Annotated in this window: 47 protein-coding genes and 1 pseudogene (1 of these 48 only partly in view); 26 read left to right on the forward strand and 22 right to left on the reverse strand. The window is 45.2% G+C overall.

Annotated features, from left to right (window positions below):
- Both malF and malG read left to right on the forward strand, forming a co-directional pair.
- Nucleotides 1-1,041: the 3' portion of a maltose ABC transporter permease MalF gene (malF, locus tag AB6E54_RS10175; protein ID WP_017060049.1), read on the forward strand. It extends 531 nt beyond the left edge of the window; only the last 1,041 of its 1,572 coding nucleotides appear in the window; the start codon falls outside the window, past its left edge; its stop codon occupies nucleotides 1,039-1,041.
- A gap of 11 nt (nucleotides 1,042-1,052) precedes the next feature.
- On the forward strand, nucleotides 1,053-1,943 hold the full coding sequence (malG, locus tag AB6E54_RS10180) for a maltose ABC transporter permease MalG (RefSeq protein WP_017060050.1): 891 nt from the start codon (nucleotides 1,053-1,055) through the stop codon (nucleotides 1,941-1,943).
- Between the two features lie 561 nt (nucleotides 1,944-2,504).
- On the opposite strand, the gene AB6E54_RS10185 is transcribed toward malG, so the two are convergent.
- The 4 genes and pseudogenes from AB6E54_RS10185 to AB6E54_RS10200 all read right to left on the reverse strand — a co-directional run bounded on the left by AB6E54_RS10185 (nucleotide 2,505) and on the right by AB6E54_RS10200 (nucleotide 5,121).
- Nucleotides 2,505-2,777: a hypothetical protein gene (locus AB6E54_RS10185; protein ID WP_019822928.1), complete on the reverse strand. Its 273-nt coding sequence runs from the start codon at nucleotides 2,775-2,777 to the stop codon at nucleotides 2,505-2,507.
- A 237-nt stretch (nucleotides 2,778-3,014) separates the two neighbouring features.
- Nucleotides 3,015-3,518 (reverse strand): acyl-CoA thioesterase, encoded by a 504-nt coding sequence (locus tag AB6E54_RS10190; protein ID WP_019822926.1) that lies wholly within the window; start codon nucleotides 3,516-3,518, stop codon nucleotides 3,015-3,017.
- 406 nt (nucleotides 3,519-3,924) lie between these two features.
- Nucleotides 3,925-4,179: pseudogene (locus tag AB6E54_RS10195) on the reverse strand (peptide ABC transporter substrate-binding protein); the annotation flags it as partial.
- A 48-nt stretch (nucleotides 4,180-4,227) separates the two neighbouring features.
- Nucleotides 4,228-5,121, reverse strand: a complete 894-nt coding sequence (locus AB6E54_RS10200) for a DMT family transporter (RefSeq protein WP_017064264.1) — start codon at nucleotides 5,119-5,121, stop codon at nucleotides 4,228-4,230.
- A gap of 98 nt (nucleotides 5,122-5,219) precedes the next feature.
- Here AB6E54_RS10200 and AB6E54_RS10205 point away from each other — a divergent pair, with 98 nt between their 5' ends.
- The gene (locus AB6E54_RS10205; RefSeq protein WP_029235520.1) at nucleotides 5,220-6,008 is read left to right on the forward strand and encodes a helix-turn-helix domain-containing protein; all 789 of its coding nucleotides are present in this window, start codon (nucleotides 5,220-5,222) and stop codon (nucleotides 6,006-6,008) included.
- Nucleotides 6,009-6,108: 100 nt separating this feature from the next.
- Here the strand turns inward: AB6E54_RS10205 and AB6E54_RS10210 are convergent, their stop codons facing one another.
- The 5 genes from AB6E54_RS10210 to AB6E54_RS10230 all read right to left on the reverse strand — a co-directional run bounded on the left by AB6E54_RS10210 (nucleotide 6,109) and on the right by AB6E54_RS10230 (nucleotide 11,076).
- Nucleotides 6,109-6,291 carry a hypothetical protein gene (locus tag AB6E54_RS10210; RefSeq protein ID WP_104216241.1) on the reverse strand — a complete coding sequence of 61 codons (183 nt, stop codon included), beginning with the start codon at nucleotides 6,289-6,291 and terminating at the stop codon, nucleotides 6,109-6,111.
- On the reverse strand, nucleotides 6,288-6,497 hold the full coding sequence (locus AB6E54_RS10215) for a hypothetical protein (RefSeq protein WP_372106895.1): 210 nt from the start codon (nucleotides 6,495-6,497) through the stop codon (nucleotides 6,288-6,290). Before AB6E54_RS10215 ends, AB6E54_RS10210 begins: the two co-directional genes overlap by 4 nt.
- A gap of 204 nt (nucleotides 6,498-6,701) precedes the next feature.
- Nucleotides 6,702-7,835, reverse strand: coding sequence for a lipocalin-like domain-containing protein (locus tag AB6E54_RS10220; protein WP_372106896.1), 1,134 nt, complete (start codon nucleotides 7,833-7,835; stop codon nucleotides 6,702-6,704).
- Nucleotides 7,835-10,369 (reverse strand): FtsX-like permease family protein, encoded by a 2,535-nt coding sequence (locus AB6E54_RS10225; protein WP_372106897.1) that lies wholly within the window; start codon nucleotides 10,367-10,369, stop codon nucleotides 7,835-7,837. The genes AB6E54_RS10220 and AB6E54_RS10225 overlap by 1 nt, the downstream gene beginning before the upstream one ends.
- A gap of 8 nt (nucleotides 10,370-10,377) precedes the next feature.
- The gene (locus tag AB6E54_RS10230) at nucleotides 10,378-11,076 is read right to left on the reverse strand and encodes an ABC transporter ATP-binding protein (RefSeq protein ID WP_372106899.1); all 699 of its coding nucleotides are present in this window, start codon (nucleotides 11,074-11,076) and stop codon (nucleotides 10,378-10,380) included.
- 735 nt (nucleotides 11,077-11,811) lie between these two features.
- Here AB6E54_RS10230 and AB6E54_RS10235 point away from each other — a divergent pair.
- The 7 genes from AB6E54_RS10235 to AB6E54_RS10265 all read left to right on the forward strand — a co-directional run bounded on the left by AB6E54_RS10235 (nucleotide 11,812) and on the right by AB6E54_RS10265 (nucleotide 19,476).
- A complete protein-coding gene (locus AB6E54_RS10235; RefSeq protein WP_048662208.1) occupies nucleotides 11,812-12,498 on the forward strand; it encodes a DeoR/GlpR family DNA-binding transcription regulator in 687 nt (228 codons plus the stop codon).
- 197 nt (nucleotides 12,499-12,695) lie between these two features.
- Nucleotides 12,696-13,865: an L-fucose:H+ symporter permease gene (gene fucP, locus AB6E54_RS10240; RefSeq protein WP_017059999.1), complete on the forward strand. Its 1,170-nt coding sequence runs from the start codon at nucleotides 12,696-12,698 to the stop codon at nucleotides 13,863-13,865.
- A gap of 66 nt (nucleotides 13,866-13,931) precedes the next feature.
- Nucleotides 13,932-15,680, forward strand: coding sequence for an L-fucose isomerase (locus AB6E54_RS10245; RefSeq protein ID WP_029236428.1), 1,749 nt, complete (start codon nucleotides 13,932-13,934; stop codon nucleotides 15,678-15,680).
- A gap of 59 nt (nucleotides 15,681-15,739) precedes the next feature.
- Nucleotides 15,740-17,188, forward strand: a complete 1,449-nt coding sequence (gene fucK, locus AB6E54_RS10250) for an L-fuculokinase (protein WP_017059997.1) — start codon at nucleotides 15,740-15,742, stop codon at nucleotides 17,186-17,188.
- On the forward strand, nucleotides 17,181-17,615 hold the full coding sequence (gene fucU / locus AB6E54_RS10255) for an L-fucose mutarotase (RefSeq protein WP_017059996.1): 435 nt from the start codon (nucleotides 17,181-17,183) through the stop codon (nucleotides 17,613-17,615). The genes fucK and fucU overlap by 8 nt, the downstream gene beginning before the upstream one ends.
- An 18-nt stretch (nucleotides 17,616-17,633) precedes the next feature.
- Entirely contained in the window at nucleotides 17,634-18,281 is a 648-nt protein-coding gene (locus tag AB6E54_RS10260) for an L-fuculose-phosphate aldolase (RefSeq protein ID WP_372106934.1), read from the forward strand.
- Nucleotides 18,282-18,327: 46 nt separating this feature from the next.
- Entirely contained in the window at nucleotides 18,328-19,476 is a 1,149-nt protein-coding gene (locus AB6E54_RS10265) for an iron-containing alcohol dehydrogenase (protein WP_017059994.1), read from the forward strand.
- Nucleotides 19,477-19,734: 258 nt separating this feature from the next.
- On the opposite strand, the gene AB6E54_RS10270 is transcribed toward AB6E54_RS10265, so the two are convergent.
- From AB6E54_RS10270 to AB6E54_RS10280, 3 genes are all read right to left on the reverse strand, one after another.
- Nucleotides 19,735-21,639, reverse strand: coding sequence for a bifunctional UDP-sugar hydrolase/5'-nucleotidase (locus tag AB6E54_RS10270; protein WP_372106901.1), 1,905 nt, complete (start codon nucleotides 21,637-21,639; stop codon nucleotides 19,735-19,737).
- A gap of 301 nt (nucleotides 21,640-21,940) precedes the next feature.
- Entirely contained in the window at nucleotides 21,941-22,930 is a 990-nt protein-coding gene (locus AB6E54_RS10275; RefSeq protein WP_017059992.1) for a zinc-dependent alcohol dehydrogenase family protein, read from the reverse strand.
- A 20-nt stretch (nucleotides 22,931-22,950) separates the two neighbouring features.
- Nucleotides 22,951-23,739: a phytanoyl-CoA dioxygenase family protein gene (locus AB6E54_RS10280; protein ID WP_102332708.1), complete on the reverse strand. Its 789-nt coding sequence runs from the start codon at nucleotides 23,737-23,739 to the stop codon at nucleotides 22,951-22,953.
- A 319-nt stretch (nucleotides 23,740-24,058) separates the two neighbouring features.
- Here AB6E54_RS10280 and AB6E54_RS10285 point away from each other — a divergent pair, with 319 nt between their 5' ends.
- The gene (locus tag AB6E54_RS10285; RefSeq protein ID WP_372106903.1) at nucleotides 24,059-25,249 is read left to right on the forward strand and encodes a GGDEF domain-containing protein; all 1,191 of its coding nucleotides are present in this window, start codon (nucleotides 24,059-24,061) and stop codon (nucleotides 25,247-25,249) included.
- On the opposite strand, the gene AB6E54_RS10290 is transcribed toward AB6E54_RS10285, so the two are convergent.
- A complete protein-coding gene (locus tag AB6E54_RS10290; RefSeq protein ID WP_017064271.1) occupies nucleotides 25,236-26,117 on the reverse strand; it encodes a DMT family transporter in 882 nt (293 codons plus the stop codon). The genes AB6E54_RS10285 and AB6E54_RS10290 overlap by 14 nt on opposite strands.
- A 191-nt stretch (nucleotides 26,118-26,308) precedes the next feature.
- The gene (locus tag AB6E54_RS10295; protein ID WP_017059988.1) at nucleotides 26,309-27,640 is read right to left on the reverse strand and encodes an MFS transporter; all 1,332 of its coding nucleotides are present in this window, start codon (nucleotides 27,638-27,640) and stop codon (nucleotides 26,309-26,311) included.
- 317 nt (nucleotides 27,641-27,957) lie between these two features.
- Between AB6E54_RS10295 and kduD the strand changes: the two genes are divergently transcribed.
- A complete protein-coding gene (gene kduD, locus AB6E54_RS10300; RefSeq protein WP_017067926.1) occupies nucleotides 27,958-28,719 on the forward strand; it encodes a 2-dehydro-3-deoxy-D-gluconate 5-dehydrogenase KduD in 762 nt (253 codons plus the stop codon).
- Nucleotides 28,720-28,772: 53 nt separating this feature from the next.
- Nucleotides 28,773-29,411 carry an RpiB/LacA/LacB family sugar-phosphate isomerase gene (locus tag AB6E54_RS10305; protein ID WP_017067927.1) on the forward strand — a complete coding sequence of 213 codons (639 nt, stop codon included), beginning with the start codon at nucleotides 28,773-28,775 and terminating at the stop codon, nucleotides 29,409-29,411.
- 122 nt (nucleotides 29,412-29,533) lie between these two features.
- Here the strand turns inward: AB6E54_RS10305 and AB6E54_RS10310 are convergent, their stop codons facing one another.
- Together AB6E54_RS10310 and AB6E54_RS10315 are read right to left on the reverse strand one after the other, a co-directional pair.
- A complete protein-coding gene (locus tag AB6E54_RS10310; RefSeq protein ID WP_102332706.1) occupies nucleotides 29,534-32,143 on the reverse strand; it encodes a hybrid sensor histidine kinase/response regulator in 2,610 nt (869 codons plus the stop codon).
- A complete protein-coding gene (locus AB6E54_RS10315) occupies nucleotides 32,136-33,365 on the reverse strand; it encodes an acyl-homoserine-lactone synthase (RefSeq protein WP_102332705.1) in 1,230 nt (409 codons plus the stop codon). Before AB6E54_RS10315 ends, AB6E54_RS10310 begins: the two co-directional genes overlap by 8 nt.
- A gap of 668 nt (nucleotides 33,366-34,033) precedes the next feature.
- On the opposite strand from AB6E54_RS10315, the gene AB6E54_RS10320 reads away from it, so the two are divergent.
- A complete protein-coding gene (locus AB6E54_RS10320; protein ID WP_017059983.1) occupies nucleotides 34,034-34,426 on the forward strand; it encodes a cystatin domain-containing protein in 393 nt (130 codons plus the stop codon).
- A gap of 103 nt (nucleotides 34,427-34,529) precedes the next feature.
- Here AB6E54_RS10320 and AB6E54_RS10325 read toward each other — a convergent pair whose 3' ends face one another.
- Nucleotides 34,530-35,108: a hypothetical protein gene (locus AB6E54_RS10325; RefSeq protein WP_102332704.1), complete on the reverse strand. Its 579-nt coding sequence runs from the start codon at nucleotides 35,106-35,108 to the stop codon at nucleotides 34,530-34,532.
- A 196-nt stretch (nucleotides 35,109-35,304) separates the two neighbouring features.
- Nucleotides 35,305-36,903, reverse strand: a complete 1,599-nt coding sequence (locus AB6E54_RS10330) for an isocitrate lyase (RefSeq protein ID WP_017059981.1) — start codon at nucleotides 36,901-36,903, stop codon at nucleotides 35,305-35,307.
- A 130-nt stretch (nucleotides 36,904-37,033) separates the two neighbouring features.
- Between AB6E54_RS10330 and AB6E54_RS10335 the strand changes: the two genes are divergently transcribed.
- Nucleotides 37,034-37,987, forward strand: a complete 954-nt coding sequence (locus AB6E54_RS10335; RefSeq protein ID WP_009845781.1) for a LysR family transcriptional regulator — start codon at nucleotides 37,034-37,036, stop codon at nucleotides 37,985-37,987.
- Nucleotides 37,988-38,142: 155 nt separating this feature from the next.
- Entirely contained in the window at nucleotides 38,143-40,326 is a 2,184-nt protein-coding gene (locus AB6E54_RS10340; RefSeq protein ID WP_017094719.1) for a malate synthase G, read from the forward strand.
- 227 nt (nucleotides 40,327-40,553) lie between these two features.
- Here the strand turns inward: AB6E54_RS10340 and AB6E54_RS10345 are convergent, their stop codons facing one another.
- Nucleotides 40,554-41,981 carry an NAD-dependent succinate-semialdehyde dehydrogenase gene (locus tag AB6E54_RS10345; RefSeq protein WP_108194327.1) on the reverse strand — a complete coding sequence of 476 codons (1,428 nt, stop codon included), beginning with the start codon at nucleotides 41,979-41,981 and terminating at the stop codon, nucleotides 40,554-40,556.
- A 188-nt stretch (nucleotides 41,982-42,169) separates the two neighbouring features.
- On the reverse strand, nucleotides 42,170-42,958 hold the full coding sequence (locus tag AB6E54_RS10350) for an IclR family transcriptional regulator (protein WP_004731927.1): 789 nt from the start codon (nucleotides 42,956-42,958) through the stop codon (nucleotides 42,170-42,172).
- A 153-nt stretch (nucleotides 42,959-43,111) separates the two neighbouring features.
- Here AB6E54_RS10350 and pta point away from each other — a divergent pair, with 153 nt between their 5' ends.
- Together pta and AB6E54_RS10360 are read left to right on the forward strand one after the other, a co-directional pair.
- A complete protein-coding gene (pta, locus tag AB6E54_RS10355; protein WP_372106905.1) occupies nucleotides 43,112-44,185 on the forward strand; it encodes a phosphate acetyltransferase in 1,074 nt (357 codons plus the stop codon).
- 69 nt (nucleotides 44,186-44,254) lie between these two features.
- A complete protein-coding gene (locus AB6E54_RS10360; protein WP_372106907.1) occupies nucleotides 44,255-45,022 on the forward strand; it encodes a TSUP family transporter in 768 nt (255 codons plus the stop codon).
- An 82-nt stretch (nucleotides 45,023-45,104) separates the two neighbouring features.
- Here AB6E54_RS10360 and AB6E54_RS10365 read toward each other — a convergent pair whose 3' ends face one another.
- Both AB6E54_RS10365 and AB6E54_RS10370 read right to left on the reverse strand, forming a co-directional pair.
- Nucleotides 45,105-46,823: a cobaltochelatase CobT-related protein gene (locus tag AB6E54_RS10365; protein WP_372106909.1), complete on the reverse strand. Its 1,719-nt coding sequence runs from the start codon at nucleotides 46,821-46,823 to the stop codon at nucleotides 45,105-45,107.
- A gap of 3 nt (nucleotides 46,824-46,826) precedes the next feature.
- Nucleotides 46,827-47,810 (reverse strand): AAA family ATPase, encoded by a 984-nt coding sequence (locus tag AB6E54_RS10370; protein ID WP_372106910.1) that lies wholly within the window; start codon nucleotides 47,808-47,810, stop codon nucleotides 46,827-46,829.
- A 262-nt stretch (nucleotides 47,811-48,072) separates the two neighbouring features.
- Between AB6E54_RS10370 and xsc the strand changes: the two genes are divergently transcribed.
- From xsc to AB6E54_RS10410, 8 genes are all read left to right on the forward strand, one after another.
- Nucleotides 48,073-49,884: a sulfoacetaldehyde acetyltransferase gene (xsc, locus tag AB6E54_RS10375; RefSeq protein ID WP_004731917.1), complete on the forward strand. Its 1,812-nt coding sequence runs from the start codon at nucleotides 48,073-48,075 to the stop codon at nucleotides 49,882-49,884.
- A 429-nt stretch (nucleotides 49,885-50,313) separates the two neighbouring features.
- Nucleotides 50,314-51,129, forward strand: a complete 816-nt coding sequence (locus AB6E54_RS10380; RefSeq protein WP_372106911.1) for an FRG domain-containing protein — start codon at nucleotides 50,314-50,316, stop codon at nucleotides 51,127-51,129.
- A 264-nt stretch (nucleotides 51,130-51,393) separates the two neighbouring features.
- Nucleotides 51,394-51,831, forward strand: coding sequence for a nuclear transport factor 2 family protein (locus AB6E54_RS10385; protein WP_017074738.1), 438 nt, complete (start codon nucleotides 51,394-51,396; stop codon nucleotides 51,829-51,831).
- Nucleotides 51,832-51,879: 48 nt separating this feature from the next.
- Nucleotides 51,880-53,346: an NAD(P)/FAD-dependent oxidoreductase gene (locus AB6E54_RS10390; protein ID WP_372038961.1), complete on the forward strand. Its 1,467-nt coding sequence runs from the start codon at nucleotides 51,880-51,882 to the stop codon at nucleotides 53,344-53,346.
- Nucleotides 53,347-53,463: 117 nt separating this feature from the next.
- Complete coding sequence (locus AB6E54_RS10395; protein WP_017059971.1) at nucleotides 53,464-54,465, forward strand: TRAP transporter substrate-binding protein; 1,002 nt, start codon at nucleotides 53,464-53,466, stop codon at nucleotides 54,463-54,465.
- Nucleotides 54,466-54,629: 164 nt separating this feature from the next.
- Nucleotides 54,630-55,172: a TRAP transporter small permease gene (locus AB6E54_RS10400; RefSeq protein WP_372106913.1), complete on the forward strand. Its 543-nt coding sequence runs from the start codon at nucleotides 54,630-54,632 to the stop codon at nucleotides 55,170-55,172.
- Nucleotides 55,173-55,209: 37 nt separating this feature from the next.
- Entirely contained in the window at nucleotides 55,210-56,550 is a 1,341-nt protein-coding gene (locus tag AB6E54_RS10405) for a TRAP transporter large permease (RefSeq protein ID WP_017064290.1), read from the forward strand.
- A gap of 11 nt (nucleotides 56,551-56,561) precedes the next feature.
- A complete protein-coding gene (locus AB6E54_RS10410; protein ID WP_372106915.1) occupies nucleotides 56,562-57,482 on the forward strand; it encodes a cache domain-containing protein in 921 nt (306 codons plus the stop codon).
- Nucleotides 57,483-57,671 lie beyond the last annotated feature (189 nt).

The raw sequence follows: 57,671 nt of genomic DNA on the forward strand, positions 1-57,671 counted from the left end.
AAAGAGAAGATCAAAGCGATCATTCAAAACCGAGCAGCAATCAGTGGTGTTGATTTCAATCTACCTGACGGTGGTGACATCCGCATGAGTGGCTTACGTAAGTTTGCTTCTGTTGCTCCGCTTTACACGCTACAAGACGATGAAGAAACGTTAATCAACAATGAAACGGGTGAAGTTCTCAAGCCAAATATGGATGTGGGTTTCTACCAGCCTGTTGATGCAAATGGTGAGTTTACGGGTAATACCATCTCTCCAGGTTTCGTGGTTAGCATTGGTACGCATAACTTTGAGCGTGTATGGAAAGATGACGGCATTAAAGAACCGTTTATCAGCATCTTTATTTGGACGGTTATCTTCTCGGTATGTACCGTAGCGTTCACGCTAGTTATCGGCCTTGTATTGGCTAACATCGTGCAATGGGAAGAGTTGAAAGGTCGTTCTATTTATCGTGTTCTACTGATTCTGCCTTACGCCGTACCCGCGTTTATCTCGATTCTTATCTTTAAGGGTCTATTCAACCAAAGCTTTGGTGAGATCAACATGGTGCTCGAGAATATCTTCGGCTTAAGCCCGAACTGGTTCTCAGACCCTATCTTAGCGAAAACCATGGTGTTGATGGTTAACACATGGCTAGGTTTCCCTTACATGATGATTCTATGTATGGGTCTGCTTAAAGCGATTCCTGATGATTTATACGAAGCGTCAGCAATCGATGGTGCGAACTTCCTTGATAACTTCAAGCGCATTACGTTCCCATTGATGATTAAACCGCTTACACCGCTATTGATTGCAGCGTTTGCCTTTAACTTCAACAACTTCGTAATGATTCAACTATTGACGAACGGTGGCCCGAACATGATTGGTACTTCTGAGCCAGCGGGTTACACAGACTTGCTTGTAAGCTACACGTACCGAATTGCATTCGAAGGCGGCGGCGGTCAAGACTTCGGTCTAGCAAGTGCTATCGCAACGCTTATCTTCCTATTGGTTGGTGCACTAGCGTTACTAAACCTTCGTTTCACTAAACTGTCTCAAGATTAAGGAGCACGACAATGGCTATGGTACAAGGTAAAGGCCTTAAATACCGAGTGTGGGCAACGCATGCAGTGTTGTGGTGCTTCTTGGCAATGATTATCTTCCCACTACTGATGATCATCGCGATCTCGTTCCGTGAAGGTAACTTCGCAACCGGTAGTTTGATTCCAGATAACCCATCATTGGAACACTGGAAGTTAGCATTGGGTATGTCAGTAACGAACGCAGATGGCTCGGTAACGTCACCTCCGTTCCCTGTGCTAACTTGGTTATGGAACTCAGTGAAGGTTGCAGGTATCACATCGATTCTGATTGTGACACTGTCTACGACATCGGCTTACGCGTTCGCTCGTATGCGCTTTAAAGGTAAGAACACAATCCTGAAAGCGATGATGATTTTCCAAATGTTCCCAGCAGTATTGGCTCTAGTAGCAATCTACGCGCTGTTTGACAAACTTGGTCAATACATTCCGTTCTTAGGCTTGAACACACACGGTGGTCTAATCTTCTCTTACCTTGGTGGTATTGCACTGCACGTATGGACGATTAAGGGTTACTTTGAAACGATTGATAACTCTCTGGAAGAGGCAGCAGCCCTTGATGGTGCAACGCCTTGGCAAGCATTCAGACTGGTTCTACTACCGCTGTCTGTACCAATCCTAGCGGTTGTGTTTATCCTATCTTTCATCGCGACAGTGGGTGAGGTGCCAGTAGCGTCTATCCTACTTACAGATGTGAACTCTTACACGCTAGCAGTAGGTATGCAGCAGTACCTATACCCTCAGAACTACCTATGGGGTGACTTTGCGGCAGCGGCTGTACTATCAGCACTTCCGATTACTATCGTGTTCTTACTTGCTCAACGTTGGTTAGTTGGTGGTTTGACGGCAGGTGGTGTAAAAGGATAAGCTGTACTCTATAAGAAAGAAAAAGAGCGACCGTTAGGTCGCTCTATATTGGCATTTTTATTACATCATTTGGTTTGGCCGCCGATCAGTAATAAAAATAACCCTCAGGTTACGCATAGCTGGCTACTAATCAGGTTCCTTACGCTATTAATGATTAGTGGTTTTTGTAACTCTAACCCAGGTATTTACTTGGGTTTTTTTATGCCTGCTACTTTTTGTTTTTTGTGTCAGCGTTACTCGTTAACTATCGCGCTCATATCTACTTTAAAACCCAAAGTTTCGAGTTACTTCTCTCCTAAATACCGACCACTTCATTTTGGTTACTTGTAGAAATGAACTAGTCTCACAAATCAGACACTCAGTATAAGTGGCTGTTGTACTATTGATATGTTGTGAATATTCCAATGCGTGATACTTCAATGATTTGTATGCAACAAAACCTGAAATTGCACTGAAAATGTATGGGTAAGCGAGAGGTAGTTACAGAATATTCAAGTGACATTCATGAGGGTTATGGAGGTAGGTTTATTTATGCTTCTGGTTTTTGGTGGGACTTAGAAGTTAGAACTCTTTACTAGAAGGAGCACAACCTAAGTGTTGCAACAACACATAGATACTTTCTTGATCGAGTGCCACGCGACGAAATAGATCGGCAAATGTCGGATCTCCACCGAAACACGTTTGGATATAGTGGTTGATTTCATTGCTGTCGTAGCCTTCGACGTACAAAGTTCTAACCCATTGGTACTCAACAGCCTTTAAATTGTTCAGTGTAGACTCGCTAAGAGTGGGGCGTATGACGCTCAAGAGTGGCTCCAAGAAATTCAAATGCATCTATTATGATTGGCGGTATTTAATCAGAGCAAAATGACGACTTTATTACAGTCAAAATAAATCAGTGAACAAGTGCCGATTCATTTCAACCTTTGGCTGGGTATCACGCTCTTATCGTCTGTATTGGGTGTGCAGCGGATTTGGCTGTGTAGAGCACGAAGGTATCAAATAGATCAATGCCAAGCAGGCGCTTGGCATTGTAATAAGGTTTTGTAGGGGGAGGGCAGCTGGTGGACCTTACTTAAGGTACTTCACGTGAGCTTCCATCTCTTCACCAATCTGTTTTCGCATGTTCATTAGGCGAATAGCCGAATCTCGTAATTCGATGTCTTCTGGCGTCTCTGGTATCCACTCTGGCACTTTAGTCGGATTACCATTCTCATCGACAGCGACCATAATAACGATACAGTGAGTTGTTAGGCGGTTATTGAGCTCTTTAGGGTCGCTTGCTTGCACGTCGATAGCGATATGCATTGAAGATGAACCTGTGTAAATGACCTTTGCACTTACTTCCACAAGGTTGCCTACATGAATTGGGGCAACGAATCGAATTCCGCCTGCATAGGCTGTTATACAGTATTTACCGCTCCAACCTGCGGAACAAGCGTAGGCTGCTAAATCGATCCACTTCATTGCTGCACCACCATGAACTTTACCACCAAAGTTCACATCCCCGGGTTCAGCTAAAAAACGCAGAGTAACGTCTCGTTTACCATCTTGTCGGCTATTGCTACTGCTCATCTATCTTCCTTCATTATTATTTTGCTGCGTAACATGCTTGTTACTTGCTAATAACAATATACTTAAGATGACATAAGTTAAAGCGGATAATCTCATGGTTAAGACTATTTTTTTCAAACAGATGATCAGTTGATGAATATTGGTGCTTAAAGGCGTATCAGGCGAATGGCAAACATGGATGAAGTGATATCAAGCAAGAGAATAGAAATACTGATTAAGTCACTAGATAGGTCGATTGCAAAAAAAACACCTAGCGTAATGCTAGGTGTTTCTAAGCCGTGTGGTACTCATGTCGGTACTTTTTTGTGTTAGCCAACCAACCGCTGTTGATTTGGTTTAGTTAAAGTGGCTGTATCTCAGATACCACTAAAGTGGTAGTGATTATTGTTTTCTTATCAGCTCACTTTTACTGTTTTAAAAAGTATAGATCCTTCGCGTAGATATTTCCTTTCGGATTATTGTTTGGGAAGCCTTTTAGTGTATTTCGCACTAATCGTGTGTGATTGTAATGATATAAAGGTATAACTGCTGAAGAATAGTTGAGTAACGACTCATCGTGCTGATATAAAGTAAAGCGTTTAGACTAATCTTCCGTTTTACTCGCTTGCTGTAAGGGCTCATCATAGTATGGATTACAGTAGCCACTCTCATTTGCTGTGTGAAACGTGAGTTTGAATTTTTACCCTAATGTGAGCGTTGGGTAATGCGTTTAGCTTTGTTGAGGGAGAGGAGCCTCAAGCCTTGGTTTTCTTCTGATTTGAGCAAGGATGACACCTGAAATCACCATCACACCACCAATGATGTGGAACTGGTTAATCTCTTCGCCAAGCCATGTCGCGGCTAATACGATCGCTACAACCGGAAGCAAGTTCATGAACATCGCGCTTGAGTCAGCACCAATGGTGTCAATCGCTTTCACCCACATCCAAGGCGCTAAAATCGAAGCGGCAACCGCTGCGTAAGCTATCAATGGGAGCGCTTGTTGCGGTGGTAAAAGTTGTTCGCTGGTAAGCCAAAGTGGCGTAAGCATCGCGACAGCAAACAGACCCTGAATGTATATCACCACCCAGCTACTGATTGGCATTTTCCAGCGTTTCAGTAGTACACAGTACGAAGCATAAACAAAGGCTGCAATTAGCATATAGCCATCGCCTTGAGTCAATTCTTGATGCATGAAGAATAACGGATCGCCTTTACCTAACATCAGGGCTAAGCCTGACAGCGACAATACACCACCCACAATACTCAAACTAGAAATCGACTTGTGCAGCAAAGGGACGCTTAAAAATACACTGATCAACGGGACTAAAGACGTGATCAATGCCATGTTGGAAGCGGTTGTGGTTAAGCCGGCGTAGTAACCTAGAGATTGATTCAATACCATGCCTAAAAAGCCGAGGAACGCTAATTTCGATAAGTTTGGCTTAATGACAGCCCACTGTTTCATCACTGGGCGAATACAGAAAGGCGTGAGAATTAACATCGCAAAAAACCAGCGGTAAAAACTCATTGCGCTAGGTTCTATGGTGCTTGCAGCAAGCTTGTTGACGATTGCATTGGCGCCCCAGATACAGACTGTAAAAAATGGTAATAGGTAATGCATGTGAATTCCGTGGCGAATGAGTTGGTGCGGCTAGTTTGACAGGTCGTTATACTTACAAGTATCTTTAGAAAGACATTAAGCGCGATAGGAAGACAAGTTTGAAAAAACACTCCAGAAACCTTCATCCATCCTTATTAATTGATAAGGCACCATCCAACGTATTTATGAATTTTGAAGCGTTTCTTTCGAACACTGAAACCCGAGTTCATAGCCACTCATGGGGACAGGTTCAATTGATCAGTGGTGGTATATTAGAGATGGAAGCGGAAAGCACTCGATTTCTAGCGCCACCACATCTAGCGATTTGGGTACCGGCCGGGGTGATGCATTGCAGTTATAACCGTAAGCCTTTAGACTACTGTTCACTAAATATCGCCCCAGAACTCACGCAACACCTGCCAGATAAAACCAGCCTTATAAAGATCACGCCGATTGTGTCTTCTATTATCGATGATTTTCGCGATCGTGGGATCAATGTTGCGGAAACCGAGCAAGACCAAAGGCTCGTTCAGGTACTGCTTGACCAACTTGCGCAGCGTGAGGTTGAACACCACTTCTTGCCTTCAACCGATAATAAGTATCTAGCGCCTATATTGGCTTCTGTTGAAGAGAACCCAACCGATGAAGTGACGCTGAAAGATTGGGCTGAACGTGTCCACACCACGGAAAGAACCCTTTCTCGCCACTGCCAGACCGAGCTTGGAATGAGCTTTACCGAGTGGCGACTGCGAGTGCGCTACCTATACTCAATGGACTTGTTGAGAAACGGCCAATCGGTTAAAGAGGTCGCTCTTACATTGGGTTATAACCAAGCAAGCCCATTTATCACCATGTTCAAACGTTACGCGAACCAAACGCCAGAGCAGTATAAGAACCGTTTGTTGTAGCTCGGTCTTGTTGCCAAAAGAACGGATGTTTGCGCTAGTTAGTGCGTAGATAGACCACAAGTGAATAGATAGACCATAAGTGAATACGTGCAGTATGAGCTTATGGAATCGCCCTTAACAGCCCATATATTTCGCTCTGTTGTTCGGTGACATCCTCATAGTGTTGGTTCAATAGAGCACTGTTGCTGCCCACTTTGAACAGTATGTACGTTTCTCCGTCGACCTCGAACCAATTGAAGGTTCCATGCTGGTTATACGTGGTCATTGTTTTGTTTATCTTCATGAGATATACATTAGCAGCGCAAGACATGCAGACGTACATAAGCCAAAGAAAGAAAAGAAAAACCACGAGCCTAATATTGTTTTTTCTTTTCCTACCTCTTCATTACTTTGCTGCCAACCAAGTTCACGAACCTGATCCTTGGTAAGGTTTAAGTCTAGTTTCTCTATGTATTTGTTGAGTTCGTCATTGTGTACTGAGCTAATCATGTTCTATCTCCCCTAAGCATAAGATTGGTATTTTAGGGGAGCCCAGCGTTTGGTTAAATTAGATATTTTTCAACAGGCGTTAAGATAAATAGAACACGTGAAACAACAAAAAACCTCCGTGGTGGAGGTTTTGGTTGAAAGTGTTTTAGTCGATGGTTATGGCGATGTATTTGTTGTTAGATTCCACCTGTATTAATACACAATCTAATACCCAGTCAACTCCATATAGCCAGATCCGGAATGAGAACCTTTAATCATGATTGGCCCCTCCCAATAAGGAACCGACAGCGGCATTTTGGCATTTGGATTGAGTGCCGAGACGGTCAGTTCTATTTGCTGGCTTGGAATCGAAACTTGCCACTCTGTTGGGTAGTCACGCCCGTCGATTTTAGTTTGCTTGATGGCGGTTAAGCTGATGTCTTGCTGCTTAATCGCGATGCCGGAGCCATCTTGATTCATCAACCTCGCATGAGAATAGCTGGCTTTGCCTGTAGTTGAGTTTCGAAGTTGAAATACCACCAAGCTGGTTTCATCACTCAGCCTTAGCGCAAACCAATCCCAACCTTGTTGCGAGTCGAGTAAAAACTGTGAGCTCCATTCTCTGTCTATCCAACCTTTGCCGGAAACTTGATGGGTGACGCCATCAATAGTTACCTCGCCCGATACATTGATGAATGGTTGGCTGTAGTAATAGGAAGCCACTTTGCCATCGCTACTTTTAGTGCTGTAGCCTTGTTCGCCTTGCTTTTGATATGGCGCGTTGTTGGTAAGCTTAAGCGAGTATCCAAATTGATCCGAGTTGGCGACCAGTGTGGCTGGGAACAGGTCATCGGTCGTCGACGTCCATTGCCAATCATCGAGGTAAACACGAAACGGCGAATCGCTTACACCCGCCAGTTCAGCTTGGTCACGTGACCATTTTTCATCGGCATAGTGTTTATTTTTAGTGGTGACAGCGCTGTGCGCCATGTAAATCTGCTGACTTTGCCACGTAGTTTCCTTGGTGCTATTGCCACTTTCATGTGGTGCAGCCGCAAAGCGGAACTGTGTCCATTGCACACCTAACACATTGTCTTCTTCATCAATTAAGTTTGCGGTTAAATACCACCATTCATGACGAAAATCTGGATGTGCTTGATGGTCGGCAGGGAAGGCGATGTCGATACCTTTAACTACCGGTGTGAATTGATCAGTCTCTTTTTGTGTTTCATCGTCGGTTTGTTTTCCAGTGCCAAGTATTGAGCCCATATTTTGAGCTGATGGTTGAGTGGACTCCTCACACCCTAAAAGGAGTAAGATGCCAAGTGTGAGAACGAAAACTCTCATTGATCGATTCATCACAACACCTCACTTTGCAAGCTGGATACCACGGGTTTACTGACCAAACGCCACAGTGGGATCAAGGTCGCAATCACAGCCACTAAAATGGTGATGGCTGCGATGCTGAGTGCATCACTCCAATTCCACACATAATTTAAACTCCAACCAAAGGCGCGCAGGGTAACGATGTCCGTCAACACATAACCGACCATAGCGCCGAGTGGTAAAGCGATAACCAGAGTGAAGGCGACCAGAACTACGATTTGCCCGACCACCATCGCCATCAATTTTCGCTGACTAACACCGAGCGCGTACAACCTTGCAATAGCGGCTTTGCGTGCATCGAGCAACATGAAACAGGCGCAGAACAACCCTATCACCGCCACCATTAAAGTGACGCCATTAAGCGCCCGAGTGATGGCAAAGGTTTGTGAGAAGATATCTAAAGCGATCGATTTGATCTGTGCTTGATCGTAAAGCTGACTTGGGTGCAGATTGAGTTGCTGGCGTAGCTGTTCGTACACCACTTGTGGGTCGCCAGAAACTTTGATTCCCAAGCTGGTGGGTAAGTCAGTAAATCCACTTTCGAGCCATAAATTAGGTGCAAGCAACACTTCGCCATTCGGTGAGCCGTAATCGTGGAAAATCGCCCCGACGATGAGTGTTTTGTCTTGGATCGCGTCGAGCTTGAGTTGGCTTCCAACGGGCAAGCCGAGCTTCACCGCCGTAGGTTCGCTGATTGCCACGAACTCACCTTGGTAAAAGCGAGTCCAGAAATCATCAAGGTGGGATTGGAATACCATGGTTTGCTCAAGTGTGTCTTTGTCTTTGGTGCCGAGCAAAGTCGGTAAGCCCTGCAAGTTATCGTCGACATAATATTGCTTATAAACGGTTTCAACATTTTCAAACTGCTCTAACGCACGTTCCACATTCGCGATTTCACCTTGGGCAGGGCTAACGTAAATGTCTGCGTGTAATCGCTGTTCTAGCCATTGTTTCAAGGTGGATTCAAAGCTGCCGACTAAGGTATTCATTCCCATGTTAGCGGTGACGGCGAGAAGCAACGCCATCATGGCAAGGGAGAGAGGGGAGATAAGTTCACGCAGCTCAGCGAACAGATATTGTATCAACCCCGATTGGGTACGTTTTTCGCTCCAGTTCGCTAGCACGCTGAGTGTTTTGGGCAAATACAAAGGAATCGACACCACTAACACTCCGAGCCATGCCATGGTGAAGCGATGATGTTCGCTCAGCCATAACCCTGCTAACGCGAGAATAGTTAATACTGACCCGATAACAAACAGCTGATTTTCGTTAGACGTTTCCGGCGCTTGATAGAAACCGCCATGGGAAGAGAGGGGTTGTCGCACTCGCTGTTTAAAGTGCTGCCAACACGCGACAAGCGTTGCGGCCAGCGTGAGTAGCAGTGCCTGCACTAACCATTGCCACTGCCATGTGCCGGGAAGCAGTGTTGCACCATAAAGTTGCTCAAGCGTTATTGCGACGGTGGGATGTAGCCAATGGCTGAGTTGAATGCCGAGAATGAAACCAAGCGACGCGCCCAGTGTGACTAAAACAGTCAGCTCGACTAACAGAGCTGAAAATACGATGCTTGGCGCAATCCCAGCTTGTTGAATTTGTACCAACAGCCGATTACGTTTCAGCAAACTGTACTTCACACCGTTGTAAGCGATGAACAGGCCAACTAAAAACGCCAACAAACTCATGGCGGTGAGATTGAGGTGAAAGCTATCGGTAATTGAACCGAGATCCGTGCTTTGGTTATTGGATATCCATTGCCCTTGCTCGCCAATAAGGCTTTGCCATTTATCCTGAGCATTGCTGTTAGTGTCGCTCTTAGTGTCAAAAATAGCGATATAGCTCAGTTGCCCTTGCTTGTTAAGCAGTTGCTGAGCGAATCCAATGTCCATCAACATTCGGCTACCCAGTTGCCATTCATCTGGCAGCACCACAACCTTGGTGAGTACTTCATCCAAAGTGAGCGTGTCCACTTCGTCCAAACTCTGGTGCTGAGATTGGCTCATCATCACAATGGGTTCACCCGCTAAGAGTTGCGGCAAAGGTAAGGCATTGTCTAACAGGGAAATGTTTGGCTCTTTGGCTTGAGTATTGCTTTTTTCGTCGATGCGAGCGTGGCGAGATCTTGAAGTGAGGGCGGCGATTAGCTCACTGCCTTGTACCGACCAACGACGACCTTGCTCGTCTCTCACTCGTCCTTCAATCACGGGTAGTGCTGCGCTTAATCCATTCTGTCTTAGCTTGAAGTAGAGCGATTCTGGTAAATAGTTTTGCCCTGCTGGTGGAATGATCAGGTTCTGCGCTTGGGCGCTAAGTTGTTCGGTCGATTCTGCATAACTGCGCTTGGCATTGAGGTTGATGGCTTGCACTGCGACAAACAAGGTGACCGCTAGCACAATGCCGATCAGAATCGCTGCGGCTTGCAATGGTGATTGACGATAGTGCGCCGCGAATAGATTCAGAGTCAGTTTGGTATGGGTGAGCTGGTTCTGAGCAAAGCCAGTTTGCTTCATTGAATGACTCACAACGTTGCTGCTCTTGGGGTTAGATCTACGTTCCTTAAACAACCATCGTCTAACACCAATTTTGTCTGCATAAAGCTGGCGCATTCTGGGCTGTGCGTAACCAAAAGCACGGCAGTGTTGCCTTGTGTAGTGATTTCACTCAGCAGCTTCATTACCTCAATGCCTGCTTTTTGGTCGAGGTTGCCTGTGGGTTCGTCGGCAAGCAGTAGCTTAGGTTTATGGGCTAGCGCGCGCGCAATAGCGACTCGTTGTTGCTGACCGCCAGAGAGTGCAGATACGTGTCTTTCGAGTAGCTCACTGATGCCCAATGCATCAACTAAATAATCGCACCAGTCGCTCCATTTTTGTTGATTTAAATGGAGCGGGAAGGCGATGTTTTGTTTTACGTTGAGTGGGGTTAGTAAGTTGAACTGTTGAAAGATCACGCCTAGTTTTTGATGGCGGAATCGGCTCCACTGTGGATCTCTCCAATCTGATGTGTTCTCGTTATCGAGCCACAACTCGCCACCAGTTAGAGGTTCAAAGCCCGCGATTAGGTTGAGTAAAGTACTCTTTCCACTGCCACTCGCCCCTGCTAAAGCCACGCTTGCGCTTGTCGCCAAAGCGAAGTCGACATTTTCCAGCACGTGATGGGTATCGTTGCCATCAACAAAGCTTTTGCTGGCATGTGTAAGTGTGACAATTGGGCTTTCCATTTCCTTTCCTTATAACCAAAACCTACCATCAAAAGGTGTCGTTACTTGTGGCAATTACTGAAGCGACAAGCTCTATAAAACTGTAGACAACAATTTGAAAAAGAAAGCGATTTATATCGAATAATTAATAACTTGTACTGCGAAAAGAGAGAAATAGATCAGTGTGAGGAGGAATACAGGTGTTTGTGGGAGCTTAGAGTCACCTCAGAGGCTTTCGAATTTATCGTCAGACGGTTCGTGACCACGTTTAAGTGCAATAAATCATGGTTTAACGTGTTAAAGGTTTTCTTTATGAAAGTGTGTTGGGGGAGGGGGATAGTGCTGTTTCTCTAACTTGTTAATGCCCCCAAGTTTCTTAGAGTATTAATTCTCTTGTTTTTACCCACTTTAGTTAGCCAAGTTCAACTAATCATTGTTTCATGTTTACTTGGTGGATTCTTATTACTGTCTCTGTGCAGACATTTCGTGTCCTCCCCTCTCCTGAGTTATACGCTTTGGTCTAAATAGGCAAGTATTCGCAATATCATTCAATCTATGTAAGTGGTGATTACAAGCTGTTCTAACAATTATAATTCCTTATTAATGAATGACTGTTTTTATAAGTTTCGGGCATTTGTGTTTAATAGTCCACAATATCAGTCACAAATCGGTCAATAACGGGCTTGATGGCGATTTCGTCACAGTTTTGCCATTTTTTCATTGGTAAATTAATAATCAAGCAAGCGGGAGACCATTATGAGAAGCCTACAAATTGTTGAACTAATAAATGATCAAAGAAGTGCAACCGTCGAAGAAATAGCAGAAGCCTTTAATGTTTCTGTGGAAACCATTCGTCGAGATTTAAAAAAGCTTGATGAATCGGGCGCACTTAAAAGAGTTCATGGTGGGGCTATTAGTGTTCAAGAAATTGATGAAGGTCTTTCTTTTCATGCGCGTTCTAAGGACTATATAGAAGAAAAGGAATTACTGGTAAGCAAAGCGTTAGATTATATTAAAGAAGAAATGGTAATAGGTTTAGACGCAAGTTCATCGAGTTGGTGTCTCGCTCGAGAGATTCCAAATATCAGTTGCACTATTATTACCAATTCTCTTCAGAATGTTATTGCCCTTGAAGGTAAAAGTAATATTAATGTAATTTGTACTGGTGGCAGTTATTCCGAGAAGTACAGTAGTTTCTATGGTCCACTAGCAGTGGAGACACTGGCTAATATGTCTTTGGACGTCTGCTTCTTTTCCTGCGTTGGGTTTGATTATGACTCAGGAGTTTGGGATTCAAATGAATATAACTATCAAATAAAAAGAAGTTTTATCGATATATCTGATCAAGTTATTCTAATTGCCGATAAATCTAAATACAAAAAAAGAAGTCTTCTTAAAATATGTGATAACGAATCGGTAGATGTAGTAATAACTGATTTGTAATAACGTGAAACAAAATAAACTTTAAAATAAAAATAAATAATTTAATTAATAAATAAGGATATCTTATGAATGATACTCTCAATATAAGTTCGTCTGAAACACAGAGGAATAATAAAGTAGAGGTAATACCAAAGGAAATTAAATTTGCTTTTTGGCTACTATGTTGTTGTTTTGCCATGTGGGGTTTGGCAAATAACATGACTGATGTACTTATTGCACAGTTTCGAAAAGTATTTACTTTAACCGATATGCAATCCGGTTTGGTACAAACGGCTTTCTATGGCGCTTATTTTTGTTTGGCTCTTCCCGCTGCGCTTTTCATACAGCGATACAGTTATAAAGCCGGAGTGCTTTTGGGCCTTGGATTGTTTGCAACCGGCGCACTGCTATTTTATCCCGCCGCGCAAGCAATGGAATATTTACCTTTCTTGCTGGCATTATTTGTTCTAGCTGGCGGTCTCTCCATTCTAGAAACAAGTGCCAACCCATACATATTAGCGATGGGTCCTGAAGAAACCGCAACTCGACGTCTAAATATTGCTCAAGCTTGTAACCCTATTGGTTCGATCACTGGGGTGTTAATTGGCAAATTTTACATCTTATCGCAACTAAACCCTGCAACGGATAGTGAACGTGCGGCCATGGCTGCTGACGAACTAGCGAAAATTCAATCTGACGAACTGTACGCAGTAATGATGCCCTATATGGGCGTAGCAGTTGTTATTGCTTTAATTTGGCTATTGATTCTTAAAACTAAGATGCCGGCCGCAAAGGACACAAGTACTACCGGTGAGTCTACATTTGGTCAGGCGTACCGCCGTATTGTCAAGCGAAGCCACTTCACCAAAGGCGTGTTAGCTCAGTTTTTCTATGTCGGTGCGCAAATTGGTTGTTGGTCATGGACTATTCGTTACGTGATGCAAGAAGTCGGCGGTACAGAAGCAGAAGCATCAACATACCTACTGACATCTATTGTGATTTTCTCTGTCATGCGCTGGGTTTGTGTCGCGCTGATGAAACACATTGAACCACAAAAACTACTTGCTGCTTTGGCTGCGATCGCTGCGATTTTAGTCGCTGTAATCATGGTAGTGGGTGGGTTAGCAGGAGCTTATGCACTAGTCGGTGTGTCTGCATGTATGTCTCTGATGTTCCCGACTATTTTTGGGCTATCACTGAGAGATTTAGGGTCTGATTCAAAGTTTGGTGGAAGCTTCTTAATCATGGCAATCCTGGGTGGTGCACTGCTAACCGCCATCATGGGGCAAATCTCAGATGCAGCAGGCATTGGTGCCGCATTTGTTATCCCATTCATTGGCTTCGTTTACCTAGTGTACTACGGCGCAAAAGGTTACCAAGTTAAGTAAAGAATTATCCACAGGGGCAGCATTAACCTGCCCCCTGAATTAAAGAAATAATAAGGAACATCAATGATGTCACAGTTAGTTAAAATCGGTATTCGTCCTACCATCGACGGTCGTCAAATGGGTGTACGCGAATCTCTTGAAGATCAAACTATGGGAATGGCTCAGCGCGCAGCTCATTTTATTCAAGAGAATATTCGCCATGCTAGCGGAGAGAAAGTGGAGTGTGTCCTTGCCGACTCTTGTATTGGTGGTGTAGCAGAATCTGCTGCGACGGCTGACAAATTTAAACGTGAAAATGTGGGCCTTGTACTGACAGTAACACCGTGTTGGTGTTATGGCACAGAAACCATTGATATGGACCCGCATACACCAAAAGCCATCTGGGGTTTCAATGGTACTGAGCGTCCAGGTGCAGTATACCTAGCCGCCGCGATGGCAGGCCACTCACAAGTGGGTTTACCGGCATTCTCAATTTACGGCAAAGAAGTGCAAGACGCAGGAGACGAGTCAATCCCAAGTGACGTACAGGACAAGATTCTTCGCTTCTGCCGTGCAGGTTTAGCCGTCGCGTCAATGCGCGGTAAATCTTATCTCTCGATGGGCTCTGTATCTATGGGCATCGCGGGCTCTGTGGTTAACCCTGAGTTCTTCCAGAAGTATCTGGGCATGCGTAATGAATATGTCGATATGACAGAAATCAAACGCCGTTTGGATCGAGAAGTCTATGACAAGAAAGAGTTTGAACTGGCACGTGCTTGGGTACGAGACTGGTGTAAAGAAGGTAAAGATTATAACGGCACCCCTTTCACCGAAGAGCGTAAAGCAGAGGATTGGGATACCGTCATTAAGATGACCATGATCATGCGCGATTTGATGCAAGGCAACCCAAAACTTGCAGAGCTAGGCTTTGGTGAAGAATCGCTAGGACACAATGCTATTCTGGCTGGCTTCCAAGGTCAGCGTCATTGGACCGATCATTTGCCCAATGGCGATTTTTCAGAGGCCATCTTGAACTCCTCATTTGATTGGAACGGCATTCGTGAACCAATCTGTGTGGCAACAGAAAACGACGCGTTGAACGGCGTAAATATGATGTTTGGTAAGCTACTGACGGGTGAGGCTCAGGTTTTCCATGATGTTCGTACCTACTGGTCTGAAGATGCGGTAGAGCGTGTGACAGGGACCCGCCCAGATTCCGGTTTCTTGCACCTGGTTAACTCTGGCTCAGCAGCGCTCGATGGGGCAGGTAAAGCGAGAACAGCTGATGGTAAGCCGGCGATGAAACCGCACTGGGAACTGACACAAGCCGACGTTGAAGCGTCTCTAAATGCAACGAAATGGTGCCCAGCCATTGAAGAATACTTCCGTGGGGGCGGCTTCTCGTCTCAGTTCCTAACTGAAGGTGGCATGCCATTTACTATGCATCGAATCAACATTATCTCGGGTATTGGTCCAGTGCTGCAAATTGCTGAGGGGCACTCTATCGAACTGCCAGAAGATGTTCATAATACCCTAAATGAGCGCACTAACGCGACTTGGCCAACGACCTGGTTCGTCCCTCGCTTGACTGGCCAAGGCGCATTTAAATCGGTTTATGACGTTATGGCAAACTGGGGCGCTAACCACTGTGTTATCACTTCAGGCCACGTTGGCGGCGATTTAATCTCTCTCGCTGCAATGCTGCGTATTCCGGTATCGATGCATAACGTGGATAGCCAAGACATCTTTCGTCCGCATACTTGGTCTGCATTTGGTCAGGATGTTGAGGGACAGGACTATCGCGCTTGTCAGAACTTCGGCCCTATCTATAAGTAATTCAATAGGTAACTAATTTTGCCTGCCCCAACTTGGGGTAGGCCTTAAAGGGGTGAGTTATGTCGATTGCTATTATTCTTGATTGCGGAGCCACCAACGTCCGCTCTATTGCGATTAACCAGCAAGGTGAAATTGTTGCGTCGCACTATATTGCTAATGAAACGCTACAGAATGGCACTAAACATGTTTGGGATTTTCAACAGATTTGGAAAAAGCTTGTTGAGTGTTCAAAGCAGGTAACGGCTCAAATTAATTCGACGGATATTGTTGCCGTTTCTGTCACTACCTTTGGAGTGGACGGGGCGCCCTTCGATAAAGATGGAAAGCAGATCTATCCCATTATTTCTTGGAAATGTGCTCGTACCGCGCCTGTGATGAGCCAGATCTCGCAAGATATTGACCGCGATGAACTGTATTTGACCAACGGCATCGGGGATTATTCGTTCAATACCTTATTCAAGCTTAAGTGGTTGAAAGACAACGAACCAAAAGTCTATAGCAATATGGATAAGTGGGTGTTTATTTCGTCGATGTTGACACAAAAGCTGACGGGCGAATTAACAACCGATCGAACGATGGCTGGCACGTCGATGATGACGGACCTAGACAGCGGTGACTGGAATGAAGGGGTATTACAGTACCTAGAGCTGACGAAGGCGCACTTTCCTCCCATGGTTGAAGCGGGCGAAATAGTGGGTTGTTTAAAAGACGATGTCGCCTTCCTGCTTGGCATTCCAAACAGAGTTCCAGTGATTTCAGCAGGTCACGACACTCAGTTTGCTTTGTTCGGCTCTGGTGCCAAAGAGAATCAGTCTTTCTTAAGCTCAGGGACTTGGGAGATCTTGATGGCTCGTTCGCCACGTCCTCAGTTAAAACCTGACTATCTCAAAGAGGGCATGACAACAGAGCTTGATGCTAAAAATGATTTGTTTAACCCAGCAATCCAATGGCTCTCTAGTGCAGTAATGGAATGGGTCGCCAACACCTACTTTACGGATATTGCCGAGAGCAGCAGTAAATACGCGGTGATGGTTTCGGAAGGCGAAGCGGCCCCTATCGGTGCAAATGGCGTTAGGTTCGATCCATCCTTTTTACTTGGTGGTGACGGTAAAGGAAATGGTGCGATTACTGGCCTGTCCATTAATGCCACAAGGGGCGAGATATACCGCGCCGCTCTAGAAGGACTGGCCTTCAAACTCAAGAGCAGTCTGCACTATCTTTCCACGACTTGTCGCTTAAATACCGAGTGTTTAATGGTGGTGGGTGGTGGGTCTAAAAATAGACTGTGGAACCAAATAAGAGCTGACGTTGTTGGCATCCCTATCCATGTGGTTGAACAGCCTGAAGCCACAGTGACGGGGGCAGCGATGTATGCCTTTGCAGGGGCTGGGGTATTTATTGATGCCAATCATGCCCAAGAAAATATGAAGCCTGCTTACCAAGTCATCACCCCGTCTGAGAGCCGTGAACAATACGCCCAGTTATTGGAGGAAATACACAATGCTTAAAGGAATCCATCCGGCAATAAGCCCAGAACTGCTTGCCGTATTAAGTCGAATGGGGCATGGCGATGAAATTCTGTTTGCCGACGCCCATTTTCCTGCGGAGACGTTTGGATCGCATGTGGTGCTAAGAGCCGATGGCGTGAATATCGATACGCTGTTAGAGGGCACAATACCGCTATTTGAGCTCGACGTGTACTGCCAAAGCCCGCTGATCATGATGCAAGCAGTAGAGGGTGACCAGCTCGACCCAACAGTTGAATCGAAATACATGGCGGCAATCACAAAGACCACGAAAGACAAGCCTGCATTAGAACACATGGATCGTTTTGATTTTTACGACCGCGCCGAAAAATGCTTTGCAGTTGTACTGACGGGCGAAACCGCTAAATACGGAAACATCATTTTAAAGAAAGGCGTAACGCCAGCTTAAGGAAGTAATACGATGACAATAACAAGAAATGAACTAGCACAAGACATTATCGATACATGCTTAGAGATGACTAAGCTGGGATTAAACCAAGGCACCGCAGGTAATGTCTCGGTGCGCTATGAAGGTGGTTTATTGATCACTCCAACGGGTATTGAATATGAGAATCTGACACCGGAAAAGATCGTTTATGTAAGCGAATCCGGAGAATTTGAGGAAGGCAAAATTCCATCAAGCGAATGGGCTTTCCACCTAACCTGCTACCAAGCGAGAGAGGATTGCCATGCCGTTGTTCACAACCACGCCATTAACGCGACAGCAGTGTCTATACTCAATCGTCCAATCCAGGCGATCCACTATATGGTTGCAGCATCGGGCGCGGCAGAAATACCTTGTGTACCTTATGCTACCTTTGGCTCTCCTAAGTTGGCTGATTATGTAGATGCTGGCATTCGTCAAAGTAAATCTATTCTTCTTCAACATCATGGCATGATCACCGTTGGTGAAAATCTGAAGAAAGCATTGTGGTTAGCACATGAAACCGAGGTATTGGCTGAGCTTTATCTCAAGTGTGCAGCGATTCAGCCAGACGTTCCAGTGCTTCCAAACCAAGAGATGGATCATGTACTCGATAAGTTCAAGACGTATGGATTGCGAGTTGAGAAGTAATTGATATCGGCCCGATCCGTCGGGCTCTTACCGTAAAGGAATGACTATGGTGTTTGCATTAAATTTACCAAAACTATCATTATCCGGCGTAGGTGCGGTGGCAGAATCTGTTGCAGTGTTGGACTGTCGACCCGTAAAAAAAGCAATGATAGTGACAGATAAAAACCTTATTGAATTGGGGATATTAGATTCTCTTTATTGTGCACTCGATGATAAAGGGTTCGATTATGTCACCTTTGATAAGGTCACCCCTAACCCGACCGTTAGTTTGGTTAATCAAGGTGCTGAGTTTTACCAACAGAGCGGGTGCGATTGTTTGATTGCGGTTGGTGGCGGTAGCCCTATTGATTGTGCGAAAGCGATTCGTATTGTCACATCAAATGAAGGCGAAATCACCGATTATAATGGGGTCGGCCTGGTTAAGAATAGCGGTGCGTTCTTTATTGCTATTAATACAACGGCGGGAACAGCGGCGGAGATGACGTCCAATTCGGTGATTACCGATGAGAAGAATCTCGTTAAGATGGTGATCGTCGACACCAAACAGATTCCAGATGTTGCGGTTAACGACCCATCATTGATGGTTGGTTTGCCTGCCTCTGTTACCGCTGCAACGGGTATGGATGCGCTGACCCATGCCATTGAGTCGGTTGTGACTCCTGGCGCCCATCGTTTAACACTTCCGACCGCACTCGAGGCGGTTAAGCTAATTGCCAAATGGCTGCCTATGGCAGTAAAGGATGGAGCGAACATAGAAGCTCGGTCGGCACTTGCTGATGCGCAATTTTTAGCGGGGATGTCGTTCAACTCAGCCGGATTAGGCGCGGTTCATGCGTTGTCACATCAGCCTTCGGCAACACACAACCTAGCGCATGGCGTTTGTAATGCTATCTTGCTGCCTGTGGTGAGCGCATTCAATGCTCAAACGATTCCAAGTGCGTTTAGAGAAGTAGCTGAAGCGATGGGTGGGGATACGTCTCAGTTAGACGACACTAATGCAGCCCTATTAGCGGTGGACCTGATTTGCACGTTGTCTCGTGAAGTGGGTATCCCTTCTGGGCTGGCTCATCTTGGGGTTAAGCATGCGGATATTGATGGTTGGGTTCAAAAAGCCATGGATGATGTTTGTATGGGAGGCAACCCAAGAACGTTGACCAGTGAAGACGTTTATCACCTTTACGAGTTGGCGTTATAGCAACCGTGTAGTGGTACTGTAGTGGCTGAGTGAATTTGGCCACTTGATTGGAGGTTTGCAATACTTGAAGTGATTCATAATCACTAATTTAGGAAACTCGCTGAGAAGATTTTGTCCAACTATGAGTTGGCCTTTGCAGATCATTCATCCAATATTAACCGTTTTACTCAGTACAGATGTGGTGTTGGAAAATGGGAACAAAAACGACCTAACCACGCTCTAAGCGTCGTTAAGTCGTTATTGGTTTGAGGTCAGGGGTTAATTGAGTGCTTCGATCAGAGTGATTTCGCGTTTGATCTGCTTACTCTCTTGCTCAGTTGCCTGCGCCAGTTTCTTTTCGCGTGTGGTTATGGCTGCTTGTTTGGCTTCGTCAGATGTGAACATCAGTTCTTTTACGTTGATAGAAGCGATGTTTGTGTAGCGGCCATCGTCACTGGTCGGGATTGATATGGTTTCATCATTAATCAAAGACTTTACGATCTCTCGCTGTTCATTGTAGCGGCTCTCTAAACCAGAAAGAGCCCATCGCTGCTGAGTTTTACCTTCATACTGACCGTTCTTTTCTTCTTTAAGATACTTGATTGTCATATTACGGATCGTGCCTGCTTCTTCTCCATACTCTGCTTCCGTATCAAAGAGTACAGGGAATGATTCACCTTCTAGCACGCCGCCTTTCTTGGTTAGATGACCCATTCGATAGCTATTCATACCAATACGGATTTCTGTTTGATCAGTAACCGGTGTGCCATCTGCAAACGCGAGGTTGGTGATGCGTGTACCTGCAGGCTGAGTGAGGTCGATGGTATAAGTCACGCCCGCGAAGAAGTCATTAGTTGAGTATTTTGAAGCTCTGCGTTCAGGGTTAAAGCTGTAGGTCACATCACCGGGTTGCACTGAGTTGAAGTAGCCCGCAGACCATTCCATGTAGGTTCTTAACTCTTTGCCTGTCATCTGGTAGACAGTGATTTCGCCACCTGCGTATTGGTAGTTGTACGCGATGTCTTTGGCTTTGATTGGGCCAACATCGAGCTCTGCATTGTCGTTGTCTATTTGAAGTGCAATGACATTGGCTTTGGGTGCATAGAAGAAGCTCGCTTCTTGGTATAGCGCACTGATGCCTGTGTCTTGAACGTGGACTTGAGGGATACCGCGGATTTCATTTTCAGGGACTAAATCAACGCCGGTAAGCTGAGCGACAGGTCTGTTCGCCATTTCTCGGAGTTGTTTGTGGTAAGGCTGGTATAACTCGTCCATATTCTCATCAGAGTCTATACCTTTAATTTTATAGGTGAAGCTGTCTTTGTTGACGAGAGTGAATGTGCCATCGCGCTCTTCAAATTGAAGATCAATACGAGATAGGGCGCGGCCATATTTGTCGGGTTCAGTAATAATAACGCCATTTACAACGGCTTTATCGATGCGAGTGTGCATGTGGCCAGCGACGATGGCATCAAGCTCTGGGTTTGCATTGGCAATGTCGGTGACACCGGTGTCGGCAATGTCATTCTCGTTCTCAATTCCCATATGGGCAACCAATATGATGGCATCCACTTTATCATCAATCTCTTTGACGATTTTCTTCACTTCCAAGGTTGGATTAGTGAAAGTGACGCCTTCTAAACGGTTGGTACCTTGCGCAAAGACCTCCGTCATTGGGGTATCCATTCCGATCACGCCGATCTTAATGCTACCGCGTTCTAGGATGGTGTAACCAGGCAGGAATGGGTTTCCGTTTTTGTTCTTGATGTTGCCACCGAGAGACTGCCCTTTAAATTGGGTAACGGCCCTGTTGAGGGTTTTGAGGCCAAAGTCGAATTCGTGGTTACCTAAAACCCACACATCGTATTTCATGTGATTAAAGCCAAGCATCATTGGATCAACGGGCTCGTCTTTGAAGGTTTCTACGAAGTTGCCTTGGATGGTATCGCCAGCGTCGACAAGGATAATGTTAGATTGCTCTTTGCGGATCTCACCAACTTTGGTCGCGATTTGGCTCAAGCTACCACGAGTGTTGAGTTTATCTGCCGCGTAATCCCACGCCATAAAATGACCGTGGATATCTGAAGTACCCAGTATCGTGACATCGTGTATATCGCCATCAGCTGCAAAGGTGGGAAAGGCTAGAGAGAGTAGGATGGCGCTTGATAGTATGTGTCTTTTCATAATTATGTTCACATCGTGGTTTTAAGTATGACGCTACCATATAGAATCGAGGTTATCTTATGGGTGATCAGTATCATATTTCTAATGATATAACTAATTGATGTTTCAAATAAATGTGATTCATGACCATCTCGTAACCACTTAAGTTATGGAGAAATGCACCACAACTCTTCGCTATCTTTTCAATCTTCGATTTCTTTAATCAAACTTCCTAAGCGATGGTGTATTAACAAGCACGCTTGTAAGCTGTTGAACGTCTTGCCTGTTGAAATAAACAAGGTATATATCGTCCAACTCTCACTTACTGTGGCAGTAAGATGATCTTGCCCTCTAGGCGTGTGGTTTTCGATTCAATGAGATCAATCGCGGTTTGCACTTCATCGAATGGTAGATAGCGGTCAACGTCGAGCTGAATGTCGTTTGTGATGAAGTGATCTAGCATGGTCGTGAACTTATCACGGCGAACATCTTTACCTTCTGCTTCCTCCCAATAACGCAAGAAGAAGGTGCTGAAATCGATGTGTTGGTTTTTCGCGTACTCAAAGAAGCGTGGCTCGTAAAAATCCAACGACAGCGTCCCATAGTTGATAAAGCGCCCGTTGTTGCCAAGGGTGTGAACAAGATCGGTTCCGGGTGAGCCGCCAATCGCATCAAAGGCAACGGTTGGCATAGGCAAGCCTAATGCCTTAATTTGAGAAACTAGATCAGCGTTCGCATCTATCACCCAACAGGAAGTGGCAGGGTATTGTGTCTGCTGTGATGTAACGACAATGATGTTGAAGCCAAGTGATGCTGATAACTGGGAGAAGATCTTACCGATGGCTGAACTGCCCGCGTTGATGATCAACACATCCTCTTGGGTCAGCTTGGCTATTTCTGTCGTTAGCACCCATGCGGTTAGCGCATTAATGTACAACTGACAGGCGTAGCCATTGTCTAAATGTTGAGGAATTTGGAACAGATCATCTGGTGATACATCGACATAGTTCTGCCATGTTCCACTGGTTGCCACAAGCACTCGTTGATTCACTATAAACTCAGCACTGCTGGATTCTACAATCCTTCCTACCGCTTCAAATCCCGGTACTCTCGGCGGCTGATGGCTATGTTTGTATTGGCCCACACCATAAATCGACAACAGATCACTAGGGTTGATGTTAGTCGCTTCAATTTGTACGCGAACTTTATCTTTGTCTAGTACCCCTAAAGCGACATGTTCTAACTTGAGAGATTCTTTTGGCTGACCGAAACGGAACTGGCTAATTCGGGTATTTTGCTTAGTGTCAGTCATAGTTTGGGCACCTTTATGGATTATGAGTACTGCATCGATTTTAAGTGTAGCGTGTTCATAAATAATCTTGGGTCGGAAATGTTGCTCAACATGGCTGGTGTTGGCAGACAATCGTCATCAACGTAGTCGACATAGTCTGCCGCCGAATCAAAGATCAAAATATCCAAAGCCAAACGATCCAAGCCATATCGGCCTCGGTGGATCATGTCCGCTGAAAACACCAATAAGTCACCGGCGGCTAATGGTATCTGCTTACCACCAGAGATGTCATCGCTGCTCACTTTGCCGTTTTCTTCTTGGCGAACATTGTACTCTTCTTCGTTGTCCCAACGCTTGTGTGTGCCAGGGATAAGTTCCATACCTGGCTCATCAAAAATGGGCACTCGCAGATGCAATACCTGGGTTTCCATGATGACTTTCATTTGGTCATCAACGTCGTAATCGTATTGACAGTCACGATGCCAGAAGTCTTTTTGTTGCGGATTTACTGGGTTGAAGAACAGCTGTGTATTCATGAATGCTGGTTTGTTCGGAATCACCGCATCAACCACGTTCATCACTTGTTTCGAGCTGATGAAGTCGAAAAGCACGCTTCTATCGTCGGCGAGCAAATACTCGCTTCCCGTAATTAAAGACGAGTTAAATGCTTCTTCTTTATAGAATTCTTCGTTGTCTGCTTTCCATGATTCATGAAATTTCAGCACGACTTTTCTAAGCGATGCAATTTGAGCTTCATTGAAATAATTTCTGATAACAAAGTAACCATGTTCGTCGTAACGGTCACTTAATTGTTGGCTGTTTTCTACCACTGACTACCTTCGTTCATTCTTTGCTGTATAATAACTAAGGTCAACAGCCCTAGAGATTTCTTGGGCGCATAATGCCAGACAGTCGTCATTCAACCAAGTAACGAGTGCAGAAGCCTGTAGATTCAGTGATGCGATAAAACTCTATGGGGGCGAGTGTTACATGCCTATCCATATCATGGACTCATGCGATAAAAATCTCCGCATATGTGATCTACCCCCTTTTTTTATAAAATAAAAAGATTCACATGGTGAATGTTTTTGTGGTTTGCATGATTATTGACCATGTTGAAATTTGGTTGCGTATGGAAGATAGAAAATCATGGATGGTTTTTCGCTGGATATGAGAACACTTAATTTTATTATTATTTTGTTCTCTTTCATTTACTGTATTGGCTTGTTGTTATTTCAATTCACTCAACAGTCCATTAAAGGGCTTTCAATCTTTTCCATTTCAATATTTGTTATCGGAACTGGGCCGTTGATGTTGAGCCTAAGAGGGGAGTTCCCTGATTGGGTCACCGTTATTGGTGCCAATATGGTCATTGCGCTTGGTTTTCATCTCGCCTTGTATAGCTTATGTCTGTTTCGAGAATACTCTCTCAAATGCACCTACCTCAGTAGTCTAATGATGTTGGCTCTTTTGCCATGTTTTATTTACTTCACGTTCTATGAGCCTTCCATAAAGGCTCGAATTATCCTCATTAGTTTATATCTGGCTTTTGTGACTCTTTGCACTGCCTTTGCGGTATTAAAGGGCCGGCGTGATGACTTGACTCTAGGTATTCGGATGATGGCCTTGTCATTTACGATATATGGCGGGTTTATGGTTTTCCGAGTACTGGTGACGCTATTTTCAACTGAGCTCCAGGATTTCATGGCGGCCACTCTCATTCATCAACTTGCCTTTTTAGTGAGCATCGTTCTTATTGTGTCGATGAGCTTTACAATGCTTTGGCTGATTAACGCAAGGTTGCTTAGTTCTATTCACGAGCTGTCCTACAGCGATCCTCTAACGGTACTGGGAAACCGCAGAGCATTAGATGAGATGGTTCCAGTTATCATGAAGCAGGCGGAAACTGCACCTGTTAGTGCCATTATGATGGATATTGATAATTTTAAGTCGATCAATGACCAACACGGACACATTGTAGGTGACCTCGTGATCAAGTCTTTTGCTGAAATGGTTCAAAGTGCGATAAAAACATCGCCTAAAGCCAGTGCGTTTCGTTTTGGCGGAGACGAGATAATGATTTTATTGCCTAATGTCGATTTCCAACAAGCTCAGGTTATTGCCTGCAAGTTACGATTGTCTATTTCAGAGGTATCAGCAGTACAAGAACATGAGATGTTTCTGACATCGAGTTTTGGTGTTGCTCAGCTTCACCCGCATGAGAGTTGGAATGGGTTTATTAGCCGAGCCGACAAAGCGTTATATCAAGCGAAAACAAACGGTCGCAATATGACTTCAATTTGTCCTAGTCATATTAACGAGCTCGTCACTGCCACATAACCAATACTGCTGCGATAGAAAGCAAGATGAGCGCAAGAATGTCTTTGCGCGCGATGCTTTGCCCTAACCAGAAATAGGATATCAACACCATGAAGATCACTTCGACTTGCCCGAGTGTCTTTACGTACGGCACGGCTTGAAGCGACATCGCGCTAAACCAACCCAGAGAACCGATAACACTCGCTAAGCTTGTCATGATGACTAGTTTCGACTTCTTGAATATCAGGCGCAGCGTGTCGCGTTCTCTGAAAAAGAGATACGTACAGATAATCACTGTCTGAAGGGAAATGACGAGGAACAGCACCCAAGCAGCGCTATGAGGGAAGGGCAACCCTATGCTCAAACTTGCTTCCCGTACCCAAAGAGACGTTAAAGCAAAGGCGGTGCTACACGCCATACCTAATAAGAACACTTTCGGGGACAAGCTTCGCCAGCCAGAAGCGCTACTCATGATTAGCACGCCTAAAGTACCAATAAGTACGCCGACCCAACCTGTTAGTGTCAAAGCAGTACCAAAAAACAATACGGATAGCACAGCAGATACGGGGGCTTCACACTTGGCTAAGCCTGCGCCTATCGCATAGTTTTCGAGCTTGAACAGCATCACCATTAAGCCGGTCGCGAGGATCTGCATGATGGCGGCAGCAACAATATAGAAAACAAACTCACCCGAAAAATCCGGTGCGGAGACTGGCTGCCATTGATAGAGGGTGTAGAGGTAAATAAGGGCGATTGGGCCAGCCCAAATAAAACGCGCCAACGTCACGCCAGCCACGCTCATGGTGCCACTTAATTTACTTTGAAAGGCATTGCGCCAAGATTGGCTAAAGGCAGCAAGGAGAGTAAAGGCTATCCAACTAAAAGACATGACGCGTCCATGTGTTATGTAATTTGCTGATTATATTAACAAATAAAACCAATATAAGAAGCGACTTGTTCTTTTAATAAGCAATAGTCAGTTGCGTGAATCGCTCGGTTTTGAAGAATATTCGGTCTTTAAAACTTGCGCTGTAAACCTTAACGGCTTCATTTACTTGTCACTCGACATCAATCGATTGTTTAGAAAATCGCTTCTTTTCTGTTCTTGAAGTAGAACAGCGCGCTGATCAAAACGAACAGTAAGGTGAAGTAATAGAAAAAAGAAGACAGTGAGGCCAAGAAGGCAAGGTTCTGTTCTATTTCTTGTTCGGTGTAGCCCTGAGACACCAACTTATAGTAGTAAGCGTACAAGATACCGATCAGACCGTATCCGAGGTTAAACATCAAACCTTTGAAACTAAGAACGGTGGCTCTGTTGTGTGATTCGGTTTTTTTATTCAGGTGGTAGCTGATGAAAATGTTCATCGTCATGATGATAAAGATTAATACTAGTGCCGGAATGACTCCGTAAATCGACCAACCTAAACTGATCCAGTAATAAGTCGCCATGCTTGCCAATCCCATAACCACAATGAAGGTTTTAGCCTCCATACTCTCTGCTAATCTTCGGCTTTGTCCTGCCAATATAATCTTAAGCAAGCTGATACCCGCACCAATAAAACCAAAGTAGATAATTGGAATATCAATGGCCAGATAGTATTGGCTGTTCATGGTTAGGAACATGCGTGAGGTGTGTTCGAATAGGCTGTAGTAGAGCAAGATGAACAGCACGTAAGGCGTAGCGAATACCCATTTACCTGCATCGATCGTCAATTTAAGACTTGAGATGGTGGTTGCCAATTTGGTTTGGTCGCTTGGCATCAGCTTTTTCTCTTCGCGCATATTAATCGCGGCATAGATAGCGATCATCGCTACAAATAGGGTGGCGAACACAGGAATACGCATCAGATCTTTGGTGCTTTCTGGTTCGGCTAGTCCAAGGAAATGAAAGATGTTCGTCATAAAATTCACGTCGTACATCGCCGCACCAATTAGTGTGACAAAGATACCGACCGTTGAGGCGACACGAAGCTGGATTTGCAGCACTCGAGGCCACAACTCTTCATTGCCTTGTTCTTTTAAGGTGTCGTAAGCCAATGCCTCGTCAGCACCGCTGGCCAGTGCCATCGCTAAGCCACTGAGAATCCGGTTAATCAGAAAAACAATGAACACCAAGTCTGGGTTTCCGGTTGGTACGAGCGCTATCATGGCGATCTCAACAAACATCACAATCGAAGACAGCACCACCAGTTTCTTACGGCCTAAGGTATCGGCGAATGCACCCGACGGTACTTCAGCAAGCACAATGGTGGCCGCCCAAACTACATTGAGCATCGCGAATTGAGACAGGGTTAACCCGTAATCTAAATAAAGTAGTGTGAATATAGGGTAGTAAAAACGCGCAAAGTAGCTGCTTCTAAACATCAAGAAGTAGCGGACATTGGGAATTTTAAGGATCTCTTTGAGCGTCATGATAATTTCAGTAATTTAGATAACACATTATTATGTATAACCCTTTTACTCTTTTAAATCATGGAATTGTTGCCAAATCCCTAAAATATCTGGTTTGGGTGATCTTCGAACTCATTGTTCATAGTGGGTTATAGGTTTCTCGTCTTCAAATCACTTTCCCCTATTCATTTAGTTTGTGGTGCCGTTTCACTTGTTCGACTGATTTTGGTGCAAGATCGAACTTCTACAACGTCGCTCTCGTATTTACATCTTATTGTATGATTTAATTATTGGTAATAACGATACGCAATGAATCCAATGTAATTGAGGAAGCGAGCATGATCTTAGAGTCATTCAGTCTGGAAGGTAAAGTAGCGATAGTGACGGGCTGTAACACGGGGCTTGGGCAAGGTATTGCATTAGGCCTAGCGGAAGCCGGTTGTAAGGTTGTCGGTGTTAACCGAACAGAGCCTGAAGAGACTATTGAGAAAATGAGTGCAGCAGGTCATTCGTTCCTAAACGTGAGTGCTGATCTTCTCGAGCAAGCGTGCATTCCAGGGGTTATAGAGCGCACTTTGGCTGAGTTTGGCCAAGTCGACATTCTCGTGAACAATGCAGGAATTATTCGCCGCCAAGATGCTATTGAGTTCTCAGAGCAAGATTGGGATGACGTAATGAACGTGAACACCAAGACGGTGTTCTTTATGTCTCAGGCTGTTGCAAAGCAATTTAAGGCTCAAGGTACTGGCGGAAAGATCATTAACATTGCATCGATGCTCTCATTCCAAGGTGGCATTCGAGTTCCTTCCTATACGGCTTCAAAAAGTGCTGTGATGGGCGTGACACGTGCGATGGCGAACGAATGGGCGCGCGATAATATCAACGTGAATGCGATAGCCCCCGGTTATATGGAAACTAACAATACTCAAGCTCTGCGTGAAGATGCTGAGCGTAATCAAGCGATTCTTGAGCGTATTCCGGCTGAACGTTGGGGTAAACCGCAAGATATCGCAGGTCCTTGTGTGTTCTTAGCATCATCAGCATCGGATTACATTAATGGCTATACCATTGCTGTTGACGGTGGTTGGTTAGCACGCTAATTAGTTTTTTATTCTAAATTTTGAGTTTGCAGCAATCTTGCAGGAGAAGATAAATGAAAATCGCTTTAATGATGGAAAACAGTCAAGCAGGCAAAAATGCTATGGTATCAGCTGAACTAGAGTCAGTTGCTGGTGGTTTTGGTCACGATGTCTTCAACCTAGGAATGACAGACGAGAACGATCACCACTTAACGTATATTCATCTAGGTATTATGGCGAGCATTCTGATTAACTCAAAGGCTGTTGACTTTGTTGTGACAGGATGTGGCACTGGCCAAGGTGCTTTGATGTCACTGAACCTGCATCCGGGGGTGGTTTGTGGTTACTGCCTAGAGCCATCAGATGCTTTCTTGTTTAACCAAATTAACAACGGTAATGCTCTCGCTCTCGCTTTTGCTAAAGGCTTTGGCTGGGCAGGTGAACTCAACATTCGTTATATCTTTGAAAAAGCGTTCACAGGCGAGCGTGGTAATGGGTATCCACTAGAGCGTGCAGAACCACAGCAACGTAATGCAGCAATTTTGAATGAAGTGAAAGCGGCGGTGGTAAAAGATAACTTTATTGATTCTCTGAGAGCCATCGACCAAGATCTAGTGAAAACAGCGGTTGGCAGCGAACGTTTCCAACAATGCTTCTTTGAGCATTGCCAAAACCAAGAAATCGCTGATTATGTTCGTTCACTTTTAGATTAATTAGAGCGTTTAGTTCTGATAGAGCCAGCCTTGTTCGGCTGGCTTTTTGATGAATAATTAAAGGAAAGTTGTGAGGCAGACAGTAATCAACTGGAAAAATGGCGATTCGTGTTTTCCTGAATTTACTCTTCATCTTCGGTTTCTTTGGGAGCATTCGACGCCCAGTCTTTTTCAAGCCAGTTATCGAGCACGTGTTGCAGCACTTTCAAAGAGGTTGGCTTCTCTAGGCGACCATCCATCAGTTTGCTGATCATATCTAACTCGTGTTGTCCTGATTCGCCAGACAAAGCAATGATTGGTGTTTGAGGTGAGCGTGCCTTGATGATTTGGCTTGCGTCAAAACCATTCATTACCGGCATTTGTACGTCCATTAAGATCAAATCGACCTTGTGTGTTTTGAACAGCTCGACGGCATTCTCACCGTTTTTGGCTTGCAAGCTATTTACACCAAGTCGACTCAGGTACATCTGAACAAGCGTGCGTTGCACTTCTTTATCATCGACGATAAGCACGGTTGGAGCCAAATGGTTCTCTGGGGTTAGCGTACTTGTTGGCTCTGAACTTTGCGTTTCCGCTTGGTTATCTGGCTTAACTTCTGCGTTGGGTTTGTTTTCAGTTGTGGTTTGATTACTTTTCCAATCATTGAAGTAAGGCGTACGAAGTGCGTCTGCTTTGGGTGCATTGGGTACTACCGGGAAGTACAGGTGGAACTCAGTAAACTCCCCAAGTTTAGAGTGGCACTCAACTCGGCCGCCAAATGAACGCATCACACGTTGGCAATAGCCAAGCCCTAGGCCGCTACCACCGCTTTTTTGGTAAGAGAAGAAGTCATCAAAGATCTTATGTGCAATGGCTTCGTCAATGCCAGGGCCGGTATCTCGGAATATCAGAACGTTCTCGTAAGGCCCTGTGTTGGTGCTGATCTCAATTTGGCTTTCTGGATAAGAATCAAAGTAATAGATTGCATTACGTATCAGGTTGAAAATAACGAAATTGAATAAGGTTTCATTGAGCTTTGCTACAAAATCAGCGTGTTGTGGTAAACGAATGCGTTCAATGATCTTTTCATTCTCAAAACCATAGTGGCTTACGGCTTGATCTACGGCTTTGTGGATAGAGGTCATGGCCACAGGGCCGTGTTCAGGCGTACTGTCACTGACTTCGCGCAGGATGATATCAATCAGTTGTCGCCCGCGTTGAATCGCCGCTTGGCCATTCTCAATATCCTTTAGGATTTGTTTAGCTGGGGCTTGGTTATCAATGTGCTGTTTTAACACCTCAAAATGCAGCTGCACTTGAGCCAGCGGGTTACGCATTTCGTGTGCGATAGAATTAGCAAGCGCGCGACTTTGGCGAATGCGTCTATCGGCTTCAATGGTGCTTTGTACACGAGTTAACAAGGTTTGCAGTGCAGAGATCTCTTCGTTAGAGAACATCTTATCGTTGCTCTTATGTGATGAGACCAATAAGTGCGTGACCGATTTCCCCTGACCAAACAGAGGCATCACCAAAGCGGTGTCGTTTGAGCTCATCTTGTCATATAGGGCTTTTATCGAGCGCTTGGCTGGTGCGGTGTAATCAAGCTCCTGAGACAGCTCATCGAACACTAAAACGGACTTGTTGGTAGACAGGTAATCTTCGTAGAAGGTTTCGTTGTAGTTGCTGTTCACCAGACGCAACTTGTCTTCGGGAATCTGCAATAGGCTACCTAATCGACGCATTGCATCATCAATCGACAGCTTGAAATCGTCTTCTAGTGAGAGGATCTGTTGTACTGGCGTTTTCTTGTTTCCGTAGACAAAGAACGAGGCGTAGTGGCTTACGCGCTTGTAGAGAACATGCCACGTGATGCCGATAATCGCGCAGATTGGGATAGCAACAAGCCATTGACTGTCGTCTGTCAGCGGGATAAATATCGCGCCAAAAGGGATCACCAAAATAGCACAAACCAACATCGCATTTAGGCTCATGTACGCCAGGTATTTCACGCTGTAGAAGCGCGAGGTCAGCAGGGCATAGCCAACGAACAACATTTCACTTATCGACAAAGCTGGTGGCAGCCAAGTGAGCGAGAAATCACGCAAGAAGTAGGTCATGCCTAGGTGGATCGTCGCAGTAGACAGCATGAAGACTAAAATGCCGGCGATCATATAGTTGGTTTTGGCTAAAGTTAGCTTGCTGCTGTTGGCGCGCATGGCCACCAGGTTGAGTAGTGTTAGCACTACAAAGCTAATCATCCCAATAAAGAAGTACGGCGTATGCGGGCCAAACTCAATCACGAACTGGCTTGGGCCTGCAATGGTGACGTGTTCAACGGTTAACCCCGGACTTAAATTGATAAAGAAGGAGTAGACGGTCAGGGTGACGAAAATGGCTTGCTGCCACACATGAACCTTACCATTACGTTGTTCAGCGGCGAGTTTGCACGAGAAGTAATAGGCAAAGGCAAACGCAAAGAACGAGGCGAGGTTGGCAAACTTTGCGGCGAACACGGCGGCCGAGGCCCCAAGTTCCGGTAATAAGTCGGTATGGAAATAAGCGTTACTGCTGATCCACGCAACAATGCAGATCGAATATGCGATGTAAGGGGCATGGTGTGTCCCTGCGATCACTTCGTTCTTCTGTTTCAGGCGATAGCAGTAATAGAACAACCACATGACAACCACAGCCACGGTTGCAAGCAGTGTGATTGCTTTTGCATAGATGATCGCCTCTAGGCCGAAATCAAACATGTTCATCCTTTTTCACCGAGCTAGTTTTTCCTGCCGAGCGCGACTTTTCTAATGACTTTCTGCTTTCTCGCACTGCGCGTTTGTAGCTTCGAAAATCGACATTATTGAACGCTTTTACCATCATCTCAAAATTCCAGAATCCACGATAAATTGTCGTGCCATCGTCATTTAATTCGCAATATCCAGAATGGAAGTATGCATTGGAATCAATGGTTTGATAAAACTGAAGCATGAAAGGTTGCTCGATAATAGTGAAGCCAATCTTATAGCCTATTTGGTGTAACACACTCATCAGCTCTTTTTGAGAAAGGTAGAGGAAATAGAGCTTTTGTTGGGTATTGCCACTGACTGTCAGACGTAACACCTCACACAGGGCATCTTTGTCGGACAATTGTAACTGGAATTGTTGGTCAAATTCTGGGAGAGAGTAACATTTTGACAGTGTAGGCGGTGTGAAAAGTTGTAACCCTGCGAGTTCATCGTAGCCGTAATTGGTTAAACAGTATTGCCATTGCTCATTGCTGAACGGCGGTGCGTAACTTAGCCAAGTGTCATTCTTAGACCAGTCTTGAATCAGCGCAGAGGAAACCAGTGTTGGAAAGGCTTCATCGACTGGATGCTTGAGCAGAATAAAATGCTTACCTGCCTGAGAAAGGTGTAATAAAGGCAGCATCTCAAACCATTTCTCGCCCTTGATGAACACCTCGAGATTGCTTAAAGCAATGGCATCGCTGATTGGCATTCCTTGTGGGTGACTCGGTGTTTGTACCAAAAGTGGCTCATGTTCTATCTGTTCGATGATCGCACCGTAATAAGCACTGTCATTGATAGGGAGGTCGACATGAGAAATGGAGCTTGGATTTAATGGAGATTTTGCTTTGATCGCAGCAATTTCACACTCACACCAGAAATCTAGCCAATGCATATAGCACTGCCCTACAGCCTGCTCTAGAAGAGCAATCTCTGCAGATAGTGTATTTGGATAGCGCAGAATCAGATCGCGGTAGTCCATCACCTCAAACAATACAGAGTAGCTTTTGTTTTGATGCTCTGGGAAAAGCAATTCTAACTGGCTTCTACGATATTCAGTCACGTTTTGAAAAAGCTCAGTGCGCTCATGTGGCTGATAAGTGTTGATGACGAGCTCTATCAGCGCTCGCTGTTTTATTTCGATAGACAGACTGCTAGCCAACAGTGAGCCTAAAGACGACGTTAATTTCATGTTTAACCTAGCCTAGGTTTATATAATTATTTTTATTTGATCTGCACTATCTATAGGACACTGATTTTAGGTATGTGTTTGAAGTTACGTTACTTTGAGAGAGCTAATCGTAACTTTACTTGTGTCCATGTTGTGAGAAGTAAGTTGCATAATCGGGTGAGATTTTACTACTTGCACCCACCCTTAACAATAAAGATTTTCCATATTTGAATGAATTCACAGATGAACAAAGTACATTATTATCAACAACTTGTCGGGCTGGATCACAGTTTTAAAATCAGACATGATTAAGCCGAGCATAAACTTTTGAATTTATAAAATAATCTCAAATATCTATTTTTTGAACCAATATCATAATCCAAATCAACATGAGCTCATCTTATTAATTACAGCGTGAATGTATTTGGTGTGAGATATGTAATTAACTGATTAATTATGTCTGTATTATTACTCGCTTATTCTCTCGCTACTCATTTTAATGATTTAAATATCAGGTGGATAAAAGCAGAGCTCCAGTGCTCGGCTTGTTTTCCTGACAATCTCCTGTGTTTATAGAGTAGTTACACCATAATCTCTGATGAAGTGATGACATTCGAGGTTTAAGCTTGCCTGCATATGAAACATTATTGCGAGTAATCCCTCGTAAATGATTGAGGTAGAGAGAATTTATGAAGAACGTACGATTAACATCATTACTTGGAACAGCAACCTTGTTTAGTGTCGTGGCGTTAGCTGGGTGTAGTCAGAAATCAGAGGTACCAACTCAACCGCAAGAGAATGCGAACCCCATCTGCAGCACTAAAAACCTGACGGGTGGTTGGTCGAAAAGTGAGATAACACCAGAAGCCAAGCAAGCTTTAAACGCAGTTCTTAGCCAAATGAACACTTCAGCTGATCTCAAGCAGATCTTGAGTGTTCGAACTCAGGTTGTCGCGGGTTTGAATTACGCTATTGAGTTTGAAATGGATAATGGTGAAGTGTGGAACACCATCGTTTACCGTTCTCTACAAGGTGACATCGAAATGACGCAACCTGCACAGAAAGGTCTTCTGTGCTCATAATCTAGATGTGCCAGTGTCTTGTGAGATAGGCTGATAGCAAATAAAAATGGCTCCGTGTTGGGAGCCATTTTTGTTTTTAAGAAGACTGATTTGTTGAACGTTTTCAGTCGGCCAACTCGGGCTCAGCTAACTCCTGAACACAAGCACGGCTGATGTCTTCATCAATGTAGGCCATACCGAGTTTATTGAGGTAGTCCATGCGATCAGCAGTGCGAAGCTCGATGTCGGGGCCTGCAATGTTATTGGCTTGATAAATTTCAGTGAGGTGAGACATGAATTGCTCGCCCACACTCATCATCAATAGACTCATTGCTCCTACGTCCGGTCTTACTTTGGGACGTTGCTTTTCAGATAAGTTTACCGCTAATACGATAGGCTGTTCTTCACCTTCGAAGCGAACGCCTCGCTCACGAACGGTTTGTTGAGCCCAGTAATATGCCAGTTCTTTGCTCTGGGTGAGAAACACTGGCTCAACCGATTCGGTGTAGTTGTTGCCGATGGTCGCCATAGTTTTTGAAGCTGCTTCGTTGAGCGCTTTGTCTCCAGAACGTTTTAAACCTTGGCCTTGAATAGAAGCCAATAAAGCTGAAGATGTGCCGTGATACCAAGTATCACCCGTCGCGAAACCATTCTCTGATAACAGTGTTTTTGCATCTTGTAGGTGTGTAGGTATTGAAGTCATAGGCACTCTCAACAAATAGGAATCTGAACAAATACGTATACAGTTAGCTTAAACAGAAGTTGTTCGGTTAACCGTGGTGTGGAACACAAATCTGAGGCTTTGAGATAAAGCTGGCAGTACAAGCTTTATCTCAAAGCCTTCCCCCGGATCTTACCTAAGTAAGAGAGAAGGACGGGGGAGGCTTTAGCGTTAGCGGTTAATCAAATTGATTAGACGTATTCGCTTCACCCGCGGCTTTTAGTGCATTCTCACCCGCGAAGTATTCTTTGTGATCATCACCGATGTCTGAACCAGACATGTTTTGGTGTTTAACACAAGCGATGCCTTGGCGTATCTCTTTGCGCTGAACATTTGCAACATAGCCCAGCATGCCTTGGTCACCGAAGTATTCTTTTGCAAGGTTGTCGGTTGACAGCGCTGCAGTGTGGTAAGTCGGTAGAGTAATCAAGTGATGGAAGATACCCGCTTCACGAGATGCATCCGCTTGGAATGTGCGAATCTTGTCATCAGCTCGTTTAGACAATTCAGTTTCGTCATATTCAGCACTCATTAGGCTAGCACGGTCGTAAGCTGAAACATCTTTACCTTCTGCTACCATCGCATCGTATGCTTGTTGGCGGAAGTTTAGCGTCCAGTTGAATGATGGAGAGTTGTTGTAAACCAGCTTCGCATTAGGGTGAACTTCACGTACGCCGTCCATCATCTCTTTGATTTGACCGATGTGTGGCTTCTCAGTCTCAATCCATAGTAGGTCAGCACCCGCGTTGATTGCTTCAATACAGTCGAATACACAACGGTCTTCACCAGTACCTTGGCGGAATTGGTATAAGCCTGAAGGTAGACGCTTAGGTCGAACTAGCTTGCCGTCACGGTTAAAGCAAACGTCGCCTTCTGCCATATCTGCAACATCGATCTCTTCAACATCTAGGTATGAGTTGTAGATATCACCTTGGTCGCCCGGCTCTTTCACTACTGCGATTTCTTTTGTTAGGCCAGCACCTTGAGAATCGGTACGAGCAACAATAACGCCGTTGTCGATGCCTAGTTCAAGGAAAGCGTAACGAAGTGCGCGAAGTTTTGCGTGGAAGTCAGCGTGTGGAACCGTTACTTTGCCGTCTTGGTGACCACATTGCTTCTCATCGGCAACTTGGTTTTCAATTTGTAGACAACATGCGCCTGCTTCAATCATCTGCTTAGCCATTAGGTAGGTAGCTTCTGCGTTACCAAAACCTGCATCGATATCGGCGATGATTGGCACCACGTGTGTTACGTGATTGTCGATTTTGTCTTGGATAAGGTCTTGTTGGTTAACGTCGCCCGCTTCACGTGCAGCGTCTAGCTCACGGAATAAACCACCCAGTTCACGTGCATCAGCTTGGCGCAGGAATGTGTATAGTTCTTCTACTAGGCCTGCAACCGATGTTTTCTCATGCATAGATTGGTCTGGAAGTGGACCAAAGTCTGAGCGAAGTGCTGCAACCATCCAGCCTGATAGGTATAGGTAGCGTCGGTCTGTCTTGCCATCAAAGTGCTTCTTAATAGAAATCAACTTTTGTTGGCCGATAAAACCATGCCAGCAGCCTAAAGACTGAGTGTATTGAGAACTGTCTTTATCGTAAGCCTCCATATCCGCACGCATGATATCTGCCGTGTATTGCGCGATATCTAGACCTGTTTTGAATTTGTTTTGAGCTCGCATACGAGCAGCAGATTCAGCATTGATTGCATCCCATGGAGCACCTGCAGCGCTTTTTGCAACTTCTATCATTTCGATATCTTGTGTAATTTGCGACATAACTATTCCTTAGTTTCACGTGGGGTATGGTTGCCAAATTGGCTTGGATTAAAACTTTGCTATGGACAAAGAATAATCACTCATGTGATAATTTTGTTAATTTATAGTTATTATATTCGGTATTTTTCTTATGAATATTGCTCGTATAGACCTTAATTTGCTTGTGTATTTAGACATGTTGCTACGTGAAAGAAACGTTACACGAGCAGCAAATCAATTGGGTATTACTCAACCAGCCATGAGTAATGGCCTTCGCCGATTGCGTGATCTGTTTGAAGACCCGCTATTAGTGAGAACAAGTGAAGGGATGATACCGACCGAACGCGCGCACAAGTTGCAGCCACTGATTCGAAACATCTTGGCGAATGTAGAGAAGACACTGCAGCCGACCACAGAGTTTAATGCAGAAGACAGTGAACGCGTGTTTCGTATCATGGCGAGTGACTATGCAGAGTCGACCATTATTCAGCCGCTATTAAAAAAACTGAGCGAGATAGCACCGAAAATACGACTGGATATAATGACGCCAAGTGATGTGAGCTATCAGGATGTAGAGCAAGGTACCGTTGATATAATTATCAACCGATTTGACGATATTCCTCAGTCGTTTCACCAGATGAGCCTTTGGCACGACGGGTTTTCTTGTCTATTTAGTTGTGACAACCCGATAGCCGACAATTTCGATATTTTGTCTTATTTAAAGGCGCAACATATTTGGGTAAGTAAGACTGGTATGGGAACGGGAGTCGGGATAAACCCAAGTGAAGCACAAAAGCTTGGTTGGATAGATGAAGCACTAATGCGCATTGGTAAAACCCGTAACATCACGGTGTTTACGCGACACTACTTGTCGGCGATTCTCTTCGCACAACAGAAGAACCTGATCCTGACTATTCCTACCAAAGCCGCTCAACTGCAGCGCAATAACCCTAGATTGTTGATCAAGCCTGCGCCATTTGCGATTGAACCCTTTGAGGTGAAGATGGCGTGGAGTCCATTGTTACAAACCAATCCAGACCACCAGTGGATGCGTCGTTTGATTAAAAGTGTCGCTAACGAAATCGAGAGTGGAGTAACGGAATAACACAGTTTTTAGGGTATTTTTTATATGAATATCCAATATAACCGGCATAAATTAGCTAAATTCATGTCCGTTAAGTAAGTTTAAGTCAGTAAAGTAAATTTGAGCTAGTCACGAAAATTTATTGAGTAGCCATAAATTAGTTTGAGAGAGATTTTATGAGCAGTCGTATTCAACAGGGAAGCTTGAACATTGATAGCACCCTCTACCAATTAATTAATGAGCAGGTGATTCCTGGAACAGGCATTGTCGCTGAAGACTTTTGGCAATCATTTGCAACCATCCTTGAAGATTTGGCTCCAAAAAATCGCGCATTGCTTATCAAGCGTGAAGATCTTCAACATCAAATTGACGTTTGGCACCAAGAGCGTGCTGGGCAAACGCTAGATGCGGCCGAGTACAAACAGTTCTTACAGCAGATTGGCTACCTAGTTCCTGAGGGTGATGACTTTCAAGTAACGACTGCCAGCGTTGAGCCTGAAATTGCAACACAAGCGGGTCCGCAGCTTGTTGTACCTATTATGAATGCACGTTTTGCACTTAACGCGGCCAACGCACGTTGGGGCAGTTTATACGATGCGCTCTACGGAACAGATGTCATCAGTGAAAGTGATGGCGCGGAAAAGGGAGGAAGCTTTAACCCGGTACGCGGTGCTAAAGTGGTGAGCTACGCTCGAGGTTTCCTTGATGACGCTGCACCGTTAAACGGTGTCTCTCATAAAGACGTGACTAAATACAGCATCAGCAACGTCAGCATTGGTAATACACTGACAGCGACCTTAGACAACGGCGAAGAAGTCACTCTAATCGATCGCAACCAGTTCATTGGTTACCAGGGTGATGCAAGTGCACCTTCAAGCATTCTGCTTAAGCACAATAATCTACATATTGAAATTCAAATTGACCCAAGCGCTCCGATTGGTAGCGTCGATGTAGCTGGTATTAAAGATGTGCTGGTGGAATCGGCACTGACTACGATTATGGATTGCGAAGACTCGGTCGCTGCGGTCGATGGTGAAGATAAAGCGTTGGCTTACCGTAACTGGTTAGGCTTGATGAAAGGTGACTTACAAGAGTCGCTAGAGAAAAACGGCAAAACCATCGTTCGTAACCTTAATCCAGACCGCCAATACACTAGCGTGACGGGCGGTGAGATCTCGCTGAAAGGTCGCAGCATGTTGTTCATACGCAATGTGGGCCACCTAATGACCAACCCTGCCATTATTGATGCTCAAGGCAATGAAGTCCCTGAAGGCATTATGGATGGCATGGTCACCTCGTTAATCGCAATGCACGATTTAAAAGGGAACAGTGCTTACCAAAACTCGACCGCGAACAGTATCAATATTGTAAAACCTAAGATGCATGGTCCTGAAGAAGTCGCGTTCACCAATGAGCTGTTTGGCCGCATTGAAGATGCATTAGGGCTAGATCGATTCACGATCAAAGTCGGCATCATGGACGAAGAGCGTCGTACTTCAGTCAATCTTAAAGAGTGTATTCGAGCGGCTAAAGATCGCGTTGTGTTTATCAACACAGGTTTCTTAGACCGAACGGGTGATGAGATTCACACCAGTATGGAAGCGGGACCATTTGCTCCTAAAACACAGCTGAAAACCATGACTTGGATTGGCGCATACGAAGATCAGAACGTTGATCTTGGCTTAGCTTGTGGCCTGCAAGGTAAAGCCCAGATTGGTAAAGGTATGTGGCCAGAGCCAGACAATATGGCCAAGATGATGGACGCGAAAATCGGACATCCTCAAGCGGGCGCAAATACTGCTTGGGTTCCTTCTCCAACTGCTGCGACTTTGCATGCTCTGCACTATCACAAGGTGAGTGTACCAAGTCGTCAGAAAGAGCTTCGTGAGCGAGTGAGAGCGAACGTCGATGATATTCTGACTATTCCGCTATTAGGTAATCAAAAGCTGACAGCTCAAGATATCCAAAACGAATTGGACAACAATACGCAAGGTATTCTTGGTTACGTAGTGCGTTGGATTGACCAAGGCGTCGGGTGTTCTAAGGTGCCAGATATTAACGATGTAGGTTTGATGGAAGACCGCGCTACGCTGCGTATTTCGAGCCAACACATTGCGAACTGGTTACGTCATGGGATCTGTAATGAAGCCCAAGTAATGAAAACCATGAAGCGCATGGCCGCAGTAGTTGACGAGCAAAACGCTGGCGACCCGAGCTACCGTAATATGGCACCTGACTTTGAAAACAGTATTGCATTTTCAGCAGCGTGTCAGTTGGTATTCGAAGGCTGCGCTCAGCCTAGTGGTTACACTGAGCCAGTGCTGCATGCTATGCGTCTAAAACTGAAAGCGCAGGGATAGAGAAGCAACCCAATAACAAAAACAGAGAATGTAAAATACTAAAAAAAAGAAACCCCCTTTAACCGAGCCCAAGGTGCCGCGCTTTTATAGCGCGGCTTTTTTTTGCTGTTTTTTTGGTGTGTGGGGGAATCTCAGAAGAGAGGTGTTAGTAGGGCTATTCGATGTTTAAGCTTGCTGATGTCTAAGAGTCAGGCTTAGTTACGACCAAGCCTAACTACTTCCAAAACCTAGTTACTACCAAAGCACAGATACTTGATATCCATGTATTCATCAATGCCTTCTTTAGCTCCTTCACGGCCAATACCTGATTGCTTAACACCGCCGAAGGGCGCGACCTCGGTTGAGATGAGGCCATCATTAATACCGACCATACCGTACTCAAGTGCCTCTGCGATGTTCCATACTCGATGAATGTTCTGACTGTAGAAGTACGACGCTAATCCATAAATGGTGTCGTTTGCCATCTCAATAAGCTCTTCGTCTGTCTCGAATTGCATCACAGGAGCGACAGGACCAAAGATCTCTTGCTGAACAATGTCCATGCTGTGTTTCACATTTTTAAGAATGACAGGCTGAAGGAAAAGCCCATCAAGCTCTTGAGTTGGCGTCACAGGTGTCGCGCCTTGTTCTACCGCTCTGTCTATTAATGCTTGGATGTTGTTCTTCGCATTCTGACTGACAACAGGACCAATGGTGACACCTTCATCTAAGCCGTTACCAATCTTAAGCTGTTGAACCGCTTTATCGAATTTAGCCACGAACTCATCGTATACCTTACTGTGAACGTAGAATCGGTTTGCACAGACACATGTTTGTCCCGCATTACGGAATTTTGACGCCATTGCGCCTTGAACGGCCGCGTCGATGTCGGCATCGTCAAACACAATAAAAGGTGCGTTGCCACCGAGCTCCATAGAAGTGCGTTTGATGCCTTTTGCCGCTTGAGCCATCAAGATACTGCCGACTCGAGTCGAACCAGTAAAAGAGATCTTTTTGATCCGTGGGTGTGATGTGAAAAGCTCACCGATCTGTTCAGGGCTGTCGCCAAGCACCACTTGTAATAGATCTTTCGGGATACCCGCTTGATAAGCCAGTTCAACCACAGCAAACGCAGAAAGCGGTGTTTCATCTGAAGGTTTTACGACAAAGCTACAACCGGCTGCCAAGGCTGGAGCTGCTTTACGAGTGATCATTGCAATAGGGAAGTTCCATGGCGTAATTGCACACGCGACTCCAATAGGCTGCTTGATGGTCACCAAGCGTTTGCCAGCGACTGTGCTAGGAATAGAATCACCATAAGTACGCTTGGCTTCTTCTGCGAACCACTCAATAAAGCTCGCGCCATACACGACTTCGCCTGTCGCTTCTGATAACGGTTTACCCTGCTCAATCGTCATGATTCGAGCCAGATCTTCTTTGTTTTCAAGGATCAGTTGGTGCCAACGGTGTAGTGATGCAGCACGAGATTTAGCTGGAACCTTGGCCCACTCTTTCTGTGCAACATGAGCACGTTCAATCGCGTTTGCTAACTCTGCTTGTGATGAAATAGGTGCGTGTCCGACGAGTTCACCTGTCGCTGGGTTTGTGACTGCAACTGCGTTGTTCGCTTCTGTCACCATAAAAGAGAGTAAGTGCTGGTTCTTAATGTTTAGCATCGTGATTCCTTTGTTGTGATTACTTTAGACGTGTTGCTTATATGCGGGTTGGCGAGTGTTCAAATGACTTCGACCAACCGTTGATTGGTCGAAGATAGTGGTCGTTAGCTCGTTAGCTCGTTAGCTCGTTAGTGCTTAAGTTGTTGCTTGCGAAGCGATAGCCACTCGAAGCGGTCTAAGAAAATGACCTATTGTTGACTCCAATTATCAGACTCTATTTTCGCTAGCGCTTTTGCGGCTTTCTGAAGAGCGGGTAGGTACTTGATCGCTTCATCAGGTTTGACTCGAATTACAGGCGCTTGTATCGCTAGGCCGAGGTTTGATTGACCCGTAGATGATGGGATCAGCACGGCGATACAGACTAAGCCCGGCAAAAATTCTTCGTCATCAATCGCAAAGCCTTGGATTTTCGCTTCTTCGATGTCTTTCTCTAACATCGAATAGTCGGTAATGGTGTTCACGGTGTATTGAGTCAGTGGCACATTTTCAATTAATCGTCTGCGCTGTGACTTAGACATGTGCGCCAAAAACAGTTTTCCGCTTGCTGAGCAATGCACCGGGACGCGAGAACCTGGGTGTAGATGAAAACGAAGGGGTGCTTCAGTTTCTGCGCGATCAAGATAGATGATCTCGCCACTTGATAGCGCCGTTAGGTTACAGCTTTCACCAACTTCTGCTCTCAGATTTTCAAGAATAGTGCGTCGGGCACTGTGCATGGTGCTATTCAACAATAGGTTTTCGGCAAGCTTTCTGAGTCGAATACCTGAGCTGTAGTGCTTCTCATCGCCGTCTCTTTGAATAATGCCTGCCGCTTCTAACTGCTGAAGCATTCGGTGCAGCGTAGGTTTTGGCAGTCCAGTTTCTTCGACTAATCCTTGAAGAGAAATAAACTCGTCTTTTTGCGCTATCACCTCTAATAGTGCAAAAAGTCGGAGAGTCGGTGTATCCCCTTGAACTGGTGGTGTTTCTGTTTGCATATAATGATCCATCCTTGCGATATGTCTATGCTTAAGAGTGTACATACCAAATCATTATTCTTCAATTATCTGAATAAAATTTGACCTTTTTTATTATTCCAATAATATAAATATAAATTATGGAACAATTAATCTCAATAAATGGAATTTAAGATGAAGGCGATTGAACGGATTATTGACAAGGCTCACTTAGATCGTAAGCGAGTGGTTTTGAGTGAAGCTGAGGACCCGCGAGTACTAGCAGCCGCAAGAATGGCGATAGACAAACAGCTCGCTCACATCACCCTAGTAGGGGATGAACCAGCGATCATCGCTGCTGCAGAATTACATCACATTGATCTTGTGGGCATTCACATTGTCTCCCCACAAGCGTCATCACTCAAAGAAGTCCTCGCTGAGCGGTTGTATACATTAAGAAAAGCGAAAGGTATGACTTACGATGATGCGCTAGAGCTGGTTCTAGACCCACTCGTTTTTGCCAATTTGATGGTCAGAGAGGGGCTGGTGGATGGCACAGTTAATGGTGCGGTTTATACCACGTCTGATGTGGTGCGAGCTGCGCTTCAGATTATCGGCCCCGCGCCAGACAGTGAATTGGTGTCCAGTTTCTTTCTGATGATGTTGTGTGAGCCTTTCCATAATCTTAAAGGCGGCATGATTTTCAGTGACTGTGGTTTGGTGATTAACCCCAATGAAACCGAGCTAGCATCGATTGCAGTGGCCGCATCAAACAGCGCTCAAACGCTACTGATGGAAGAACCTAAAGTCGCAATGCTGTCTTTTTCGACCAACGGCAGCGCCAAGCACGAATCAGTCGATAAGGTTCGTAACGCGGCTCAACTCGTGAAACAGCGTTGTCCCGGAATCGCCGTCGATCAGGATGTTCAACTCGATGCCGCGATTGTGACTGAGATTGCCGCGAAGAAGCTGCCAGATTCAGAGGTGAAAGGTCAATCGAACGTGTTGATATTCCCGAATTTAGAAGCCGGTAATATTGGTTATAAGCTTGCGGAAAGGTTAGGCGGGGCAGTTGCGATTGGTCCACTGTTACAAGGGTTGAGTCAACCTGCGAATGACTTATCAAGAGGGTGTTGCGCACAAGACATCTTTAATGTGATCGCGGTGACCGCGGTACAAGCGCAGCAAGGAAAAACAGCAAATTCAAAGACTGACGTGGCGGCTGATTCTGAAAAAAGAGATGAATCGACATTTGATTTTAGATACTAAAATCTAGCTCCTGAAGCTGATACTCACATTCAAATCAACCCCCCAAAAACAACCTAACTAGGACTGCTGATGGAGTTACCTGTTTTACTCGCTATTCTTGCCACCATCGCGGTGGGTACCTATTTTCAAACTGTCACCGGATTTGGCCTCGGTATCATCGTGATTGGTTTAACGGTTAGCCTTAATCTGGTTTCCTTACCCGTTATAGCCGCTGTGGTCAGTATTGTGACCTTGTTCAATTGCTTGGTCGCGTTGATGGGTAAGCCACTGCTTGGGGAACTCAAGATTCTGGTGGTGTTGGTCATCGGTATTATTCCCGGCGTTTCGATGGGGGTGTACTTGCTGGACGAGTTAAGCGATTCGGCAACGCATATTCTCCGAGGACTATTGGGTGCGATGGTGCTATTCGCAGGTTTGAGTTTTATGTTCAAACCTAAAACCAGAAAGGATCGCTCGGCAACCGTATCTTTCCTTGTCTCAGGCTTTAGCTCTGGGTTAGCGGGTGGGTTGTTTGGGATGGCAGGTCCACCGATTGTTTATCATCTTTATCGGCAGCCTTTTACGCTCGATCTGGTGCGAAGCACACTGCTGATGGTGTTCGCTTGTACGTCAATGTCTCGTACCGTCAATGTCTACGCTGCAGGCGACATGGAACAGAGCATACTGTGGTTATCTGCTATTGCTGTCCCCTTGGTGGCGCTTGTCACGATGTTTGCTCGACGTTTCCCACCACCGTTGTCCAATGATCAACTCAGAAAGCTGGTGTTTATTGTGTTGATGTTGATTGGTGGGTACTTGATGGCTGTCTCTGCATGGTCGTTGTTTGCTGTCTCTTAGTTTATTGCTACCTATTAAGAACATTCCGATAAAAGGCTAGCGGCCTGCTAGCCGATATTTCACTGCTTACGACCTATACCTCCTAACGCTTTAGCATCTCGAAGATGTTCCTAGATAACCCAAACAAACAGCTCTCCTGCACATCTAAAGTGATGTTACTGCGGTAGTACGGGCTCAAATCCACTCCCATCCCCGCGCCATGAATCTCAATTCCGTTTTTGATCGACTCACGTTCAATCACTTGTTTGAGGTGGTTATCCAAATAGAACTGATCGTTGGCAGTGCTGGTGGCGGTATCCATTGGGCTGCCGTCTGAGAACACGATCAAAACCTTTCGTTGAGCAGTGTGCTGTTGCAACCGTTGGCTAGCGAACTGCACCGCTTCGCCATCAATCCCTTCTTTAAAGACGTCTGCTTTACGAAGACTCGCAATGCCAAGGCGAGAGCGTCTCCAATGCGTATCAAAATCCTTAAACACGATGTGCCGAACTTCGTTCAAGCGGCCTGGGTGCTTTGGTTGGCCTTGTTTAAGCCACTGTCGATAGACCTTGCCACCATTCCAGTTGTTGGTAGTGAAGCCAATGATCTCAAATGGGATATCAGCCAATCCTACAGATTTGAGAATGGTGTCCATCAACAAACTTAGCTTGTGACTGTGCTTTTGCATTGAACCTGAACAATCCATCAAAAACGTGATAGCACATTGATGAGATGCACCGATGTCAGGTTGATAAAAGACAGTGCGATCCAATGGCGACGTGATGAGCTTGGTTATGGTGGTGGCGTTAACAATGCCTTCTTCTAAATGGTCCTGACGTCGGTTCCTCTGTGGCGTGGCAACAAAACTAGTGAGCATAGCGGCCAAACGGCGAGTGTTTACTTGTCTCGCCATGATGTCATCGGTGAGTTTCTGTCTCAGTTCGAGTAATAGGGCGCGCCTGACGAGTTTGTCTGCGGCGATGACTTGATCAAATTCTGAATTAAAGACCTGATAATTCGCGCCCGAAAGCTCGAACACCTTGCTACTGCCCGTGATGTCAGTATCGACGTATTGATCTTGAATGTCTCCATCAACGATAAGGGCAAGCTGCGCAAGGATTTTTATGTCTTCTTCAACGGTTGGCGTAGCCGAGCTATCGCTCTCTTGCTCTTGGTCGATGAGCTCTTGTGCAAGGGCTGCCAACTCGTTGGCGCAGTGTGCAAACTGTTGTTGGTCGGTTCTATGTTGTTTTAAGCGCTTCAGGCTATGCCCAAAAGTAGGCACGATGCCGGCGCGAGTCGATTCAATGGTCTCAGCGATAGGCTCAGACACCGGAACGCCAGTTAAGCGTGTGTGGATGACTTGCATTAGTGTAAACAGCAACATGCCTATTCGTGATTCGGTAAAGCCATTTTGATGATATTGGTCGCTCCAATACGCAAAGTTGAATTGGATACTGGTGGTCACGCCTTTTAGATAAGGCGGGACTTGAGATTCAATTCGGACCTGTTCGCAGAAGTCGTAAAGCAGACGTTCTATTTCGTTTTGAGGGCGCAATGAATAATGGAGGTCAGCGTCTGAAAGTAACAATCGCAGTGCCGATGAATCGATCTTACCTTGCATCGATAGCTTGCTGCTTTTTAGCTCGTGGCGAGAAACAAAGGTGAGATCGTTAGTATGTGCTGACTGGTAATAACAGGGCTTATTGCCTTTATAGAGACGTTCTCCCCGATAGTTCAGATTGAGTTCGCCACTGATTGCTCTGGCGACAGACACACCAATATCGAGGATCTTTTTCTGTTGGGAAGAAACATTGGCCATGGTTTACGACTCCGAGTGGGAATAGTTTTGAGTATGCGTTTCCAAGGCTTCACCAAAGCAACGGAAATAGTATTCGCTAACCAGTTCTTTCTCTTCGTCTTCACAGCGATTCAAGAATGACAACCTAAATGCGGTGGCTACATCATCGAATATTTGGATGTTTTCGGCCCAAGTGAGCACCGTTCGCGGAGACATCACCGTTGAAAGGTCGCCAGCCCGAACCCCGTTACGCGTTAATCCTGCGGTAGCGATCATTTTCTCGACCAGTTGTCGGCCACTTTCATTATTCAGCTCTGGAAGCTTAGATAACACGATTTTGGTTTCATGTTGTGGGTCTAAATAGTTGAGCGTAGCGATGATGTTCCATCTATCTAATTGACTATGGTTAAGCACTTGAGTGCCAGAATACAAACCTGAAAAGTTACCCAAGCCAAGCGTGTTGCAGGTAGCAAACAGGCGGAAAGAAGGGTGAGGTGTGATCACTCGGTTTTGTTCTAAAGAGGTGTATTTGCCGTCTTGTTCTAATAGCTGTTGAATCACAAACATCACGTCAGGACGACCAGCGTCGTACTCATCCAATACCAGTGCGATGGGTTGTTGAACGCTCTGAGGAAGAATACCTTCTTTAAACTCAGTCACCTGCATTCCGTCTTTAATGACGATGCTGTCTTTACCAATGAAATCCAAGCGACTTAAGTGTCCGTCTAGGTTGATCCTCAAGCATGGCCAGTTCAATCTCGCGGCGATTTGTTCAATGTGAGATGACTTGCCCGTTCCGTGTGTGCCTTGAATCAGCGTGCGACGATTGGAGGTGAACCCTGCCAATATAGCCAGCGTCACTTCGGGGTCAAAACAGTAATTAGGATCGACTCTCGGCACATATTCACCCGGATGTTCAAATGCCATCACCGTTAGGTTACTGTCGATGCCAAAGCGTTCTCTCACGCTTACCGGCTGCGTTGGTACCAATTCCGCCTCTTTCATCATATTTCCCTCTATATAGCTCATCACTTGTCGCTGCTATCGCGATATGTCATCGATTATTAACAGCTCCAGTTAAGTTAACGACACTTTTTGTACGAAAAACTACCAATAATGTGATCCAGTTTTGTTAATTAGAATGAATTGTTCCAATTTAATATAAAAAGTTGACGTGCAAAAATTCTACTACTAAGGTGAAAATGAATTCGAAAAAGAGACAATTCATTCCGAAAAATGAAATTTTGGTTAACTCAAGGAGAATGGAAGAATGAGCGAGCAAGAAAAACGTACGGTTGTTTCCGGCACAGTAACAATGACACCATCAGAAGCGTTCGTTGAAACTATGGTTGCTAATGATGTTACCGATATGTTCGGCATCATGGGGTCGGCATTTATGGACGCAATGGATATCTTTGCTCCTGCTGGCATTCGATTGGTTCCAGTAGTACACGAGCAAGGCGCTGCCCACATGGCAGATGGTTATTCTCGTGTATCGGGTCGCCACGGTGTAGTCATCGGGCAAAATGGCCCTGGTATTAGTAACTGTGTAACAGCAATTGCAGCTGCGTTCTGGGCACATAGCCCGGTCGTAATTGTGACGCCAGAGACAGGCACTAAAACAATGGGCTTAGGTGGTTTCCAAGAATGTAACCAGCTTCCAATGTTCCAAGAGTTTACTAAGTATCAAGGACACGTAACGCACCCAGACCGTATGGCGGAATACACAGGCCGATGCTTCGACCGTGCGATGAGTGAAATGGGTCCAACTCAACTAAACATTCCTCGTGACTACTTCTACGGTGAAACTCAAACTGAAATCCCTAAACCAGCGCGTTTAGACCGTGGTCCTGGTGGTGAGAAATCTCTGAATGAAGCAGCAGACTTGATAGCTGAAGCTAAATTCCCAGTCATCATTTCTGGTGGCGGCGTGGTAATGGCCGATGCAGTTCAAGAGTGTGCAGCGTTGGCAGAAAGACTAGGTGCTCCCGTAGTGAACAGCTACCTGCACAATGACTCTTTCCCTGCTAGTCACCCATTATGGTGTGGTCCTTTAGGCTACCAAGGTTCGAAAGCTGCAATGAAATTGATGGCTCAAGCGGATGTGGTTATCGCTTTGGGTACACGTCTTGGTCCATTTGGTACCTTGCCTCAACATGGCATGGACTACTGGCCGAAGAACGCGAAAATCATTCAGATTGATGCCGACAACAAGATGCTTGGTCTGGTTAAGAAGATTTCGGTTGGTATCTGTGGTGATGCAAAAGCAGCAGCGGTTGCTCTATCTGAAAGGTTGGAAGGTCGTGCACTGTTGTGTGATGACAACAAAGGCGCTCGCCAAGATACCGTCGCTACAGAAAAAGCACTTTGGGAAAAAGAGCTTGATGAGTGGACACACGAACGTGACTCTTTCAGCTTGGATATGATTGAGGAAAACTCACACGAGACTCCGTTCTCTGGTGGCGAATACTTACACCCACGCCAAGTATTGCGTGAGCTAGAAAAAGCGATGCCAGAAGACGTAATGGTCTCGACGGATATCGGTAACATCAACTCAGTGGCAAACAGCTACTTACGCTTTGAGAAACCACGTAGCTTCTTTGCTGCAATGAGTTTCGGTAACTGTGGTTACGCATTCCCGACCATCATTGGTGCGAAAGCAGCGGCACCTCATCGCCCCGCTATTTCATATGCAGGCGACGGTGCGTGGGGCATGAGCTTGATGGAAACCATGACATGTGTTCGCCATAACATTCCAGTGACAGCCGTGGTATTCCACAACCGTCAATGGGGTGCGGAGAAGAAGAACCAAGTCGACTTCTACAACCGACGCTTTGTTGCCGGTGAACTTGAAAACCAAAGCTTTGCAGAAATCGCACGAGCTATGGGCGCTGAAGGTATCACGGTTGATAAGCTAGAAGATGTAGGTCCAACCCTGCAAAAAGCCATCGACATGCAGATGAACGAAGGCAAAACAACCATCATTGAAATCATGTGTACTCAGGAATTGGGTGACCCGTTCCGCCGAGATGCACTATCAACACCGGTTCGTTTCCTAGATAAATACAAAGATTACGTATAAGTCATAGGAAGTTTGTCCGGCCGTAGATATCTCGAGAGTGTTAGAGAAAGTGCTATCGAGAATGTGGTCGGGCAATACCAACGGGTATTGGCAAAGGACTTAGGTGAAGAACGTAAACGCTTAGTTCAATAATTTCCAGTTAAACATTAGAACACTAATTAAATGTTCGTTAGGGAAATAAGTGGTTATTGCTATATAAACTTTGTTACTCGTTATTATTAATCGACCATTAACTCATAGCTACTTAGTGAATGGTTCTAATACTGATACTTGTTTATGAAGATATATACTTATTATCATTTTAGAAAAAATAAAATAACGACACTAGTTGACTATTGGTCAATCGTTATTATTGGTTGATTTTTATCATCGATTGATAGGGTTGTTGATATTTGGATCTTACCGAATTTAAATTAAGTGAATCGTAGTATGTATGTTGTGAAAAATAAACATTATATAAGCTCACTCGACGAGCTGTATAAAATAATCGATTCACTCATTAAAGAGTGTAATGGGCATCGTGGTTTGATTTATAACGTGTGTGATTATGAAAATAATAACTTGATGCCAAGCTTAGGTCGCTCAAATCGAAAGAATATTCGCCGTGTCGAACAAGAGTTTCTTTCGACCGTGAGAGTTTATGGCGGGCATTCGTTGAATGCACACCAGATAAACGATTGGTTATTGATGTGTTTAGCCAAGAAACAGGGGTTTCCAACCCGTTTACTTGAGTGGACAGATAACCTGATTAATGCGCTGTGGTCTGTATGTCATAGCCAAAGTAAAGACTGTATCAATATTATTAAAGCCATTGATTATCATAAGGTTAGTGTTTTTAACTCACCATGTGACTTCAATAAGACTCAGATATTCAATGTGGCTGATTGTGATCAGCAAGAGCAACGAAAGGATAAGTGGTATTCCATTCACCCATTTAAGGAAGGTGGCAATGATGCCATTCAGCCTTTGTACGATGAGAAAGAATATTCAAACGGTCTAGTATCCGTTCATATTCTTCCGTCAGCGAAAGTAAACCTGATAAAGGAATTAATCTCCATGAATGTTTTAAATGAACCGACAGAATATATTGAAGAGAAACTGGCTGATTTGAAAAATGAAGCCCATGTAGATGGTAATCAAGTAATTAATAAAGGCGAGGGTAATATCGATTTACAAGTTAATACTCATGATCGCCAGCTTGAGCAGTATGGCCGAAAGTACCATCAAGATTTTGATTTCGACTAAAGTCTAATATTTCTAATTATTTTATTTAGACCTCGTATAAATCTAGTGAGTGACTGTGTAAATAAAATTAGAACACTAATTAATTTATAAAAAGATGAAATCTGTGAGCTTAAAGATTGTTTATAAAGTAACTCGAAGTTAGAGTGGCGAAGCTTGTTATCAAGTTGTTAAATTTCACAGATCTAGTTTAAAAACTCTAATAAAAAAGTGGCGCAAAGCTACTGAAATTTAAACCAATAACGAAAACATAAAGGATTCTGGAATATGAATATGCAAACCAATGCAGCGACATTCGTGCTGGAAAACCAAGTCGACACCGCCTTTTTACAGTCTTTTAGTGATGCGTGGAATAACCATGATATTGAAGCGTTAATGTCGTTTATGACTGAAGACTGTGTCTTCCACACCGTGGCAGGAGAAGGCGAACTTGGAAACACTATCGAAGGGTACGACGCCGTTCGCAATAGCTTTGAATTGGTTTGGCAGAACTTTCCAGATGCAGCCTGGAGCGACCCTGTCCACTTTGTGTGTGGTGACCGTGCGGTAAGTGAATCAACGTTCTCTGCGACTAACCCTGATGGCACCGTCATCGAAGCTCGTATGGTTGATGTGTTTACCCTGAAAGATGGAAAAATCAGCGTAAAAAATGCCTTCCGTAAAACACGACCTCTTTTGACTCCTAACAACACTCCCAAGAGCTAGACACGAAACCAAAATCAGTCCACGTGTTATGACTAGGAGAGTCGAATTATGAGTTTAGTAATGGAACAACCGGCAGCCGATGTGCCGCCAAAGGTGAAAAGCACCCAAGCACAAGAAAGCACCCAAGCAAAAGAAAGATACGACCCAAAATACGATCCACTTAAAGACAAGAGCCCAGGTCACGGCAAGGAATACGCCCCGACTTATTGGGTAGATACCGCAGGCGCGCCACCTGAAGATGATGGTCCAATTACATCGGATATGGATGTGGATGTAGCGATAATCGGTTCAGGCTACACAGGCCTAAGCACCGCGATACACCTTGCTGAAATGTACGGCATTAAAGCGACTGTGATTGAAGCTAACCGTATGAGTTGGGGCTGCAGTACCCGAAATGGTGGCCAGGCTCAGTGTGCGTCAGGACGTTTGAAACGTTCTCAGTGGATTGAACGCTGGGGACTCGAAACCGCACTGAAAATGCATCGCGAATGCGTCGATGGAATGAACACCTTTAAGTCTCTGATCAAAGACATTGATTGTGACCCACAGCCGGGCGGCCACTTATACGTTGCCCATCGTCCCAAAGTGATGGCAACACTTGAAAAAGAAGCCAAGTTGCTGCGTGACACGTTCGATTACGATGCGCAGATCTTAGATGCGGAAACCGTAAAACGTGATTACGTTGGTGATCAAGAAGCGGCAGGCGCAATGCATGAGCCAGAAGGTATTGGTATTCATGCAGGGAAACTGGCGTTTGGTTATCTAAGAAAGGCGAGAGCACTCGGCGTAAAAGTTCACCCAGCAAGCCCTGTGATGGGTTGGGAAACACGCAACGGTGTGCACTACCTAAAAACACCAGGTGGTGTGGTTAAGGCTCGTTCTGTCGGTGTTTGTACTGGCGGCTATACCAGCCAAGGTTTGCATTCAGAGCTTAAAAATCGCCTATTGCCAGTACTTTCTAACTCGATGGTGACGCGTCCGTTAACTCAAGACGAAATCGCCGCGTGTAACTTCAAAACCAATCAGGTGATTACTGATACCAGAATTCTGCGTCATTACTACCGTTTGTTACCCGATAACCGAGTGCAGATTGGTACACGCAGTGCCATCAGTGGCAAGAATGCACCTGAAAAGAAATACGAAGATATGTTGAGAGCGGATCTTACTCGAAAATTCCCTTCTCTCGACCAGATCAAAATCGATTATTCATGGTGGGGTTGGGTTGATGTTAGCCACGACATGATGCCAAGAATCTATCAGCCGAATCCAAAGCAATCCATATTCTACGCACTAGGGTATGGCGGCAATGGTGTAATGTACTCCGCTCAAGCAGGCAAGCGCCTTGCCCAGTGGATCGCAGGTGAAGGTCATAAGCTTGACTTGCCAATATTTGAATCAAAACTTCCGTTCCCCAACGTGAGGGAAGTGGTGGAATCTGAGATGTTTGCACCATTTCGAAGAGTAGGGCAACAGTTCCTTTATCAGTGGTATTCGTTAAAGGATGAAGTGCTTTAGCTACTCGAACATTGTTTCCAAAATAGGGAAATAGAACTACGACCAGGAAAGTTGTACCAGGTCACCTTGTGAGCAAAGTACAGGCAGGACGTCTGTATGATAGGAAAGGTTAAGACTATGAAATTGATTAAAAATAAAATTATTGCTGGTGTCACTATTGTAGCAACAGCGGTGTTATCTCATACCGCGGCAGCAGCGAATTTTAAAATGGCTATCGGCGATGCTGCTGGTGGTACGCAGTGGGAATTAGCGACCTCATTCTCTGAACTGATGGAGCAAAAAACAGACGGTAAAGTGAAAATCGACCTGTTCCCGAATGGCCAATTAGGCAATGAGCAAGACACCGTAAACGACGCAGCAATCGGTCTTCTCGACTTCTCTGTACTGGCGATCAACAACGTGACGCCTTTCTCTCCAACCGTTGGTCTATTGACCATGCCTTACGTGATTCAAAGCGCAGAAGAAGCAGTGCTACTGACTCAAGGTCAAGTAGGCCAAGATTTAGTTGATAACACGATTCGTGACGCTGGTGTTCGTATTGTCGGTTGGGCTTATTCTGGCTTTAGGGTTTTGACCAACTCGAAAAAGCCTGTTGCTTCACCAGAAGATTTGAAAGGGCTAGTGATTCGTGTTCCTCGTAACGAAATCATGATCGCGTCTTATCAAGCATGGGGTGTAAACCCAACGCCAATGGCGTGGTCTGAGACTTTCACTGGCCTGCAACAAGGCGTGGTAGATGGACAAGATAACCCTTACATCACAGTCCACGCGATGAAATTCAACGAAGTACAAAAGTACGTGACCAACATTCGCTACATTTTCTCTTTGGAACCTCTAATTGTGAGTGAAACGGTCTTCCAACAACAGACTCCTGAAATGCAAAAAATCATTCTTGAAGCAGGTCAGGAAGCGACAGAGCACAGTTTTGCTTATCTAGAAAATACGGAAAACAAGATCCGTGAAGAGCTACAAGCGAAAGGCATGGTATTCACAGACCCAGCAGACAACGAGCAAGAGTGGATCAGCAAGGTGACTAAGTCAGTTTGGCCTAAGTTCTACTCAAGCATTGGGGGCAAAGACAAGCTAGACGACGTTCTTGAGTTACTAGGTAGAAAGTAACGATTAGATACGCCCTATCTGCTGTTCTGCGCTACTTAATCACCTAGCGATAGAACAGTGAGATAGGGCATTTACATGGCTGTACTCGTTGATCTGTTCTGTACCTGATCTTTTTAGGACCGTGAGCGACTGGTTGTCATGTGGAAATCAACATTGGAGGTTATATGTCAGTCGCTAAAACAATAAAAACGCACCTAAACAACATTGAGGAATATACCTGTTGTCTGCTGCTCGCAAGCTTTGTCCTATTGCTGTTTACACAAATCCTTACTCGTCAGCTTTTCGATTACTCCATACCTTGGGGTGATGAAGTCGCGACTTACATGTTCGTTTGGTTTGCCTATCTAGGGGCTGTTGTTGCGGCCAAGATGTCGGCGCACAACCGAGTGAGCTTTCACTTTAAATTCTTTCCGCCAATCGTGCAGACCGTGAGTGAAACCATCGCTGACTTCTTATGGCTCTGTTTCAACGGCTACTTCGTTTACCTCAGCTACGACTTCGTGTTCAACAAAATGAATCTGTTTTGGAAGTCTCAGACTACAGGTATCCCGATGAAGTACTTCTACATGATTTTACCTATCGCGTTTTCACTGATGATGATTCGAATTATCTGGAACAACTATGAGCGTTTATTCAAAGGCGCAACCAACGAAGATCCAGAAGTCAAAGAGCTGCGCAAAATGACGGCACAAAAGTCAGCGCAATAGTCATCACAGAGAATAGTCGTAATAGAGAGATGTAATAATGGAATCCTATTTAACTCTAATTTTATTTGGTGGCTTTTTAACGCTGTTAATTCTGGGCGCACCAATCACAGTATCACTGGCTGGCGCTTCGATGGCGGCCTATATGTTGCTCGACAAAAATCCCATCGCTTTAGTACAAATCGCGTTTACCTCGGTGGGTAACTTCCCGCTAATGGCCCTGCCAGCCTTTGTTCTTGCGGGTGCATTAATGGAGGCGGCGGGTATCTCCAAACGTCTGGTGGATATCGCCGAAAGCTTAGCGGGTCCCGTAACAGGTGGCCTTGGCGCAGCAACGGTAATGGCGTGTCTTTTCTTTGGTGCTATCTCGGGTTCAGGCCCTGCAACCACCGCTGCGGTAGGCATGCTAATGGTGCCTGCGATGGTCAAGCGTGACTACGATAAGAGCTACGCATCGGCAGTTACTGCTGCATCTGGTGGCTTGGGCATTATCATCCCGCCATCCATTCCCTTGGTTATCTTTGGTATCTCCGCAATGGGCTTAATGGCGCCACCGGAAGCCATTGCTCAACACGGCCAGTTTGCTTCTTTGTCTATTCCAAAACTGTTTGTTGCTGGGGTTGTACCGGGCTTCATCATGGCTTCGACGCTGGTGGTAACCAACTACTTCATTGCTAAGCGAGAAGGCTATAAAGGGTTGACTGAAACCTGGTCGTTTGGCGATGTAAGGCACTACTTGCGCCGCGGTTTATGGTCGATATTAGCGCCGTTCTTGATTCTTGGCGGTATCTACAGCGGCATGTTCACACCAACAGAATCTGCGGTTGTAGCGATATTCTATTCGTTGTTTGTGGGTGTATTTATTCACCGCGAATTGTCGTTCAAAAGTGTGATGAAATCTCTATCGACCACGACATGGATCACCGGACGTGTGTTGTTGATCCTCTTTGCAGCAACAGTATTTGGACGCTTGTTGATCGAGCAAAAGATCCCGGTTGTCGTGGCTGAATCATTACTCAGTTTTACCGACAACATGTACATGGTGTGGGCGCTAACCATTACCTTGTTGTTGTTCATCGGCATGTTTATGGAAACCTTAGCGGCGATCATGATCATCGTGCCAGTGTTACTGCCAATCATGTACATGCTGGGCGCTGATCCAACTCACGTGGGCATCGTGGTGGTGTGTACCTTATCGATAGGTTTTGCAACGCCGCCGCTTGGGGAAAATATCTTTGTCGCCTCGGGGATTGGTGGCTCTACGGTTGAGCAGATCACCGCGAAGATCCATCCCTTTGTACTTGCATCTGTTGTGGGCGTTTTCGTTATCGCTTTCTTCCCACAAATCACGCTTTGGCTACCGTCCTTAGTCGGCTATTAGGAGAGATAACCATGAATTTATCCAGAATCATCCTCATTGGTTGTGCCGTGTTTGCAGTGGTGAGTGGTATTAGTTTACGTGCGGAACACTCTGAAATAGAGAAAGAAGCCAAGCCTGTCAATGTGCTTGATATTTCTGAGCCCCACGTGGTGAGCGAGGCAGAGAGAAGAGCCAAGACTCTGCTGGCGAAAGCTGTAATCCACGTTCAAACCGAGGGGGATGAAAGCGTCAAAGATTTCATGAGTGACCCTGAGTACATAGACGGTGAGCTATACGTGTTTGCACTCGGAATTGATGGTCAATTTCTTGCCAGTGGCGGCTCTTCCATGGTGCTGGTGGGCGACAGTGTATTGGACACACAAGATGTTTACGGCAATCCTTTTTTCCGTGAAATGATCACCAAAGCGGTACACAAGGGTTTTGGTGAAGTGAAGTATCACTGGACCAACCCGACCGATCGCATGGGTGAGCCGAAAACCACTTTCTTCGAGCGTGTCGGCGATGTAATCGTGGCGGTGGGGTATTACCCAGAACGTTCCAGTGCTGCAGAAGCTAAGCGATTATTGGCGAGAGCGATGACCGCAATAGTAGAGTCTGAGCAAGACAGCATTACTGAGTTCAATAATAGTGAAGGCAGCTTTGTTGAAGGGGACTTGTATGTGTTTGTGATGGATATGAGCTCTGGAAAGTTGCTGGCGCATGGGGTCTCTCCTGAGCTAGTTGGGCGTTCGCACAGCGAGATTCTATGCCCAGACGATAAGCCAATTCTCACTGAGATGTTAAACCTAGCGAAAGAAAATGGGCGAGGCGTTTATACCTATCAATGGTTAAACCCGCTGTCGAGCAAAGTGGAAACCAAGCACACTTACTATCGAGTGATCGACAATAAGCTGGTTGGTGTTGGTTATTACACAAATTCAAACAACACGTAAAAGTGTTTCTACTGAGCCCTCAACCCAGTTAGATAAAGGGCTGGGGGCTCAAAATGCCGGTTTGTGTAAAAAAGCAATTTAGTAAAATTCACACTGTGTAATTTTTGTTGTGAAATTGTTTCAAAAATAACAGTAGTATGAAAAACATGGAAACCACACAGTAAAGAACAATTTTGAAAAGGGTCTATT

The sequence above is a fragment of the Vibrio sp. 10N.247.311.49 genome, from assembly GCF_041467655.1.
In the GTDB taxonomy this organism is placed as follows: domain Bacteria; phylum Pseudomonadota; class Gammaproteobacteria; order Enterobacterales; family Vibrionaceae; genus Vibrio; species Vibrio crassostreae_C.

Excerpts from the sequence above, each read along its gene's own strand:
- AB6E54_RS10395 (WP_017059971.1), top strand. The coding sequence starts at position 53,464 with ATGAAATTGATTAAAAATAAAATTATTGCTGGTGTCACTATTGTAGCA.
- AB6E54_RS10235 (WP_048662208.1), top strand. The coding sequence starts at position 11,812 with ATGAGAAGCCTACAAATTGTTGAACTAATAAATGATCAAAGAAGTGCA.
- pta (WP_372106905.1), top strand. The coding sequence starts at position 43,112 with ATGAAGGCGATTGAACGGATTATTGACAAGGCTCACTTAGATCGTAAG.
- AB6E54_RS10265 (WP_017059994.1), top strand. The coding sequence starts at position 18,328 with ATGGTGTTTGCATTAAATTTACCAAAACTATCATTATCCGGCGTAGGT.
- AB6E54_RS10365 (WP_372106909.1), bottom strand. The coding sequence starts at position 46,823 with ATGGCCAATGTTTCTTCCCAACAGAAAAAGATCCTCGATATTGGTGTG.
- AB6E54_RS10390 (WP_372038961.1), top strand. The coding sequence starts at position 51,880 with ATGAGTTTAGTAATGGAACAACCGGCAGCCGATGTGCCGCCAAAGGTG.
- AB6E54_RS10295 (WP_017059988.1), bottom strand. The coding sequence starts at position 27,640 with ATGACGCTCAAAGAGATCCTTAAAATTCCCAATGTCCGCTACTTCTTG.
- AB6E54_RS10185 (WP_019822928.1), bottom strand. The coding sequence starts at position 2,777 with ATGCATTTGAATTTCTTGGAGCCACTCTTGAGCGTCATACGCCCCACT.
- AB6E54_RS10320 (WP_017059983.1), top strand. The coding sequence starts at position 34,034 with ATGAAGAACGTACGATTAACATCATTACTTGGAACAGCAACCTTGTTT.
- AB6E54_RS10210 (WP_104216241.1), bottom strand. The coding sequence starts at position 6,291 with ATGAAGATAAACAAAACAATGACCACGTATAACCAGCATGGAACCTTC.
- AB6E54_RS10380 (WP_372106911.1), top strand. The coding sequence starts at position 50,314 with ATGTATGTTGTGAAAAATAAACATTATATAAGCTCACTCGACGAGCTG.
- AB6E54_RS10385 (WP_017074738.1), top strand. The coding sequence starts at position 51,394 with ATGAATATGCAAACCAATGCAGCGACATTCGTGCTGGAAAACCAAGTC.
- AB6E54_RS10245 (WP_029236428.1), top strand. The coding sequence starts at position 13,932 with ATGTCACAGTTAGTTAAAATCGGTATTCGTCCTACCATCGACGGTCGT.
- AB6E54_RS10405 (WP_017064290.1), top strand. The coding sequence starts at position 55,210 with ATGGAATCCTATTTAACTCTAATTTTATTTGGTGGCTTTTTAACGCTG.
- AB6E54_RS10220 (WP_372106896.1), bottom strand. The coding sequence starts at position 7,835 with ATGAATCGATCAATGAGAGTTTTCGTTCTCACACTTGGCATCTTACTC.
- AB6E54_RS10370 (WP_372106910.1), bottom strand. The coding sequence starts at position 47,810 with ATGATGAAAGAGGCGGAATTGGTACCAACGCAGCCGGTAAGCGTGAGA.
- fucP (WP_017059999.1), top strand. The coding sequence starts at position 12,696 with ATGACTGATGTACTTATTGCACAGTTTCGAAAAGTATTTACTTTAACC.
- AB6E54_RS10335 (WP_009845781.1), top strand. The coding sequence starts at position 37,034 with ATGAATATTGCTCGTATAGACCTTAATTTGCTTGTGTATTTAGACATG.
- AB6E54_RS10360 (WP_372106907.1), top strand. The coding sequence starts at position 44,255 with ATGGAGTTACCTGTTTTACTCGCTATTCTTGCCACCATCGCGGTGGGT.
- AB6E54_RS10305 (WP_017067927.1), top strand. The coding sequence starts at position 28,773 with ATGAAAATCGCTTTAATGATGGAAAACAGTCAAGCAGGCAAAAATGCT.
- AB6E54_RS10345 (WP_108194327.1), bottom strand. The coding sequence starts at position 41,981 with ATGCTAAACATTAAGAACCAGCACTTACTCTCTTTTATGGTGACAGAA.
- AB6E54_RS10325 (WP_102332704.1), bottom strand. The coding sequence starts at position 35,108 with ATGACTTCAATACCTACACACCTACAAGATGCAAAAACACTGTTATCA.
- AB6E54_RS10400 (WP_372106913.1), top strand. The coding sequence starts at position 54,630 with ATGTCAGTCGCTAAAACAATAAAAACGCACCTAAACAACATTGAGGAA.
- AB6E54_RS10200 (WP_017064264.1), bottom strand. The coding sequence starts at position 5,121 with ATGCATTACCTATTACCATTTTTTACAGTCTGTATCTGGGGCGCCAAT.
- kduD (WP_017067926.1), top strand. The coding sequence starts at position 27,958 with ATGATCTTAGAGTCATTCAGTCTGGAAGGTAAAGTAGCGATAGTGACG.
- AB6E54_RS10190 (WP_019822926.1), bottom strand. The coding sequence starts at position 3,518 with ATGAGCAGTAGCAATAGCCGACAAGATGGTAAACGAGACGTTACTCTG.
- AB6E54_RS10215 (WP_372106895.1), bottom strand. The coding sequence starts at position 6,497 with ATGATTAGCTCAGTACACAATGACGAACTCAACAAATACATAGAGAAA.
- AB6E54_RS10350 (WP_004731927.1), bottom strand. The coding sequence starts at position 42,958 with ATGCAAACAGAAACACCACCAGTTCAAGGGGATACACCGACTCTCCGA.
- AB6E54_RS10315 (WP_102332705.1), bottom strand. The coding sequence starts at position 33,365 with ATGAAATTAACGTCGTCTTTAGGCTCACTGTTGGCTAGCAGTCTGTCT.
- AB6E54_RS10410 (WP_372106915.1), top strand. The coding sequence starts at position 56,562 with ATGAATTTATCCAGAATCATCCTCATTGGTTGTGCCGTGTTTGCAGTG.
- AB6E54_RS10285 (WP_372106903.1), top strand. The coding sequence starts at position 24,059 with ATGGATGGTTTTTCGCTGGATATGAGAACACTTAATTTTATTATTATT.
- xsc (WP_004731917.1), top strand. The coding sequence starts at position 48,073 with ATGAGCGAGCAAGAAAAACGTACGGTTGTTTCCGGCACAGTAACAATG.
- fucU (WP_017059996.1), top strand. The coding sequence starts at position 17,181 with ATGCTTAAAGGAATCCATCCGGCAATAAGCCCAGAACTGCTTGCCGTA.
- AB6E54_RS10225 (WP_372106897.1), bottom strand. The coding sequence starts at position 10,369 with ATGAAGCAAACTGGCTTTGCTCAGAACCAGCTCACCCATACCAAACTG.
- malG (WP_017060050.1), top strand. The coding sequence starts at position 1,053 with ATGGCTATGGTACAAGGTAAAGGCCTTAAATACCGAGTGTGGGCAACG.
- AB6E54_RS10330 (WP_017059981.1), bottom strand. The coding sequence starts at position 36,903 with ATGTCGCAAATTACACAAGATATCGAAATGATAGAAGTTGCAAAAAGC.
- AB6E54_RS10230 (WP_372106899.1), bottom strand. The coding sequence starts at position 11,076 with ATGGAAAGCCCAATTGTCACACTTACACATGCCAGCAAAAGCTTTGTT.
- AB6E54_RS10340 (WP_017094719.1), top strand. The coding sequence starts at position 38,143 with ATGAGCAGTCGTATTCAACAGGGAAGCTTGAACATTGATAGCACCCTC.
- AB6E54_RS10275 (WP_017059992.1), bottom strand. The coding sequence starts at position 22,930 with ATGACTGACACTAAGCAAAATACCCGAATTAGCCAGTTCCGTTTCGGT.
- fucK (WP_017059997.1), top strand. The coding sequence starts at position 15,740 with ATGTCGATTGCTATTATTCTTGATTGCGGAGCCACCAACGTCCGCTCT.
- AB6E54_RS10290 (WP_017064271.1), bottom strand. The coding sequence starts at position 26,117 with ATGTCTTTTAGTTGGATAGCCTTTACTCTCCTTGCTGCCTTTAGCCAA.
- AB6E54_RS10310 (WP_102332706.1), bottom strand. The coding sequence starts at position 32,143 with ATGTTTGATTTCGGCCTAGAGGCGATCATCTATGCAAAAGCAATCACA.
- AB6E54_RS10270 (WP_372106901.1), bottom strand. The coding sequence starts at position 21,639 with ATGAAAAGACACATACTATCAAGCGCCATCCTACTCTCTCTAGCCTTT.